Origin of the sequence: Nitratireductor pacificus pht-3B (assembly GCF_000300335.1) — a bacterium.
GTDB lineage: Bacteria > Pseudomonadota > Alphaproteobacteria > Rhizobiales > Rhizobiaceae > Nitratireductor > Nitratireductor pacificus.
The window spans coordinates 1-57671 of sequence record NZ_AMRM01000022.1 but is presented as its reverse complement, the minus strand read 5'-3'; the positions used below and the strand labels follow the sequence as shown (position 1 = coordinate 57671).

The following is a 57671-nucleotide window of genomic DNA, read 5'->3' as shown; positions in this document are numbered from 1 at the left end:
CGTGATCGGGGTATCGGCCATCGACCAGGACGGCGCGCTTTACGATTTCGACTTCCGCGAGGTGAAGGTGGCGCAAGCGATCATCGCCAATGCGCGCCATGTCATCCTCGTCTCCGATTCCACAAAATTCGACCGCGGTGCGCCGGTGCGCATCGGGCATATATCGCAGGTGCATACCTTCATCACCGATTCCTGCCCGGCATCCTCGGTGCGTGCCCTGTGCGCCGAATCCGGCGTGCATCTGATCGAGACCGCCGCCTAACGAGGATTTTCGTTTGACATTCGTTATTCTTTCAAAATAATTCTTTTCATCGCCCGACTGTAGCCGGACCGGCGTGGTGCGTCCGGTCGGCCGGGGCGAGGGAGGAACGATTGCCCGTTTCAGCCGTCCATGCCGCCAGGGATCACGACGATGATCCGGCCGAGCTCCTCGATGTCTTCGTCATCGGCGGCGGCATCAATGGCTGCGGCATCGCCCGCGATGCCGTCGGGCGCGGCTACAGGGTCGGCCTTGCCGAGATGAACGATCTGGCGAGCGGCACGTCTTCCGGCTCCACCAAGCTCATCCATGGCGGCCTGCGCTATCTGGAGCACTACGAGTTCCGCCTGGTGCGCGAAGCGCTGATGGAGCGCGAGGTGCTGTGGCGCAACGCGCCGCATATCATCTGGCCGATGCGCTTCGTCCTGCCGCTGCACAAGGGCCTCAGGCCCGCCTGGCTGATCCGGCTCGGCCTTTTTCTCTACGATCACATCGGCGGCCGCCGGCTTTTGCCGAAGACACGCACGCTCGACATGCGCAGCGATCCCGCCGGGCGGCCGCTGAAGGCGGCCTATCGGCGTGCGTTCGAATATTCCGACTGCTGGGTCAACGACGCGCGTTTCGTCGTCCTGAACGCCCGCGACGCCGCCGAGCGCGGCGCGGATCTGCGCACCCGCACAACGGTCGTCTCGGCCAGCGACGACGGCGGTTTGTGGACGATCCGCATGCAGGATCGCGCCACCGGGACCATGGAGACAGTGCGCGCCCGCTATCTGGTGAACGCGGCCGGGCCCTGGGTCGACCATGTCATCGCCGGCGTGCTCGGTCAGAACGACGTCGAGAACGTGCGCCTCGTGAAGGGCAGCCACATCGTCATCCGCCGCAAGTTCGACGATCCGCGCGCCTATTTCTTCCAGAACGCCGACGGCAGGATCATCTTCGCCATCCCCTACGAAGAGGATTTCACCCTGATCGGCACCACCGACCAGGACTATGACGGCGACCCGCAGGATGTGGCCATTGGGGAGGACGAGGTCGCCTATCTCTGCGCCGCGGCCAGCGAGTATTTCACCGAACCGGTCGCGCGCGACGACATCGTCTGGACCTATTCCGGTGTCCGACCGCTGTTCGACGATGGCGCGTCGAAGGCGCAGGAGGCGACGCGCGACTATGTGCTGAAGACCGAAAACGGCCAGGCCGGCGCACCGATGCTGCACGTCTTCGGCGGCAAGATCACCACCTACCGCCGCCTGGCCGAGGCCGCGCTGGACAAGATCAGCGAGGCGCTTGGAAGGAAGGGATCGCCCTGGACCGGAACCGCGCCGCTGCCGGGCGGCGATTTTCCCGCCAACGGGTTCGCAGACGCGGTCGGAGCGCTGCGGCGAGACTATCCTTTCCTGGAGGCCGCCCATGCCCGGCGGCTGGTGCGTCTCTACGGGACGCGGGCGCGCCGGCTCCTTGGCGCGGCGAAAGACCCCGCCGATCTCGGCCGTCACTTCGGCTCGGACCTCTATGAGGCGGAGCTGCGCTATCTGGTGCGGGAGGAATGGGCCGTGACCGGCGAGGACGTCCTGTGGCGGCGCACCAAGCGCGGCCTCCACCTGACCGCCGAGGCGGGCGCCGCCGTCGATCTCTTCATGCGTGGTCTCAGCGCCTCGGATGCGGACGCGACGGAGACGGGAAGCACGAAAGGGGGACGTCGTGCTGGAACTGCGTGATGTGTCCAAGGTCGTCTCGGGCGAGGCGCATATCAGCCATGTGTCGCTGACCTTCGCGCCGGGAACGCTGAACGTTCTGCTCGGGCCGACGCTCGCCGGAAAGACCAGCCTGATGCGCCTGATGGCCGGCCTCGACAGGCCGACCGATGGCAGCGTCTGGATGGAGGGGCAGGACGTCACCGGCGTGCCGGTGCAGAAGCGCAGCGTCGCCATGGTCTACCAGCAGTTCATCAACTACCCGGCGATGACCGTCTACGAGAACATCGCCTCGCCCCTGCGGGTGGCCGGTGTCGACCGCGCCACGATCGACCGGAAAGTCCAGCATGCCGCCGAGCTCCTGCACCTGACGCCGCATCTGCGGCGCACGCCGCTGGAACTGTCGGGCGGTCAGCAGCAGCGCACCGCGCTCGCCCGCGCCATGGTCAAGGAGGCGCGTCTCGTCCTGCTCGACGAGCCTCTCGCCAATCTCGACTACAAGCTCCGCGAGGAACTGCGCGCCGAGCTGCCGAAGATCTTCGCGGCGTCCGGCGCGATCTTCGTCTACGCGACGACCGAACCCAGCGAGGCCCTGCTTCTGGGCGGCCACACGGCTGCGCTCAGCGAAGGGCGCGTCACGCAGTTCGGCCCGACCATAGAATTGTTTCGCGAACCTGCCGATCTGATCACCGCGCAAACCTTCGCCGACCCGCCGCTGAACACCGTGGCCGTCGAGAAGAAGGGCGCGGCATTCGCGCTTGATGGTGGGCTGGTCCTCCAGGTGCCTGCTCGCTTGAGCGGCATGGCCGACGATGCATATACGCTCGGCTTCCAGCCACACCATCTTTCTTTTCAGCCGCGCACCGCCGACGCTGTATCGGTCGAGGCGCGGGTTTCGGTGACCGAAATCACCGGCTCTGAAAGCTTCGTGCATCTGGATTTCGCCGGTCGGCGCTGGGTGATGCTCGAGGAAGGAATTCACCGGCTCGAAGCGGGCGAGACGGTGCGCGTGTTCCTCGACACGCGGCACATGCTCGTCTTCGACAGCGGGGGCCGGCGGATTTCCGCCAACGGCGCCCTGGCGGCATAGGAGCGGAGCGGATGGCGCGTATCAACCTCGACGACATCCGCCACGCCTACATGGCCTCGCCAAGGGGCGACGGCGATTTCGCGCTGAAGCGCGTCCATCACACATTCGACGACGGCGGCGCCTATGCGCTGCTCGGACCCTCCGGCTGCGGCAAGACCACGCTGCTCAACATCATGTCGGGTCTGCTCAAGCCCACCGAGGGGAAAATCCTGTTCGACGGGCGCGATGTCACCGGCCTGTCGACCGAGGAGCGCAACATCGCGCAGGTGTTCCAGTTCCCGGTGGTCTACGACACGATGAGCGTGCGCGACAATCTGGCCTTCCCGCTGCGCAACCGCGGCGTCGCGCCCGACGAGATCGAGCGGCGGGTCGCCGAGATCCTGGAGATGATCGGCCTTGCCGACCGTGCCGGGCAGAAGGCGAGGGGCCTGACCGCCGACGACAAGCAGAAGATCGCGCTCGGCCGCGGCCTCGTGCGCTCGGATGTCAGCGCCATCCTGTTCGATGAGCCGCTGACGGTGATCGACCCCCACATGAAATGGGTGCTGCGCTCGCAGCTCAAGGAACTACACCGCCGCTTCGCCTTCACCATGGTCTATGTGACGCACGACCAGACCGAGGCGCTGACCTTCGCCGATCAGGTGGTGGTGATGAACGATGGCGAGATCGTCCAGATCGGCACGCCCGAGGAGCTGTTCGAGCGGCCGAACCACACCTTCGTCGGCTATTTTATCGGCTCGCCGGGCATGAATGTCATTCCCGTCGATGTGGAGGGCACCACCGCCCGTATCGGCGCGCATCGGGTCGCCCTGCCGGGTGGAGCCGCGATCGACGCCGGAGCCCGCACGGAACTCGGCGTGCGTCCCGAACATGTGCGCATCGGCAATCAAGGTATTCCCGTGCAGATCGACCGCGTCGAGGACACCGGCCGGCGCAAGATCGTCCATGCCCTGCTCGACGGGCGGCAGATCGCCGCCATCGTGCCTGAAGACGCGGGCGTGCCGGCGGAGCCGCGCGTGACGTTCGACGCCGCAGGCATCAACCTTTATGCGAACTCCTGGCGCGTCGCGCTCGGGCCGGCGGAGGAAGGAGCGCGCCCATGACCAAGACCTGGAACAACCGCGCCTGGTTCCTCGTCCTGCCGGTGCTGCTGCTGGTGGCCTTCAACGCCATCATCCCGCTGATGACGGTGGTCAACTACTCGGTGCAGGAGACGTTCGGCAACAATCTGTTCTTCTTAGAAGGCACCAAATGGTATCAGGACGTGCTGACCTCGTCGCGCTTCCATGCCTCGCTGCTGCGCCAGTTCACCTTCACCTTCATCATCCTGGCGATCGAGATTCCGCTCGGCGTCGCCATCGCGCTGACCATGCCGCGTTCCGGTCCCTGGGTGTCGGTCTGCCTGGTGCTGATGGCGCTGCCGCTGCTGATCCCGTGGAACGTTGTGGGCGCCATGTGGAACATCATGGCGCTGCCCGACATCGGCCTGCTCGGCTACGGGCTGAACAAGCTCGGCATTCCCTACAATTTCACGCGCCAGCCATTCGCAGCCTGGTTCACGGTCGTGCTGATGGATGTCTGGCACTGGACCTCGCTGGTGGTGCTGCTCGCCTATGCCGGCCTGCGCTCGATCCCCGAAGCCTATTACCAGGCGGCCAAGATCGACGGCGCGTCGCGCTGGTCGGTGTTCCGCTACATCCAGCTGCCGAAGATGAACCGCGTGCTGACCATCGCCGTGCTGCTGCGCTTCATGGATTCCTTCATGATCTACACGGAGCCCTTCGTGCTCACCGGCGGCGGCCCGGGCAACGCCACCACCTTCCTGTCGATCGACCTGGTCAAGGCGGCGCTCGGCGAGTTCAACCTCGGCATCGCCGCTGCCATGAGCATCATCTACTTCCTGATAACGCTGCTGGTGAGCTGGATCTTCTACACGCTGATGATGCGGGGGGACGAGCAATGAGACTGACGAAATGGCTCGTGCCGACGCTCTACATCGTCTTTCTGCTGCTGCCGATCTACTGGCTGGTCAACATGTCGTTCAAGACGACCAACGAGATACTCGGCGGCTTCAGCCCATGGCCGAAAAACTTCACCACCGACAGCTATGTGGAGATCCTGACCAACCCGGTCTGGTACAACGGATACATCAGCTCCATCAGTTATGTGCTTATAAACACGGTGATTTCCGTGTCTTTCGCTTTGCCGGCGGCCTACGCGTTTTCGCGCTACCGCTTCCTCGGCGACAAGCACCTTTTCTTCTGGCTCCTGACCAACCGCATGGCGCCGCCGGCGGTCTTCGCTCTGCCCTTCTACCAGCTCTATTCGGCCATCGGCCTGTTCGACACGCCCTGGGCCGTGGCGCTGGCGCACTGCCTGTTCAACATCCCGCTGGCGGTCTGGATCCTGGAAGGCTTTATGTCCGGCGTGCCGAAGGAAATCGACGAGACGGCCTATATCGACGGCTATTCCTTCCCGCGCTTCTTCGTAAAGATCTTCATGCCGCTGATCGCGAGCGGCATCGGCGTCACGGCGTTCTTCTGCTTCATGTTCTCATGGGTCGAGCTGCTGCTGGCGAAGACGCTGACCTCGGTCGCCGCCAAGCCGATCGCCGCCGTGATGACGCGCACCGCGAGCACGTCCGGCTACGAGCTTGGCCTGCTGGCGGCGGCGGGCGTCCTGACCATCATCCCGGGCGCCATCGTCATCTGGTTCGTGCGCAACTACATCGCCAAGGGTTTTGCCCTTGGCCGGGTCTAGCAGGGAGGAACAACGATGCTCGATCTCACCTGGATGGCCTGGACCTGGCAGACGGCTACCTTCTTCATCGTCATCCTGGCGCTGCTCTGTGCCATGACGGCCTGGGAATGGGCAAGCCCCGGCGGCGGCCCGCGCCACGGCATACTCGGTCTCGACACGACGCGCGGCGACCGCTTGTTCATCTCGCTTCTGGGCAGCGCGTTCATCCATCTCGGATGGCTCGGAATGACGGATTTGCCGCTCTGGGGCGGCACGATCTTGTCGCTGGTCTACGCCTTCGCGGTGTTCCGCTGGGTCTGACCGACGGCAGAAAAACGCGGGGGTGCCAAGGGCATCCCGGCGAGAAGGTGGGTTCATCCCTGCATGAGGAATGGCAGGGGCGGTCACCGCAACCGCATTCGCGCAAAGCATGCGGAAACAGGAGGAGGAGTTTGAAATGAAAGCGCATTTGAAAGCATCCGTTGCTGCAATTGCTTTGCTCTGGCTGCCCGGCCAGGCCATGGCGGACATGGCGGCGGCGGAGAAATGGATCGACGCGGAGTTCCAGCCCTCATCGCTCAGCCGTGAGGAGCAGCTCTCCGAGATGGAGTGGTTCATCAAGGCGGCGGAGCCGTTCGCCGGGATGGAGATCAACGTCCTGTCGGAGACCATCCCGACCCACAGCTATGAATCGGAAACGCTGACCAAGGCCTTCGAGGAGATCACCGGCATCAAGGTCAACCACCAGCTGCTCGGCGAGGGTGAGGTGGTGCAGGCGGTCCAGACGCAGATGCAGACCAACCGCAATCTCTACGACGCCTATGTCAACGACGCCGATCTCGTCGGCACGCATTCGCGCCTGCAGAGCGCCGTCAACCTGACCGACTGGATGGAAGGCGAGGGCAAGGACGTGACCTCGCCGACGCTCGACCTGGATGACTTCATCGGCATCGCCTCGGGCACCGGACCGGACGGCAAGCTGTGGCAGCTTCCCGACCAGCAGTTCGCCAATCTCTACTGGTTCCGCAAGGACTGGTTCGACAGGCCCGAGCTGAAGGAGCAGTTCAAGGCCAAGTACGGCTATGAGCTCGGCGTGCCGGTCAACTGGTCGGCCTATGAGGACATCGCCGACTTCTTCACAAACGACGTGAAGGAGATCGACGGCGTCCGCGTCTATGGCCACATGGACTACGGCAAGCGCGCGCCGGACCTCGGCTGGCGCATGACCGACGCCTGGCTCTCCATGGCGGGCGCCGGCTCGAAGGGCCTGCCGAACGGCCGTCCCATCGATGAATGGGGCATCCGCATGGAGGAGGGGTCCTGCAACCCCGCCGGCGCCTCGGTCAGTCGCGGTGGCGCGGCGAACGGCCCGGCCGCCGTCTACGCCATCCGCAAATGGGACGAGTGGCTGCGCCAGTATGCACCGCCCGGCGCGGCCGACCTCGACTTCTACCAGTCCCTGCCGGCGCTGAGCCAGGGCAACGTCGCCCAGCAGATCTTCTGGTACACGGCCTTCACCGCCGACATGGTCAAGGCCAAGGGCGAGGGCAACAACACGGTCGACGACGAGGGCAATCTCCTGTGGAAGATGGCGCCGTCGCCGCATGGGCCTTACTGGGAAGAGGGCATGAAGCTCGGCTACCAGGACGTCGGTTCGTGGACGCTGTTCAAGTCGACGCCGGTCGACCGGCGCAAGGCGGCCTGGCTCTATGCCCAGTTCGTCACGTCGAAGACCATCGACGTGAAGAAGAGCCATGTCGGCCTGACCATCGTCCGCGACTCCACCGTCAACCATGAATCCTTCACCGAGCGTTCGCCGAAGCTCGGCGGCCTGGTCGAGTTCTACCGCTCGCCCGACCGCGTTCTGTGGACGGATACGGGCGTCAATGTTCCCGACTATCCGAAGCTGGCGCAGATCTGGTGGCAACAGATCGGCGACGTGAACTCCGGCGCCTTCACGCCGCAGGAAGCGATGGATCGCCTGGCGGCGGAGATGGACATCACCATGGCCCGCATGCAGGCCGCGGATGAAGGCGCCAATGTCTATGGCGGCTGCGGCCCGCGCCTCAACGAGGAGAAGGACCCGTCCGAGTGGATCGGCAAGGGCGGCGCCAAGGCGAAGCTCGAGAACGAGAAGCCGCAGGGCGAGACCATCGTCTACGAGGAAATCGTCAAGCGCTGGCAGTAGGGCCTTGCTTCGTGCGGATTTGACATAAAGATTGGGGCAGGGCGCTCGCCCCTCACCCTTACCCTCTTCCCGCCAGCGGGGAGAGGGAGACTTTGAGGTTGCGGCCATCCTTCCTTCTCCCCGCCAGCGGGGAGAAGGTGCCGGCAGGCAGATGAGGGGCGGCCGCGCGGAGAACTGAGACGGACTTGCCGGGAGGAAGCATGAACCGCCACATACTGGCGATCGACCAGGGCACCACCTCGAGCAGGGCCATCGTCTTCGACGGCAAGATGCGGGCCGTCGCCACCGGCCAGAAGGAATTTCCCCAGCATTATCCCGATTCCGGCTGGGTCGAGCACGACCCGGAAGACATCTGGAAGAGCGTCATCGCCACGGTCCGCGCCGCCCTGCGCAAGGCTGGGCTGAAGGGCGGAGATATCGCCGCGCTGGGCATCACCAACCAGCGCGAGACCGTCATCGTCTGGGAGCGCGACACGGGCCGGCCGATCCACAACGCCATCGTCTGGCAGGACCGGCGCACCGCGCCGCTCTGCGAGAATCTGAAGAAGGCGGGCCTTGAGAAGACCTTTTCGCAAAAGACCGGCCTGCTGCTCGATCCCTATTTCTCCGGCACCAAGATCGCCTGGATCCTCGACCGGGTTAAAGGCGCGCGCAAGCGCGCCGAGAAGGGCGAGCTGCTGGCCGGCACCATCGACAGTTTTCTGATCTGGCGGCTGACCGGCGGGCGTTCGCACGTCACCGACGCCACGAACGCCTCGCGCACGCTGGTCTACAATATCGAGAAGAACGTCTGGGACGACGCGCTTCTGGAGATTCTCGGCATCCCCAGGGCGATGCTGCCCGAGGTGAAGGACAGCGCCGACGATTTCGGCGTGACCGAGAAAAAACTGTTCGGGGCGGAGATTCCCATTCTGGGCGTCGCCGGCGACCAGCAGGCCGCCGTCATCGGCCAGGCCTGCTTCGAGCCCGGCATGCTGAAGGCCACCTATGGCACGGGCTGCTTCGCCGTGCTCAACACCGGCGAGACGCTGGTGCGCTCGAAGAACCGGCTGCTCACCACCATCGCCTACCGGCTGGGCGGCAAGACGACCTACGCGCTGGAAGGCTCGATCTTCGTGGCGGGTGCCGCCGTTCAATGGCTGCGCGACGGGCTGAAGGTGATCGGCAAGGCCGCCGATTCCGGCGCGCTCGCGGCAAAGGCCGACCCGACGCAGCATCTTTACCTGGTGCCGGCCTTCGTCGGCCTCGGCGCACCCTATTGGGATGCCGAGGCGCGGGGCGCGGTCTATGGCCTGACACGCAATTCGGGGCCGGCGGAGTTCGCCCGTGCGACGCTGGAATCGGTCGCCTACCAGACCCGCGATCTGCTCGACGCCATGCGCAAGGACTGGAAGGGCGGCGCCGATGCCACCGTGCTGCGCGTCGATGGCGGCATGGTGGCGAGCGACTGGACCATGCAATGCGTGGCCGACATGCTCGACGCGCCCGTCGACCGGCCGACGGTTCTCGAGACGACGGCGCTCGGCGCCGCCTGGCTGGCGGGGTCGCGGGCAGGGGTATGGCCGAAGGCGGCGCAGTTCGCCAAGGGCTGGTCGCTCGACAGGCGGTTCAAACCGCAGATGGATGAGGCGGAGCGCCGGAGGAGACTGAAGGGCTGGCACGACGCCGTGCGTCGCACGCTGTCGTGATGTCGCGAACGCCCGGATAGACTCTGTCCCGCTTACACAGGGTTTCCGGGCCGCTATACGGCTGAACCCTTCAGAGGTCGCCGCAATCGTCCGAAACGCCGTTCTGGACGCTCTTCACCACCGTTTCGCCCTCCAGTGCGAAGGATTCGCGCGTCAGCATCTGGTTGTCGGGAAAGTCGTAGCACACCGTGACCGTGATCGTCCCGTCTTCACCGCCGTCGATCTGGCGATATCGGATCGCGGCGCCCTCGGCGGCCGTTTCCCATTCATCGAGCGCGGCGATGAATTCGCCTTTCGTCTGCTCGATGCCCAGATCCTCGAGGACGACCAACGCGTTGTCGCTCAACAGCGCGTCGAACCGATCACGGTCGCTCGACGCCAGGGCCGCATACCAGGCGGCAATGACGGCGTTCTCCTCCGCCTGCACCGGCGCATGCAAACCGAGAAGGATCGCAAGGCACATGCTGAACCGCATCATCGTCATGGTTGTCCTCCAGAATCCCGATTGGCGCTGCCTCTGCATCGTTTGGGGGCATTGAAGCGCTTCGGAAAGTCCGGCGCAACCGGTTTGCCTCCTGCAGGATGAAACCCGCGCCCAGGCTGGAGGCGACGATCCTGTCTGTGCCTGTCCGTATGATTTAGTCGGCTCCTTGCACATGCGTGAGGAAGGCGGGATAGTTCGCCGCGTGATTCACGGGGGAATTGCAGGCGATGGACGCGGGTTTTGCGATCAATGTCGGGTTGCCGGCGACGCTGGTCATCATCATGCTGGGACTGGGGCTCTCGCTAAGGGTCGAGAACTTCCTGCAGGTGATCGCGAGGCCGTGGCCGCTGATCGTCGGCCTGTGCTGTCAGCTTCTCCTCCTCCCTGCGGTTTGCTTCGCCATCCTCAGCGTTTCCGATCTGCCGGTCTCGATCGCCGTGGGGATGATGCTTCTGGCGGCCAGTCCTGGCGGCACGACGGCGGCGCTCTACACGCATCTCGCGCGCGGCGACGTGGCGCTGAGCCTGACATTCGCGGCCGCAACCTCCGTTCTCGCCCTGCTCAGCCTGCCGCTGATCGCCAACCTCTCGCTGGCGCATTTCGTCGGCGAGGAACGCGCGGTCGGGCTGCAGATCACGCAGGTGCTGCAGATCTTCGCCATCGCCCTCGTGCCGGCGATCACCGGCGCCATGATCCGCAGCCGACGCCCGGCGCTCGCCCAGCGTCTCGACGGTCCCGTCAAGCTGCTTGCCTCGCTGTTCCTGATACTGGTCATCGTCTTCGCCCTGGTGAGCCATTGGGGCCTGCTGCTGCAATGGGGTCCGGCGATCGGCGCGACGGTCCTGATCTTCAACCTGCTGAGCCTGGCTCTCGGATACGCCGTGCCGAAACTGATCGGGATCGCCCGCCCGCAGGCGATCGCTCTGGCATTTTCGATCAGCATTCACAATGCGGCGCTGGTGATCACCGTCGCGCTGAGCGAGTTCATGCTGAACGAGCCGGAGATGGCGATTCCCTCGGGGCTCTACGGTGTGCTGGCCTATCTCACCAGCGCAGCCTTCGTCTGGCTGCTCAACCGCAGGCCGGTTCCGGCATCGAACTGAGAGGGATTTCGTTGGTGAGCGCACAGGGGCTCGAACCCTGGACCTACAGATTAAAGGTCACCTTCCGGGGCACCCCGCCCGGGTTGCGTTTCGAAAACAATGGCAGGTCTCCTGCTCACGGCTCGCCGCGGTACTGCGCCTTCCCGGATTCTGTTGATCCAGTGGCATATGCAGGCCGCTTGCCGTTCACAGTTTGCGGGGGCAGTCACGGGATAGGCGCCATACAGCTAGGCCGCACCGTGTTCCCTTTTAATCCCATCGGCGATGAGCCTTCGGGAGCCATTTCGTCGTCAACATCATCGGCAATATGGTGCATGTCAAGCATGCACGGCGAGAACAACTCATGTTTTCAGGTGCGCTGGGCATTCGACTTCCTCAGCATGGCTTTTTTACTTGGAGCCACTGTCAAGTTACCGGGGTTGTGAACGACATATTGCGGTGCGAGTTCCGGGCTCATTACGATGGCATCATGCGCGCGCCGCTGTTCCATAGCCCGAGCGGCATCCCACGTGGTTTACACGGCGATCATGACGGCGGTCACAGTGGCTGTTTCATCCCACGCAGCGCAATCCGGCTGCTGCTTCCCGCATGACGCGCGGCATTGCGGCGATGATCGTCGACTGATGGTTCTCGCCATCATACTCCACGAGAAGCGTTCTTGAGCCGATCCGCTCAATCTCGCGTGCAGCCTCATGCGACATGTCCAACATCATTTCGCAGACACCCGGTTCTCCGGGTATTTCCTCACCGCCGACACCGATGAAAACCCTCGTTTTCGGCCGGGATTGCGCTGACAGCCGTTTCAGTTCGTCGATAACCCTGCCATCGTCGAACCAAAGGGCCGGGCTGATGGCGGCGTGGAATATGAACATGTCGGGTCGCGTGGCATAGGCGTAAAGCGCGAACGTGCCGCCCAGCGACAGACCGCAGATGCCGCACGCCGTTCCGTCCACCGGATAGCGCTTTCCCAACGCCTCGATGAGGGGACCGGTCAGGAAATCCACGAAGGCGTCAGCGCCGCCCGGACGATGCCAGGGGAGACCCAGCGGAGAACGCCAGCTCGGATTGCGCAGGCGCGGCGCCAGATCCCAGGAGCGCCTGCGATGATCGAAGGGCAGACGGCCGGGATAGCCGATGCCCACGATCATGAAAGGGGTAACCGCGCTCACCTCCGGCCACGGCATCTGGAGACGCGCCGCATCGACCGCCACTCCGAACACCGCATTGGCATCCGTCACGAACAGCACCGGATAGCCCGATACCGGCGGATTTCCCGGCGGCACCGCCACGAAGATCCGGTGGTCGCCGCCCGGTCCCGTCGTGGTGAACTCGTGCGTTTCCGGCAGGGCGTATCCGCGCTTCACGTCGCGCAGCATGGGCTCGCGGGCATTTTCCGCGCGGCGTGAAACCCTCCATCGGCCGAATGACTGCATGTGTTGTTGAGCGGTCAGCTTCAGCATTCTGGTGATCATGGTGCAGCCGCCCCGTGGGCTTGGCGCGCCTGGATGATCGCCAACAGCGAAGCGGCGAAAGCCATGATGGCCGCCAACCAGAAAATGCCGTCATAACCGATCGTGCCGGCTACCTGCCCCGCACCGATGCCGCCGGCCATGAGGAACAGTGTGCGCAACGACGTCATGATGCCGATATCGGAAGCGGCCTGCTCCGGTGCCGCAAAGCGCATGTAGATTTGCCAATAGGCAATGGCGATGACCGAGGCCAGGACGACGGCCGCAATCGCAAGGGCCGCAGACGCGTAAGCGCTGGAAACCAAGCCACTTCCAAACAGCAGGAAAATTGACGCCTTCATGAAAAGCAGAGCGCAGAGCACCCGATGAACCGGAAATCGTTCCAGATAGCGAGCGGTGACAAAGGTTGCGGCCACGGTGATTGCCAGCGCGAGCGTGTTGAGCAGAAATGTCGCTCGGGCGGCGCTGTAGCCATTGTCGACAAGGTGCGCTGCAAGCAGCACGTCGACGCCCGTCGCCACGTCCGACATCAGCATCAGGCCCGCCAGCAGGCCGACGCCAGGGCGGGTGAAGAACTGCCTGAGCGCCCCGGCGATTCCGGCAGCGCTTCGCCGTTCTTCCCCTTCGAGCGGAATGCGAGGCGATGCCGCCTCCCGCTGGGTCAGCAGGAACGGCAGGCTCGCGGCAGCGATCAGGGCGACGATCGCCGCTATGGCCACGGTCCAAGACAGGAGGTCGGAAAGCGCCACGATCAGCGTCCCGCCGGTCATGGCTCCCGTAATCATGCCCCCGACCTGCGCCGCATTGAGCCGCGCGCGCCGCCGGTCGTCCGCCTCCACCGCCATGATCCATCGCGCGAGCACCATCTGGAGCGTCGCCCCCACGAAGGAGCAGACGACGCCGATGGCGAGAACGGGCCCGACGGAGGCCGATGGCGGGAAGAGGGCAAGCAGCGCGAAGACGCCGGCCATGATGAAGGGCAGATGGGCGATGCGGCCGAACACGGCGTTGAAGAAGGAGGGGCCGCCATCCAGATACGGACCCCACAACCATTTCAGCGCCCATGGCGCCCACACCAGATAGGCAAGCGCCACCATGTCCAGGCCGGCACCCGCCTCGCGAAGCAGGGCGGGCAATCCGATGGCGAAGAAGCTGGCCGGCAGCCCCTGCACCATGTTGATGCAGAAGACGGAAACGAGGCGGGCGCCCGTCACCATTTCAGGCTGGCGCCGACGCCGAACACCCGTCCGCGCCCCGCGATGACCGCCGTCACGTCCGGCGAGTATGCGGTCGCGTAGTAGACGGGCCGTTCATCGAGGAGGTTGTTGACGAAGGCGTTGACGCTCACCCGGTCGTTCTCCCAGCCGATCTTCGCGTTGACGATGTGATAGGCGTCCATCCGCAGGGAGTTCTGGACGTCCGGATACCGCTCGCCGACATACTGATAGCTGGCGTTGGCATAGAAATCGCCGCTCAGGCCGATGTCCTCGCCCGCCTTGCGATAGCCTAGCCCGAGATTGGCGGTCCATTGCGGAGCATGCGGCACCTGGTTGCCTTCGACGGGAATCGGCAGATTGGGCGTCGGCTGGCCTTCGAGACGGCTTCTCGTGTAGCCCACGCCCGCGCTGAGCTCGAAACCATGGCCGAGCTCGGCACTTGCCTGCAGTTCGAACCCGTAGCTCCGGTAGTCCTGGTTGGCGAAGAAGACCTGCGCGGTCGCGTTATCGAAACCGGTGAGCTGTCCGTCCGTCACATCGTTGTAGAACACGGCGCCGCTGAGGCTGATCGCGTCGGTCAGCTGCGCCTTCGTCCCGATCTCGTATGTCCAGCCCGTGGCAGGACGGAACGGTTCCGCCGGCGTGCCGTAGGCGGAGTTCTGCGCCGTGCGCTCGAAGCCGCCGGAAGAATATCCCCGCGCGACCGAGACATAGGACTTGATGCCGTCCGTCCACGCATAGGACAGCGCGGCGCGGCCGGTGAGATAGGTGTCCGAGAAGCTGTTTTCCTGATGGAAGGAGGGCTCGATGCCCGGTGTTCCATTCGAGACGAAACGTCCGGTGAAGTCCTGCCTGTCATGGGCGAGGCGCAGCCCGCCCGAGATCTCGAAACGGTTTCCGAGCGGCACGGTCACATCGCCGAAGACGGCGAAGGTCTGGCTGTTCACGTCGTTGTCGGTGGTGCCGTTGCTGGTCGGCCACATGCTGCTGTTCATCACGCGGTAGGTGTTGAAATCGGACCTGAGATAGCTGACGCCCGCAACCCAGTCCCAGTCGCTGCCTTCCGCCGAATTCAGCCTGAACTCCTGGCTGAAGATCTTCTCCCGTTCCCTGACCGACCCGACATCGTCGTTCGGGTCGATGAAGAAGCCCGGATCGACGCCCAGCAGCCGGCCGAAGATGTAGCTGTCCGTGAACTCGTCGGAGGAGCGGATGCGGATGTCCTGATAGGAGGTGACGGATGTCAGCGACAGCGTATCGAAATCCTTCGTCACCTTCACCGTGCCCTGGGCGATGTCGCGGTCGTTGACCGGTCTTACGTCGCTGCCGCTGACCGGAAAGTCGGGATGCTCCTTCAGGAGCCAGATCACCTTGTTGCGGTCGTCGCTGGAATAGCTTCCCGTCACGTCGATCGTCAGGGTGGCATCCGGCGTGAAGCGCAGCGAGCCGCGCCCAGCCTTGAGATCGACGCCGCCTTCCTCGCCGCCGATGATGCCGTTGGGCACATCGCCAGCGAAGGTCTGATAGAAGAGCGCGCCGCGCCCGGCGACGGAGTCCGGAATGAGCCAGCCCCCCGCGACGGCCTCGGCCTGGCCGAAACCGTCGGAGCCGATCTGCGTGTCGATGCGGAACTCGCGCTCCCCGTCGGCTTCGCGCGGCACGACATTGATGAGACCGCCGAGCGCGTTGCGGCCGAACAGGGTTCCCTGCGGTCCGCGCAGCACCTCGACGCGATCGATGTCGAACAGCGGCTGGCCATAGCCGAAGGCGCTGGTCGGCACGCCGTCGATGGCGAAGCCGACCGTGCTGTCGAGAGAGTTGAGCGGCGATCCGAGCGGGCCGACGCCGCGCAGCGTTCCGTAGCGGTCGCTGGGCCGGGCGAAGTCTGCATAATTGAGGTTCGGCGACTGGCGGGAAATGTCGCCACCCGGATCGAGCGTGGTCGCCGGCAGGTTCTCGCCTGGAAGCACGCTGGTGCTTACGGGAACGTCGAGGTCGAGCTCGAGGCGCTTGCGCGCGGTGATGGTGATCGCGTCGAGCAATGTGCTTCCGGCCTCGCCCACCACGGGTTGTTCCCGTTCGTCGGTTCGTGTTTCCTGGGCAAGAGCCGGTCCGGTGGAGACCGAAAGGAGCAGCGCCAGGAACGACACGCCGCGCTTCAGGATGGAAGAGGAAATGGAAGTCAAGGAACTGCCCCGCCAACGCCTAACATGAGTGAGTGCATCAGCTTTTACAGCGCGTGTCGCCAGGTGTCTCGCGGGCAACTGTCGCCAGACGAAATCCGATTGTCGCGAAACGCAACGATTGGCGGTGCCTGCATCCGATCCCTACCCCTCTGAAGTGGGGGAATGGCCGAAATGCCTTCTGTATGCGGCCGAGAAGGCGGAGGCGCTGGCATAGCCGACGGAATGCCCGATCTCGCCGACGGAGCCTGTCCGCTCCTGGAGCATCATGCGGGCAACCTCGAGCCGCCGACGCTGCACATAGCCCAGAATGGTCGTTCCGAGGGACTGTCTGAACAGGCGCTGGAGCGTGGTGACGTTCGTGCCCACCTCACGCGCCAGTTCCACCGTCGTCGGCAGGCAAACGAGATCCGCGTCGAGTTTCTCGCACGCCAGCATCAGAATGCGGCGGTGGCGTGCCGGTATGGTCTGCGCGCGCTGCCGGCCGTCGATGAGTGCCCCCACTTCCACCACCATCGCCAGCGTGCTGCTTTCGAGAAAAAGCGCTTCCATCTCGTTCACGAAGGCGTTGTTGATGCTGGCGGCGGCCATCCGGCTCAATTGCGGTGAGGGTCGCAGCCGGTCCGTGCGAAAGTCCGAGCGGAAAAAGCCCTGCAGTGCGGCGAGCCCGTCCTCGGCGACGGTCTCGCCGAAACGCTCGAAGAAGGTCGGCCGCAGCGAAAATCCACCCATGGCGCAGCGCTGGCCGCAACGCCATTTCACGGAGCATTCCCCCGTCGTGCCGAAGCCGAACAAAACCGGCTGATGCTGTATCTGTGTGACCGGGTCGTGCCCCGGGACCCGCATGGGGTTGGCGGCCCCCTCGAGCAGCAGGCCGCAGGTCAGGGAGACGCCCACCTCGAACTCGACCGCCCGGTCCTGCAGATAGGTGAGGTCGTAGCCGGTGGCATAGAGACCCGGACTGACCTCGGCGCCAAGCAAACGGCCCTCGAAGAGCGCGTCGCTCGCCGGCGTTTGGCGCGCGGTTTCGTTGGCGCACGCCTTGAGCCGCGTCGAGAAACGCAGGGCGTTGCCCATAAGGTCGTTCAAGGAGTATCGATGCGGTTCTGCCGGCACGAAACGAAACTTCCCGGATCACGTTCACGCAATGCCGACGGGTATGCGCTTCGATAAGGACATGGTGGGATTGCCGAAAACCATAACCTGCCGCCCGCAAGCAGACAATAGAGCGTATCGGGAAGTGCTGCGCACGGCCCCTTAGCTGCTGTTCTTCGCCAAGGGCTTCAGGGCGCCGGGTTTTCCCATTGGGTTGCAGCTTTGCGAAGAAGCAAGCACGGCTGCATTGTGGAGGGTATAAAGTCCGGTGAACGCCAAATAGCATCCGTCGGTACGTCTTTGGGCAGGGCAATCATGCCTCTCCCTTGGAATTTCCAGAGGCAAGCAACTTTCATCGACGTTGACGGTGGCTCGACACATGCCGAGCTTCTCAGCCGCGATAAAACATGATATTTTAAGTCAAAATTAACTGAGCCAGCCGCTGTCGCCTACGATCGGCGCGGCCATGCGCAAGCCAAAAACATCTCTTGATCGTGAAAGGCGATCGGTATGGCTCTTGAGATAGCTCGAAGAGCATTCTTGATGAAATTTCCGATGCGAGCATCACCAAGTGTACAAGAATATTCATTCTGAGCGTCGCGTTGCAGGAAGCATCTCCTATGACGATCTCGCACATCATTTCGAAACCTCCAGGGTAGTCGAACCAGTCTCGACGCGTGTGACAGCGAGTGCGTCACTTTATGCGCGTGGCAGCTACTGGATTGAGCCGCTGCGACCATCACTGGACCTCACAGGATGCGCTCTTGAGTATCTTGACAGTGAGAAGGTCATCTCGTCCCACAGTCCAAATCTCTTCGTCGGGCTCCTTCTGGAGGGCGAGCACACGGGGTTCGTCGATGGAAAGCGGGTTGTGGCAAACCGTATCGGCGTGCCGACGTTCTTTGCTGCCGGCGATCAGATCGAAGCCAGCTCCATCCAGAGCGCGGGTCAGGTTTGCAAAATGACGGGATTTCACGTGGGCGCAGACCTCATTGCGCAACTCGCCGAGGAAGCGAAACTGCCAGGCTACGACAGGATCGTCGAGGCGTTTCGAACCGGTTTCATCTGGCAGGAGCTTGACGATCGACCGATGTTGAGAGCGCATCTCATGCAAATGGCGGATAACCCCTATAACGGGATTCTCGGTCGCCTTTACGCAGAAAGTCATGCTCTTGCGGCGCTCGTGGAAATTGCATCCATATCCCGTCAGGAACGCAGCCCATTTCCCAGTCTTACCCGCACTCATAGAGAGCGCGTCGAACATGCGACCGCCCTGTTGAACGAGGGGTTGGCGAATCCGCCTTCCGTCCCGGAAATAGCCAGAATAGTGGGGATGAACGAGACGGGTCTGAGGCGTAGTTTCAAGGCGCTTTATGGCATGACGATCATGGAGTATCTGCGTGAACGCCGGCTGGAAGTCGCGCGGGCGCTCCTGCGGGAACGAAACATGAGCGTTTCGGAAATCGCCTACAGGATCGGTTTCAACAACCCCGCCAATTTCGCAACTGCATATCGTCGGCGATTTGGCTGCTCTCCCTCACAGGATTTTAACGATTCCAAGTAAGCTCGGCGCGCAAAGGAAATAGTTCGACCGGCAAAAGTCGCGCTCGTGGAAGGGACTCGGCGCTGTTGCTATGAAATCTTCAGTTTGAAGATTGAAGGTTCACGGTGTTCCATTCCAAAATGTTCGGGGCAGAGCATGTCCGAGGCGACGGGCGAAGAACGGCCTGTCGTCGTCGAGCACGGCTGGCAAAGCAACTGAGAAGCGGCCTTCTCACGACCGCCTATGGCCGGTGCCGATGATCTCCGGATCAAGTGCAGCTCGCCGTGAGCACGGTTCACTGCCTCTGACGTTCTGCATTGGCGTCGGCGCGGTCTACGCGGCGGCGGCCGTGCCTCTGTTCTTTATCTACAACATTCTGCCCGCCGCTTTGCGCCAGGCCGGGCATCCTCCCGAAATCGCCAACCTCGTTTTTCTCGCCTATCTACCTTTCGCGCTCCGGGTCGCATGGGCGCCCGCGGTTGCGCGTTTGGGGCGCGGCGACATGCGCGTCTTCCGCAGGGTGGCGCTCTGCAGCCTCGTCGGAGCGATCCTCCTGACCGCCGCCCTGAACGCATTCGACCCGGCCAGCGCGCCACTCGTGATAACCGCGCTTGCGACACTCGTCATCGGCTGCGTCTCGACGGCGGCGGTGGCGCTGGACGGCTATCTGCTGAGCGGTTTCACGCCGGAGGAACGCCGGCGCAGCGCGCCCTTCCAGGGCGTTGGGCTGGCCCTCGGCGGATTGGTGCTTGGCCTTACCGTCATGATCGGAGGCGATCTCGGCTGGCGCGCCATCGTGGTGCTCCTGATCGCCATGACATCACTGCTCACCCTTCCGGCCCTGTTGCTGCCCTCCGGCGGCACGGAGCACGGACGGTTCGAGCGGGCCGAAACGAGGCTTTCCGGCCTGTGGAGCTTTCTTACGAGCGCGCCGGCAAGACGGATCCTCCTCCTTTCGCTCCTCGTGCGGGCGGGACTGGGACTGGCAGGCGGGATGCTTCCCGTCCTCCAAGTGGATGCGGGTCTCAGCCTCGGCCAGATCGGCATGCTCGCCGCGATCGGTTCGAACGGTACCGGAATCGCTGCCTCGGTGTTCGTCGGCCTGGCGCTGGCCCGGCTCGGCGCCTGGCAGGTGGCGAGCGCCTCTGCGGTGCTCGCGGCCGTTGCGATGGGCGCTTTCGCCTTCTCGGACATTGCCGGCTCGGCGGGCGGGATCGTGCTGATCTCGCTCGTTACCATGGGCCTCAGCTACATGTTCTTCGTCATCTTTCGCGCGCTCGTCCTGCCCATCTGCTCGGGGCGGGGAAGCACGGTCCAGGCTTCGGCCTTCGCCAGCATCGATGCCCTGATCGCGACATTCTTCGCCATCGGCGCCGGCGGGCTGCTTTCCGCCGGCGGGGCAAGCCTCGTGCTTGCGATCACCGCCGTCCTCTGTGCCGCAAGCGGTGCCTTCGCCTGGCGGGTGCATTCCCGGACCGGCGAACCAACAGATCATGAGAAATCCGGAGTCATGCAACCATGAAGCGACGCCCGCACCATTCTTCAGGCATATCGGCACTGTTGGCGACGACGGCGCTGGCGGGGAGCCTGCTCGCTCCTGCCGCCATCGCCCAGGAAGGCGACCGGCAGCTTCGCTTCGACGACAGCACGCTGCTGGACCAGATCGTCGTGACGGCGCGCCGCAGGGACGAAGCATTGCGCGACGTTCCGCTCGCGGTCGACGTACAGACCGGGGAGCAGTTGAGCGAGCGGGGCGCTCATGACGCGCCGGCGGTGCTGCGCGAGGTTCCGGGCGTCTATATGCCGGGCTATGGCGACCGTACCACGTCCTACGTCATCATGCGCGGCATCGGGCCGATCCTCCAGCCCCTGAGCCCCGACGACAGTTCGGTCATCACCTTCGTTGATGGGACGCCTCTGCCGGCGGCCTCGTCCAATAGCGCCTATCTCGACCTGGAGCGCGTCGAGGTCATCAAGGGGCCGCAGAGCACGCTCTTCGGCCGCAACACCTCCGGCGGCGCGATCAATTTGGTGCCGGTCATGCCCGGCGACACGTTCGAGGGATATCTGCGCGGCGAGATCGGCACGGAGCGGCACCGCATTCTCGAGGGCGCGGCGGGCGGGCCATTGATCGCGGACACGTTGGGCGCGCGCGTGGCGTTCCGACTGAAGGGCATAGACGGGTATATCGACAATGCGGCCGGCCCGGAACTCGGCGCGCAGCACAGCGCCGTCGGCCGGCTGACGCTCCGGCTCACGCCGAGCGACCAGACGAGCTGGACCGTGAGTGCCAGCGCCGAAAGCGCGCGCGGCACGCCGCCCTTCGCGATGCTCAAGGGGGACGGCTTCCCCATCCTGGCGTCGCAGAACCTGTCGGACGAGTCGGTGAGGAATTATGCAAGCCAGTCGAAGTTCGAGCATGAGTTCGAGCGCTTCACCTTCACCTCGCAGACCTCCTACAATGTGAACCAGTCGCATCTCACCTATGACGGCGTCGACGGGTTTCTCGGCAACAGGATCTCGGGCGTTCCCGTCGAGTTCTTCAGGAACCCCGCGATCAATTTCTTCGACTGGGACATTGAGCAGAGCCGTTTCACCCAGGAATTCCGCCTGAACTCGGCGCCGGGAGAGACAGTGCAGTGGATCGCCGGCGCCACCTACTACCGCGACGAAGCGGACGTGGATTCGACGATCAAGGTCTTCGCCTATGGCCCAGCGGCGGCCGGACGCAGCACATTCAACCAGGTGACCACGGGACAGGCGGTCTTCGGCGAGGCGACCTACCCGATCACGGAAAAGCTCAAGGCTTCGCTCGGCGGCCGCTACACCTGGGAGCAGAAGAAGTATGCCAGCCGATACGAAAGCGACGGAACGGAGCCACTCGCCATCGACCAGTTCGACGAGAGCGGCAGGAGAAACTACAATTTCTGGACCGGCCGCGCCTCCGTCTCCTATGACTGGACCGACGAGTTCATGTCCTATGCCTCCATCGCGCGGGGCTACAAGAGCGGCGGATATGGCACGTTCAACCAGATGAACTGGCAGGGCATACCGCGGGCGCCCTACGAATCGTCGTCGTCCATTTCCTACGAAGCCGGCGCACGCGGCACGTTCCTGGATTCCCGCCTGAACTTCTCTGCGGCGGCCTTCTACAACGACGTCAGCAAGGAGCAGATCCTTGCATTCCATCCGACCACGTTCCAGCCCATGTCGCTCAATCTCGACACTCGGAGCTATGGGCTGGAAGTCGATGGTTCCTATGAGGTGACCGACAACTGGTCGATCGCCGCCGGCCTGACCTATACGTCGACGGAGATCGGCAACGTTTCGGCCGCCGTCGCGGCATCGCAACGGGGCCTGAAGGATGGAAACCGGCTGCCGTACGTGCCGACATGGGCCGGGCGGGCATCGCTCAGCTACCGCTCGTCGCTCGATGCGCTGGGCTTCGCGAACGCCGCCGATCTCGGACTTTCGGCGCGGCTCGGATACAATTTCGTCGGATCGCGCTATTCGGACGCCGGCAACCTGTCGAGGCTGGACCCCGTGCACCTTATCTCCGCGCGGGTAGCCCTGGAGTGGGACAATGGCGAGGTTTACATCTTCGGCGAGAACCTGCTCAACAAGCGCTACGTTACGACCGCCCAGCCTTACGGCCAAAGCCTGGTGACGGGAAACGAGGTTTTCGGCGCGAGCTACTCGCGTGGCGCGACGATCGGCATCGGAGCGGCGGTGAAATTCTGATCCTGCCGAACACAGCCCGCGCCGTCCGGCGCGGGCGCTCCAGCAGCAGCACCAAAAAAGAAACATCTTGTTGCAAATTGGGTCGAAGCACGCTAGCAAACATGACCTTTTTCTTCATGAAAAGAGAGGCACATGGTTGCGCTTGCCGAGGGATCGAATGACGCGGAGCCGGAACGAAACGCCGAAGAGCGGCCGGATTTCTTCGCCAGCCTGAAACTGCTGCTGCGCTATGGCGACGGAACGCGGCATCTTCTTGTCGTGGCGGCGCTTCTGGCAACGCTTGCGGTGGTGCTTGAACTGGTGCCTGTGTGGATGGTCTGGCGTCTTGTCGTGGCGCTCATCGATGGCACGACCGGTCCCGGATTGTTCGTCAGCCATGCGCTGATTTCGCTTGTCGCTGTGGTTGCCGGCACGGCCCTGATGGGCATCGCCATGGGCATGTCGCATGTCGCGGCCTTCCGCCTCATCCACGCCCTGCGCATCGCGCTGGCACGGCACCTCGCGCGGCTGCCAATGGGCTGGTTCGCGGGCCGGCGTTCGGGCCGTGCGAAAAAGCTGATCGTCGATGAACCGGAGCGGCTGGAAGCTCTGGTCGCGCACGGCCTGCCGGAAGGCATTTCGGGGCTGGCCACCTGGATTGCGGTGACGATCTGGCTTTTCGTCGTGGACTGGCGAATGGCGATTGCCTCCATTATTCTGACGCCACTCGCCTTTGCGCTGATGGTCATCGCAATGGGGCGCTCGTCCAGCCTGATTGGACAATACCAGAAACTGTCCGAGCGGCTGAACGGCGCGGTGGTCGAGTATCTGGCCGGCATGGCCGTGGTGAAGATATTCAACCGGACCGGCGAAAGCCTGAGCGAGACGGTGCGCGCCGTGCGCGACTACACCGACATCGAAACCCGCATGGCGCGTCAGTTCGTGCCGCTCGGCGCGTTGTTCTACACGCTGGTCGTGGCGAACATCACGATCATTCTGCCGGCCGGAATGGGCATGATGGCGATGGGATGGATCGACCTGCCGACGCTCGCTTTCTTCGTGATCCTCGGCGCGAACTACAGCCAGCCTCTGCTGAAGCTCTTCAACCTGTTTCACAACATGGCGCATATCTCCATGGCGTCGACGCTGATAGACAGTGTTCTGGAAACGCCGGAGCAGCCCGACACAGGCGCACGAACTCCCCTCAAGAACCGCGACATCGTCTTTGAGAATGTCCGCTTTGGCTACGCCGATCACGATGTTCTGCACGGTATCGGCTTCACTGCGCGCGACGGTGAACTGACAGCGCTGGTGGGTCCATCCGGATCCGGCAAGTCCACGGTGGCGGGACTTATACCGCGCCTGCACGATGTCGGCGCGGGCCGCATAACCATGGGGGGTGTGGACATTCGCGAGATCGGGCTGGAACAGTTGATGGGAGACATTGCCTTTGTCTTCCAGGACACGTTCCTGTTCACCGGGACCATCGCCGAGAACATACGCTTTGGAAAGGCGCAGGCGGACGAAGAGGAACTGCATGCGGCAGCGCGTGCCGCCCGTGCGCACGACTTCATAACGGCGCTTCCCGAAGGCTATGAAACGCGGCTGCGAGAGGGGGGCGCGTCGCTTTCCGGTGGTGAGCGGCAACGCATCGCCATTGCCCGCGCGATCTTGAAGGATGCGCCGATCATCGTTCTGGACGAAGCAACGGCATTCGCCGATCCCGACAGCGAGGCAGCAATTCAGGAGGCGTTGAACGAACTCTCCAGAGGGCGAATGCTGATCGTCGTTGCCCACCGTCTGCATACGATCATGAACGCGGATCGCATTGTCGTTCTGGATGAGGGCCGGGTCGCCGAGACCGGAAAACATGAGACGCTGATCGCCGAAGGCGGGCTCTATGCCCGGCTTTGGGCGGATTATACGGCGGCGCAGGCCATATCGCTGCGCGACAGGGAGCAGGAGCCCGCGCAATGAGCATTGCCGCATCACGGGATGAAGCCACGCACGAAGACCGTTCGGATATCGAAAGCCTGCGTCGCGCATGGCATCTGGCGGAGCCACTCAAGGGCCGGGTGGCGCGCGGCGTGGCCTATCGTTTTGCGCAGAGCATGATGCTCGGCCTGAGTTTCGGTGTGGTGATCTGGGTCGTGATCGGGCTTGCCGAGGGAGAGGCTCTGACGGGGATCTGGATCGCGCAGGCCTTCGGCCTCATGGCGCTTTCCCTCGCCGGGCAATTGATGTTCGGATATCTGTCGGTCAGGAATTCCTGGCTCTCCTCCTATGAGGTTGCGGGACATCTGCGTCTGCGCATTCTGGAAAAACTCCGGCATCTGCCTCTGGGGTTCCATCAGGCCCGTCATCGGGGCGATACGGTCACCGTTCTGACCAGCGACATGCAGATGCTCGAAAGCTTCTTTTCCGACGGTCTTCCGCGCATCGCACAGGCGCTTGGGCTGCCGGCGGCGATTTTCATCGTCTTGCTGACGCGCGACTGGGCCGTCGCGCTTGCGACGGCGGCTTCCATCGCCGTTGCGCTTCCAGTCTTCGTCGGCACGTCGCGCCGGCTTTCGAAACTCGGCCTCAGCCGGCAGGACAAACAGGCCGAGGCCGGCGCGCGGATGATCGAGTTCGTGCAGGGCCTTCCGGTGATCCGCGCCTTTAACCGCATGGCGCAAGGGCAGGACGATTTCCGTCGCGCCATCGACGATTTCCGCGACATCTCGATCCAGATGGTGCTGCAACTGACCCTGCCCATGGCGCTGTTTGGTATGATCGTCATGCTTGGTGCGCCGCTGGTGATCTGGGTAACGGGCCTGCGGACGGAGGCGCAACTGATGGAGCAGGGCGCTGCCATCACCGGGCTCATCCTGCTGTTTTCCATGTATGGTCCGCTTCTGGCGCTTCTGGGCGTCATGGAAACCGTGCGCATGGCCGATGCCTCCCTCGTGCGGATGGACCGCATCCTTTCCTCACCGGACCAGCCGGAACCCGCCGACCTGAAACCGCAGGGCCACGCGGTGCGGTTCGATGCGGTGAATTTTTCCTATGATCCCGCAAAACCGGTGCTGCGGGATGTCTCATTCGAGGTTCCCGAACGCTCGATGACGGCCATTGTTGGCCCGTCCGGTTCCGGCAAGAGCACCGTCCTCAGTCTCATTTCGCGGTTCTGGGATGCGAATGAAGGGCGGATCACCATCGGCGGGGCCGATGTGACACGGATCGGCGAGGCAGGCCTGTCCGATCTCGTCACGGTGGTGTTCCAGCAGGTCTATCTCTTCGCCGGCAGTATCCGCGAGAACATCGCCATGGGCAAACCCGGAGCGAGTGAGGCGGAAATCGAGGAAGCGGCGAGGGCGGCGCAGGCGCACGACTTCATCACCCGCCTGCCGAACGGCTATGACACGGAGGTTGGCGAGGGTGGCGCAGCGCTTTCGGGCGGCGAACGCCAGCGTGTGGCGATCGCCAGGGCGATCCTCAAGGACGCACCCGTGGTTTTGATGGATGAGGCGACGGCTGCCATCGATCCGACCAACGAGCGTGCAATCCAGACGGCGCTTGCCCGGCTGGTCGAAGGGCGCACGCTCATTGTCGTGGCGCACAAGCTTTCGACGATCCAGGCGGCGGACCAGATACTCGTTCTGGATGACGGGCACATCGTGGAACGCGGCCGGCATGAAGAGCTTCTGTCCGGGAAGGGGCTCTATGCCCGGCTCTGGAGCCATCGCGCCCGCGCCGCCGGTTGGAAACTCGGATGAGGGTGTTGGCGGACGGTTGAGGTTTGGGGCAGGTCTGCGCTAGCAGACAGAGACATCTCAAGATCCCGACCCCAAGGGGAGCGATCAGTCACCATCGCCAGCAATGTCACTCCTTCGACAATGGCGATTGACGAAATCGTCCGCGACGGAAATCCTTCTTTCCGCCGGAGGCGCCTGACAAGGCAGGGGCGAAGGGACGCAGAAATCGAAGCGCAATAACAGGCTCCGACCATGACTGACTCTTCCTCGACAGAAAAACGCGCGCCGGAGCGTGCCGCTCGGCGCGGGCGGCCTCCACGCATTTCGCGCGAGCGCATTGCGCGGGGTGCGCTGGAACTCGGTGTCGACCGGGTCACGGTGACCTCGCTTGCAGCGCATCTCGGCGTCGATCACTCCTCGCTCTACCGCCATGTGAAAAGCCACAGCGAGATCATCGCGCTGGCGAGCGACCTTGCCATTGACGAACTGGACTGGCGCGCCGCGGAAGGCGCCAGCTGGCGCGAGGAACTGATCGCGCTTACCGATGGTGTCTGGGCGCTTTATGAGCGCCATCCGGGATTGGCTGAGGCTTTTCGTTCCGTGGAATTCGCGCCGCAGGCCGGTATCCGCTCCTTCGCTGAGGCGGTGGCCCGGTTGCGGAACCATGGGTTTTCGCTCGAAGAATCGATGCTTGCCGTCGATACGCTGGTCGACATGGCGGGCGACTGTTTCCTCGGCTGGCGGGCCATGGCGCGGCCGGACAGGGAGGGCAGGGCGCACACCGCCTCGATAATCGAGACATGGAAAGAAGCAGCGAAAAACCACACGGAAGACGCTGCGGCGATTCAGGGCATGGTTGCCGTCATCGAGGGCGGCGCGCGGCCATGGTGGGAGAGGAAGCGCGACCTCGTCCTTGCAGGGCTTGCGGCCATGCGGTCGAGCAATTCCGACGACCCATACTGAGCCATAGTGTTGCACGGATAAGAGCTCCACCAGGAGTGAACTCTGGCGACAGTATCTCTCGTGCCCGCATTCGAACCGGGCGCGGCCGGGTTCGAACGCGAGGCACGAGGCGCTTCATCCACGAACTACAATGGCTCAGAAGCGCAAGTTTACACCGCCTTCTAGTCTTCCCCCCTGAAAAGTGGTCCTCCGTGAATTAGGCTATTGAGCCTTGAAGAGGGCATTGGAGTGCCCCAGAAAAAGTACAAGCCTGAAGAGATCGTCGCGAAGCTGCGCCAGGTTGATGTTCTGTTGTCGCAAGGAGGAGGAAGATCGGTTGGCGAAGCGGTTCGCTCGATCGGCGTGACGCAGGTTACGTATTATCGCTGGCGCAGGGAGTTTGGTGGCCTGAAGGGCGATCAGGTGAAGCGCCTGAAGGAGCTCGAGAAAGAGGACGACCGGCTGCGCAAGGCGGTGTCGGACCTGACGCTTGAGAAGCTGATCCTCAAGGAGGCTGCTTCGGGAAACTTCTGAGCCCCGCCCGCCGTCGGCGCCGTGTCGACCATGTCATGTCGAAGTTCTCCATCTCGGAGCGCTTTGCCTGCAAGGTTCTCGGCCAGCATCGCTCGACCCAGCGCAAGCAGCCGTATGGCCGATCGGATGAGGAGGCATTGACCACCGACATCATCGGGCTCGCCGCACGTTACGGTCACTGTGGCTATCATCGGATCACGGCGATGCTGCGGTCCGAGGGCTGGAAGGTGAACGCCAGACGTATCGAGCGCATCTGGCGGCGGGAGGGGCTGAAGGTTCTCCAGAAGCAACCGAAGAAAGACCGGCTCTGGCTGAATGACGGATCGTGCCTCCGGCTTCGGCCTGCTCACCCCAACCATGTCTGGTCCTATGACTTTGTCGAGGGCCGGACCCACAATGGCAGGAAGTTCCGCAGGCTCAACTCGACCGACGTCATCGACGTCCTGTCGGCCCCGTTCATCCTGCGCGGTGTGCCGGGCCATGTTCGTTCCGACAATGGCCCGGAGTTCATCGCCAAAGTGGTGCGCGAGTGGATCGCCGCTGTCGGCGCAAAGACCGCGTTCATCGAGCCGGGCAGCCCGTGGGAGAACGGCTACTGCGAGAGCTTCAACTCAAAGCTTCGTGACGAACTGCTCAACGGCGAGATCTTCCACAGCCTCGCCGAAGCCAAGGTCATCATTGAGGCATGGAGACGCCACTACAATACCGAGCGGCCGCACTCATCGCTCTGCTACAAACTGCCCGACACAAACAATTGATTTTATATATTTTTTGGTGAGCGCGCAGGGGCTCGAACCCTGGACCTACTGATTAAAAGTCAGTTGCTCTACCAACTGAGCTACGCGCTCCCGGCGGGGCGTTGCCGACCGCGGAAAGTGCGCGGAACATAGAGAGAGGCTTGTCGGCGGTCAACCGCAAAACCGCCGATGCTCCGCCGCTTTTTGAACTCTCCGCCATCGGCGCCCCGCGGCACGTCGCGACCACATGCCACGGAAAGGTGATTGGCGCCGGGATTTGCCTTTGCGTATAGGGAACCGCCTTGGTCTCCGAACAGGTCCCGGAGAGGGAATGTTTCTAGAATCAAACCCTTAGGAAATGAAATATGGCGGTTGATGTTGGTTATCTGAGTGCCCTGGGGGCGGGCGCCCTGTCGTTTCTGTCCCCTTGCGTGCTGCCGCTCGTGCCGCCCTATCTCTGTTACATGGCCGGTGTCTCCGTCGAGGAGTTTCAGGGCCAGAAGCAGGCGGAGCAGGCTTCCTCCGGCCTGAACGGAACGCGTCTGGCACTGTTCTCCGCCTCGTTCGCCTTCGTCCTGGGCTTTACCACCGTCTTCGTCCTGCTCGGCGCCGGCGCATCCTCCATCGGCGCCGTCCTGCGCGCGTGGCAGAACGAGTTGGCGATCGTGGCCGGCGTCGTGATCATCCTGATGGGGCTGAATTTCCTCGGCATCCTGCGCATTCCCTTCCTGTCCCGCGAGGCGCGCTTTCAGGCCGGCGGCAAGCCGGCGACAAAGCTCGGCGCCTATGTCATGGGCCTCGCCTTCGCCTTCGGCTGGACGCCGTGCATCGGTCCGGTCCTGGGGCCGATCCTGACACTCGCCGGCGGGCGCGAGACGGTCACCGACGGGGCGATCCTGCTGGCGGTCTATTCGCTCGGCCTCGGCATCCCGTTCCTGATCGCCGCGCTGTTTTCGGGCAGCTTCATGCGTTTCCTGTCGCGCTTCCGCATGCATCTCGGCCGTGTCGAGAAGGTCATGGGCGGGCTGCTGGTTCTGGCGGGCGTTCTTTTTCTCACCGGCGGCATGCAATCGATGGCGTTCTGGCTGCTCGAGACCTTTCCGGCCCTCGGCAGGCTCGGTTGACGCTGCGGCATTGGAGCATGGCTCCGGCAATGCTAAACAGGGCCGATTCTGAACCGCAACGCGCCTTCATCACAGGTCTTCATCCATGAGCGAACGCAGCTGCCTTTCCGTCATTCTCGCCGCGGGCGAGGGGACGCGCATGAAGAGCGCCGTGCCAAAAGTCCTGCACAGGATCGCCGGGCTGGAAATGCTGGCGCATGTGACGCATGCGCTGGAGGAGGCCGGAAGCGGCGATACGGCGCTCGTCGTCGGTCACGGGGCCGATGCGGTAACGGAAGCCGCCCGGGCTTTCGCGCCCCATGCGGAGAGCTTCATCCAGTCCGAGAGACTGGGGACAGGCCACGCGGTTCTGGCCGCACGCGCGGCGATTGCCCGCGGCTATGACGACATACTGGTCACATTCGGCGACACCCCGCTGATCTCCGTCGATGCCCTTCGCGCCATGCGCGACGGGCTTTCGACGGGCGCGGATGTGGTCGTGATGGGCTTTCGCACCGACCGGCCGACGGGTTACGGGCGCCTGATCGAGAAGGGCGATGCGCTGGTCGCGATCCGCGAGGAGAAGGATTGCACGGACGAGGAGCGCCGCATCACCTTCTGCAATGGCGGCGCCATGGCGATCGCCGGCGCAAGGGCGCTGGCGCTGCTCGACGCGGTCGGCAACGACAATGCCAAGGGCGAATATTATCTGACGGACATCGTCGAGATCGCCGCCGGGCAGGGCATGGCCGTGCGCGCCATCGAGGCGGGCTTCGAAAGCGCGCTCGGCATCAACAACCGCGCCGAGCTGGCGGAGGCCGAGGTCATCTGGCAGCGCCGCCGCAGGCGTGAGGTCATGCTCGACGGGGTGACGATGATTGCGCCCGACACCGTATTCTTCGCCCACGATACGCGGATCGGCCGCGATACGGTGCTGGAACCCAACATCTTCTTCGGACCGGGCGTTTCGCTGGGCGAGGGCGTCATCATCCATGCGAACAGCCACATCGAGCAGGCGCGCGTTGAGGACGGCGCGTCGGTCGGTCCTTTCGCACGGCTGCGTCCGGGAGCCGAGATCATGCAGGGCGCCAAGATCGGCAATTTCGTCGAGATCAAGAAGGCGCGCGTCGAACCGGGCGCCAAGGTGCCGCATCTGTCCTATATCGGCGACGCGCGCATCGGCGCCAGGGCGAATATCGGCGCAGGCACGATCACCTGCAACTATGACGGCTTCCTGAAACACTTCACCGATGTCGAGCCGGGCGCCTTCGTCGGCACGAATTCGTCGCTCGTCGCGCCCGTCACCATCGGCGCGGGCGCCTATGTCGCCTCGGGCAGCGTCATCACCGAATCGGTGCCCGCCGATGCCCTGGCTTTCGGCCGCGCGCGGCAGTCGATCCGCGAGGGTTTCGGCAAGCGGCTGCGCGACCGGCTTGCCGCGCTGAAGGCGAAGAAGTAGGACGCGTCGGCGCATCCGCGCCGTGTCGATTCAAGGGGATAGCCTTGCATCTCCATGCATCGCGTACGGCGCGTTAACGCTGAAATGGACTGAAAGACTTGTTGATTTCTACCCGTCGCATGGCCGCTCTAGAAGGTCGGCGAGACCGGGTTGGGAAAATGGTGGGAGGCTAGGGCAATCCTATGTGCGGAATCGTCGGCATTGTCGGGCACACGCCCGTCGCTCCATTGATCGTCGATGCGCTGAAGCGCCTTGAATATCGCGGCTATGATTCGGCGGGTGTCGCCACGATCGAGCAGGGGCATCTGGCCCGCCGCCGCGCCGAGGGGAAGCTGGTCAATCTGGAGCGCCGTCTGGGCGAGGAACCGCTCGGCGGCCTGATCGGCATCGGCCACACGCGCTGGGCGACCCATGGCGTGCCCAACGAGACCAACGCCCATCCCCATTTCGCCGAAGACGTGGCCATCGTTCACAACGGCATCATCGAGAATTTCGCCGAATTGCGCGAGGAACTGTCGAACGAGGGCTTCGCTTTCGCCTCGCAGACGGACACCGAGGTGGTCGCCCATCTGATCGCCCGCGAGCTGCGCGCCGGCAAGGCGCCCGGCGATGCCGCCTTCGCCGCCCTGAAGCGGCTGCGCGGCGCCTTCGCACTGGCCATCATGTTCCGTGGCGATGAGGACCTGATCGTCGGCGCCCGCAACGGCCCGCCGCTGGCGGTCGGCCATGGCGACGGCGAGATGTATCTCGGATCCGACGCCATCGCGCTCGCGCCCTTCACCAATGCCATCACCTATCTGGAGGACGGCGACTGGGTGGTGGTGCGTCGCTCGGGCATCGAGATCTTCGACATGGACGGCGCACCTGTGGCGCGCCAGCGGCAGCAATCCATCGGCACAAGCATGATGGTCGACAAGGGCAATCACCGCCATTTCATGGAGAAGGAAATCCATGAGCAGCCGGAGGTGATTTCGCACACGCTGGCGCATTATCTGGATTTCAGCGCCGGGACCGTCGGGAATTTCGACCTGCCGTTCGACTTCGCCGGCATCGAGCGCATGGCCATCTCGGCCTGCGGCACCGCCTATCTGGCCGGGCTGATCTCGAAATACTGGTTCGAGCGCTATGCCCGCCTGCCGGTCGACATCGACATCGCGTCCGAGTTCCGCTACCGCGAGATGCCGCTGCCGAAGAACAGCGCTGCCCTGTTCGTCTCGCAGTCCGGGGAGACGGCGGACACGCTCGCCTCGCTGCGCTACTGCCGCAGCGCCGGCGTGCCGATCGGCGCCATCGTCAATGTCCGCGAATCGACCATCGCCCGCGAGAGTGACGGCATCTTCCCGACGCTTGCCGGTCCGGAGATCGGCGTCGCCTCCACCAAGGCCTTCACCTGCCAGCTCTCCGTTCTGGCCTCGCTGGCGCTGAAGGCGGCCAAGGCGCGCGGCACCATCTCGGCGGAGCAGGAGCGCGATTTCGTCCGCCAGCTCTCGGAAGCCCCGCGCTATGCCGCGCAGGCGCTGAAGCTCAGCGAGCGGATCGAGGCGGTGGCGCGCGAGCTCTCCCATGTGCGGCACGTGCTCTATCTCGGCCGCGACACCAGCTATCCGCTCGCCATGGAAGGCGCGCTGAAACTCAAGGAAATCTCCTACATCCATGCCGAGGGCTATGCGGCGGGCGAATTGAAGCACGGGCCGATCGCCCTGATCGACGAGCAGATGCCCGTCATCGTCATCGCGCCCTATGACCGCATCTTCGAGAAGACCGTGTCCAACATGCAGGAAGTGGCGGCGCGCGGCGGCCGGATCATCCTGATCACGGATCGGGAAGGGGCCGCCAAGGCGACGCTGAAGACGCTCGAGACCATCGTCATGCCGGACGTGCCCGAATTCGTGGCGCCGATCGCCTATGCGCTGCCGGTCCAGCTCCTTGCCTATCACACGGCCGTCATCATGGGCACCGACGTCGACCAGCCGCGCAATCTGGCGAAGTCCGTCACGGTCGAATAGGCCGCAAATTCGCCACAGACCGAACCGAAACACTATTCTATTCTGAAACCCGGTGGACTAACCTCCACCGGGCATTCGCCGCTTCCTCCGCCATATCGAGGCCCGTTCCCGCATCATGACCCGCCTGCGCAATTACTTCTTCACGGGCCTGATCGTCACAGCACCGCTCGCCATCACAGCCTATCTGGCATGGTCGATGATCGGCTGGGTCGATTCCTGGGTGAAACCCTATATTCCGCTGCGCTACAATCCCGACAACTATCTGCCGTTCCCCGTTCCGGGCTTCGGCCTGATCGTGGCGCTCATCGTCATCACCCTGATCGGCTCCCTGACGGCGAACATCATCGGCCGCACGGTCGTTTCCACCGGCGAGAACATTCTTGGTCGCATGCCGCTCGTGCGCAGCGTCTATCGCGGGCTGAAGCAGATCCTCGAAACCGTCCTTTCGGAGCGTTCGGACACGTTCAAGAAGGTGGGCCTCGTCGAATATCCGCGCAAGGGCCTGTGGGCCCTGGTCTTCATCGCTACGGAGACGCGCGGCGAGGTGCAGGCGCAGGTCGAAGACGATGCGGGGCAGACCATCGCCGTGTTCCTGCCGACCACGCCGAACCCGACGTCCGGCTATCTGCTGTTCGTTCCCAAGGCGGACGTCATCGAATTGAAGATGACCGTCGAGGAGGGGGCCAAGCTGGTGATCTCCGCCGGCCTCGTCGCGCCGGAATACCAGGCCAAGACCAAGGCGCTCGCCGATACGGCGCGGCGCGAAACCCCTCAGCCGGCGCGCAGCAAGCGCACCGCTTCGTCACGCCCGAACAAGTAGAGCAGCAGGCGCAAAGCCTCGCCGCGCGCCGTTTCCAGTTCCGGATCCCGACTGAGGATCAGGCGCGCATCGTCGCGAGCGGCCTGCAGGAGATCGGCGTGGATCTCGATGCGCGCCACGCGGAAGCCGGGCGTTCCCGATTGCTTGGTGCCCAGCAGATCGCCTTCGCCGCGCAGTTTCAGGTCTTCCTCGGCGATGACGAACCCGTCCTCGGTCTCGCGCAGCACCTCCAGCCGGCGCGTCGCTGTCTGGCCAAGCGGCCCCTTGTAGAGCAGCACGCAGGATGACGCCTGGGCGCCGCGCCCGACCCGGCCGCGCAGCTGGTGAAGCTGTGCCAGCCCGAACCGTTCCGCATGCTCGATGACGATGATTGTCGCGTCGGAGACATCGACGCCCACTTCCACCACCGTGGTGCCGACGAGGATGCGCGTCTCGCCCGCCTTGAAGGCGCGCATCGCCTCGTCCTTCTGCGCCGCCTTCATGCGGCCGTGGACGAGGCCGACCGCCGCGCCAAACACCTTCTGCAACGCAGCGAACCGGTCCTCGGCCGAGGTCAGCGGAACTTCGTCCGACTCCTCCACCAGCGGACAGATCCAGTAGGCCTTCTGTCCCTCGGCGAGCGCCTTGCGGATGCGCTCGACCAGTTCGCCCAGCCGTTCCATCGGCAGGGTCACGGTGCGGATCGGCTGCCGTCCGGCCGGTTTCTCCGTCAGGCGCGAGACATCCATGTCGCCGAAGGCGGACAGGACGAGCGTGCGCGGGATCGGCGTCGCCGTCATCACCAGCATGTCGGGCGCATTGCCCTTCGCGGTGATCGCCAGCCGCTGGTGCACGCCGAAACGGTGCTGCTCATCGACCACCGCCAGGGCCAGGTCGCGAAACTGCACCGTTTCCTGAAACAGCGCATGGGTGCCGATGATGAAATCCACTGCGCCCGAGGCGATCTCCGCAAGGATCCGCTCGCGCTCCTTGCCCTTTTCCCGCCCCGTAAGCACGGTTGCGGACAGGCCGGCGGCTTCGGCAAGGGGCTGGATGGTCGAGAAATGCTGCCGCGCAAGGATCTCCGTCGGTGCCATCAGCGCCGCCTGTCCACCGGCCTCCGCCGCCCGCGCCATGGCAAGCAGCGCCACCACGGTCTTGCCCGCCCCCACATCGCCCTGCAGGAGGCGCACCATGCGTTCGGGCGCGCCCAGATCGTCGTGGATCTCCCGCACCGCCTGTTCCTGGCTCTGCGTGAGCCGGTAGGGAAGGGCGGCCCGGATCTTCGCCTCGATCTGCCCGTCTCCGGTCAGCGGACGGCCCGAAAGACGCTTGACCCTGGCCCGCACCAGCGCCAGTGAAAGCTGACCTGCCAGCAACTCGTCATAGGCTATGCGCCGCCAGAACGGGTTCTCGGGTTCTCCGTCCTCCGGCTCCTCGGGCGCATGCAGACGCCGCAAGGCTTCGGCGAAGGAGGGCCAGCGACTGCGCGTGAGAAACCCGTCATCCTGCCACTCCGGCAGGGTGGGCAAGCGGTCGAGCGCCTGGCCGAGTGCCCGGCGCAGGACCTTCGACGACAACCCCGCCGTCAGCGGGTAGACCGGCTCCAGGGACGGCAGGCTGTCGGCCTCGTCTGCCGGAACGATGAAATCCGGATGGACCATCGAGGGCCGGCCGTTGAACCATTCCATACGCCCACTGACGAGAACCCGCCCGCCTTCCGGCAGCACGTTCTCCAGCCATGGCGCCCGCGCGTGGAAGAAGGTCAGGGCGATTTCGCCCGTCTCGTCGAAGGCGAAGACCCGGTAGGGAAGGTTCTTGCGCCCGGGCGGCGCGGGATGATGCCTGCCGACCGTCAGGTCCAGCGTGACGATCGCGCCCTCCGGTGCCAGCGCTATCCCCGGCCGGTTGCGGCGGTCGATCAGCGAATGCGGCAGAACGAACAGGAGGTCGCCGACACGCAGGTCGCGCCCGGCGACATCGCCCGGCACGATGTTGGACAGGAGGTCGGCCACCTTGGCGCCGACGCCGTCGAGCGCGGTGGCGGGGGCGAACAGGGGATCGAGAAGCGAAGGGCGCATCATGTCATGATTAAAGCCGCATTTGCGTGACGCAAGGCTGACAGACGGTCGTACACACGCTATATCCGCGCGGACAAGCGACAACCCCGGACATCGAAGGCCAGACCATGACAGGCACAACCCGTTCGAGCCACGATCTCGATCCGCGCCGGCGGCGCGCCCTGGTGCGGTCCTGGCGGCGCGGAACGCGCGAGATGGACCTGGTGCTGGGCGGCTTCGCGGACGCCGAGATCGACCGGCTGAGCGAGGACGAACTGGCGCAGTACGAGGCGCTGCTTGAGGTGCCCGACACGCAGCTTTTCAAATGGGTGACCGGCGAGGCCACGGTTGAGCCGCTCCATGACACCCCGCTCTTCGCGCGCATCCTGGCCACGCGAGCCAACTGAGGCAGACGACGCCATGGGCCTGATCGATCCAATCAAACTGCCGGCGACGGGCGCCGGGGCCATCACGGTCGATGGTGTCGCCGACGGTTTCGAGGCCTTCGCGCTCGCGATCGCCGCGCGCGAGCTGGCGGCTGACGGTCCGCTCATCTTCGTCCTGCGCGACGGGCAGCGCCTGCCACTGATTGCCGACGCACTGCGCTTTGCAGAGCCCGGCCTGCCGGTGCTCGACCTGCCGGCCTGGGACTGCCTGCCCTATGACCGCGTCTCGCCCGGCGGCGACACGGCGGCGCGCCGGCTTGCCGCCATGGCGGCGATGGCTTCGCTGAAGGACAGGCCGCACCGTGCGGTCGTGCTCGTCAGTGCCAACGCGCTGTTGCAGCGCATGCCACCGGCGAACCAGATCGGCGCGCAGGGCTTTTTCGCCCGGCCCGGCAACCAGGTCGACATGCAGGCCCTGACCGCACGTCTCGAAACGAGCGGCTTCGAGCGCGTCTCGACGGTCCGCGACATCGGCGAATACGCCGTGCGCGGCGGCATTCTCGACCTGTTCGCGCCCGGCTGGAACGAGGCGCTGCGGCTCGACTTCTTCGGCGACACGCTGGAATCGATCCGCGCCTTCGATGTGGCGAGCCAGCGCACCACCGGCCAGCGCAAGGAAATCGCCCTCCAGGCGATGAGCGAGGTCACGCTGACGCCGGAGACGATCAGCCGGTTCCGCCGCAACTATATCGAGGCCTTCGGCGCGCCATCGCGCGACGACGCGCTCTATGCAGCGGTCAGCGAGGGCCGGCGTTTCGCCGGCATGGAGCATTGGCTGCCGCTGTTTCACGAGCGGCTGGAAAGCGTTCTCGACTATCTGCCCGACGCGCCCCTGGTGTTCGACCATCTGGTGGAGGAAGCGCTGGGCGAACGCCACGCGCTGATTGTCGATCATTATGAAGCCCGCCGCCAGCAGATGGCCGGCAACGATCTGGGCGGCGCCGTGCCCTACAAGCCTGTCGCGCCGGAGACGCTTTATCTGGATCCCGGCGAGATCAGCCGGTCCGTCGCCGACCGGCGCGTCGTGCGCTTCACGCCCTTCGCCACGCCGGAGACGAGCACCTCGCGCATCCATCATGCCGGGGCCGAGCCGGGCCGCAGTTTTGCGGAGGAGCGCGCCGACCCGAAGGCGAATGTCTTCGACCATGTCGTCAAGCATATCGGCGCCCTGCGCGCCAGGGGCAAGCGCGTGCTGATCGCCGGCTGGAGCGAGGGGTCTGCCGAGCGTCTGTCGCAGATCCTTGCCGAGCACAATCTCGGCAATGTCGCCCGCGTGGAAACCCTGTCCGAACTGGACAAGCTGCCTTCGCAGCAGGCCGGCATCGGCATCCTGCCGCTGGAAACCGGCTTCGAGACCGCCGGTCTCGCCGTCATCTGCGAGCAGGACATTCTCGGCGACCGGCTGGTACGCCGCGCCAAGAAGCGCAAGAAGGCGTCCGACTTCATCTCCGAGGTGGCGGCGCTGGCGGCCGGCGACATCGTCGTCCATGCCGATCATGGCATTGGCCGCTTCGTCGGCCTGCGCACCATCGAGGCGGCCGGCGCGCCGCATGACTGCCTGGAACTGCGCTATGCCGGCGAGGACCGCCTGTTCCTGCCGGTCGAGAACATCGAGCTTCTGTCGCGCTACGGCTCGGATGGCCCGGACACGATGCTCGACAAGCTGGGCGGCGTCGCCTGGCAGTCGCGCAAGGCCAAGCTGAAGAAGAAGCTGCTGGAGATGGCCGGCCACCTGATCCGCATTGCCGCCGAGCGGCAGATGCGGCCGGGCGTCAAGCTAGCGCCGCCCGACGGTCTCTACGGCGAGTTCGCCGCCCGCTTCCCCTATGAAGAGACGGACGACCAGCAGAACGCCATCGACGCCGTTCTGGAGGATCTGGCCTCGGGCCGGCCGATGGACCGGCTGATCTGCGGCGATGTCGGCTTCGGCAAGACGGAAGTCGCCCTGCGCGCCGCATTCGTCGCCGCCATGGAAGGCTTGCAGGTGGCCGTGGTGGTGCCCACAACGCTGCTCGCGCGCCAGCACTTCAAGACCTTCCGCGACCGTTTCGCCGGCTTGCCGCTGACGGTGCGCCAGGCATCCCGCCTGGTCGGCGCAAAGGAACTCGCCGAGACCAAGAAGGGGCTGACGGATGGAACCGTCGACATCGTCGTCGGCACCCATGCGCTGCTCGGCAGCTCGGTCAATTTCAAGAATCTTGGCCTGCTGATCATCGACGAGGAGCAGCATTTCGGCGTCAAGCACAAGGAGCGGCTGAAGGACCTCAAGTCCGACGTCCATGTGCTGACTCTTTCGGCGACGCCGATCCCGCGCACGCTGCAACTGGCGCTGACGGGGGTGCGCGAGCTGTCGCTGATCACGACGGCGCCGGTCGACCGCATGGCGGTGCGCAGCTTCATCGCACCGCTCGATCCGCTGGTCATCCGCGAAACGCTCTTGCGCGAGCGCTATCGCGGCGGCCAGAGCTTCTATGTGGTGCCGCGCGTTTCCGACCTGGAGCAGATGCGCGAGTTCCTGGCCGAGCAGGTGCCGGAACTGAAGGTCGCCACCGCCCATGGGCAGATCGCGCCCGGCGAGCTGGACGACATCATGAACGCCTTCTACGACGGGCAATACGACGTGCTCCTGTCGACGACCATCGTCGAATCCGGCCTCGATATCCCGACGGCCAACACGCTGATCGTCCACCGCTCGGACATGTTCGGCCTGGCGCAGCTCTATCAGTTGCGCGGCCGCGTCGGGCGCTCGAAGGTGCGCGCCTATGCGCTGTTCACCCTGCCGCCGAACAAGACATTGACGGCGACCGCAGAACGAAGGCTAAAAGTGCTCCAGTCGCTCGACACGCTGGGCGCTGGCTTCCAGCTCGCCAGCCACGATCTCGACATTCGCGGCGCCGGCAACCTGCTCGGCGAGGAACAGTCGGGCCATATCAAGGAGGTCGGCTACGAGCTTTATCAGCAGATGCTGGAAGAGGCCGTCGCCGAGCTGAACGGGGCCGACGATGTGGCCGACACCGGCTGGTCTCCGCAGATCAGCGTCGGCACGGCGGTGATGATCCCCGAAAACTTCGTTCCCGACCTGCAGCTCCGCCTGGCGCTCTACCGCCGCCTGGCGGACCTGACGACGCCGGAGGAGATCGACGCTTTCGGTGCCGAGCTGATCGACCGTTTCGGCCCGCTGCCGCAGGAGGTCGAGCACCTGTTGAAGATCGTCTTCATCAAGGCGCTGTGCCGCCGGGCCAATGTGGAAAAGCTCGATTCCGGCCCGAAGGGCACGGTGGTGCATTTCCGCAACCGGCAGTTCCCCGAACCGGCGGGCCTGGTGCGCTTCATCGGCGAGCAGGGCGCGCTCGCCAAGATCCGCCCCGATCACAGCATCGTCTTCATCCGCGACTGGCCGACGCCCGAGAAGCGGCTGGCGGGCGCCGCCGTGATCATGACGCAGCTGGTGCGGCTGATCGAGAAGAAGGCGGCCTGATCAGGCGCCGAAATGCAATGATTGACCGTTCAGGCATGGATGCCCGGCTCTGCGGCCGGGCATGACGCGCTGTGGGGATGGTTATGCAACTCACCAGCATTCGCGATTGACAGGCTCGCTCCCGCCGTTCGTCACCGCTGCGGCGCGTCGAGCGTGCCGTTGGCCTTGGCTTCGGCGACCTTGGAAATGGCATCGGCCAGGGCCGCCGGCTCCTGCGCGCCCATCACCGCGTAGCGGCCCTCGAGCAGGAAGCAGGGCACGCCGGTGACGCCCATCTTCTGCGCGGTGGCGATCTCCTGCTGCACCTCGGGCCGGTCGGCCTCGGTGGCGAGCAGGGTTTCGACCAGCGCCGCATCCATGCCGGCGTCGCGCGCCGCATCGATCAGCACTGCGTGGTCGCCGATATTCGCGCCTTCCTCGAAATAGAGAGCGAACAGCCGTCCCACAAGCCGGTCCTGCACGCCGGGGCCGGCCGTCGCCGACCAGCGGATCACGCGATGCGCGTCGAGCGTGTTGGGCGATACCTTGATTGCGTCGAAATCGAACGAGATGCCCAGTTCCTGGCCGATCTGGCTGATCTGCCGGTGCATATCGAGGATGCGCTCCGCGCTGCCGAACTTGCCCATCATGTAGGCGTGGCGATCCCTGCCTTCGGGCGGCAGGGTCGGATCGAGCTGGAACGGGCGCCAGCGCAGCGTGACGGAAAGGTCGGGTCGCGACCGGATCGCCTCGCCGAGGCGCGCCCGGCCCACATAACACCAGGGGCAGACTACGTCGGACACGACATCGACGACAACCGGTTCGGCGATCCCTGCGACAGCTTCGGCCATGCTCCGCTCTCTCCTCAGTTGCCGCCTGACTTGTGCCACCAGGTCTGCAGCTTGTAGCCGTAGAGCGGCGTTGTCTCGGGATGGCCGAGATCGTTCCAGTAGGCCACCCATTCATCGCTGTCGTGCTGCATCGGCACCACATAGGCGCCGGACATCAGCACGCGGTCGAGGGCGCGCACTGCGGCAACGTAATCTTCCTGCCCACGGGCGTTGAGCATGGCCTCGATCATCGCGTCGATGGCCGGGTCGGCCGCACCCGAAAGATTGAACGTGCCCTCGGTCTTGGCCGCCTCCGAGCCCCAGCGCGTCACCTGCTCGATGCCGGGCGAGAGCGTTCCCGAAAAGCCGACGGAAGCGATGATGACGTCGAAATCGTAGCGCTGCTTGCGCTGCTGCGCCTGTGAATCGTCGAGCAGGCGGATCGCCACGTCGACGCCGATCTTGCGCAGCGCCCGCTGGTAGACGGCCGCCAGCCTTTCGCCTTCCTCCGAAGTCACGACGATCTCGAAGGTCAGCGCCTCGCCGGCCGGATTGACCAATGCGTTGCCCTGCAGGCTGTAACCGGCCTCCTTCAGCGTTTCGAGTGCGCCGCGCATCTGGTCGCGGCCGATCTCCGCGCCCGCCATCTCCTCCTTGCCGTAGGTCCCGTCCATCACGTCCGGCGTCACCGTGTCGGCAAAGGGCGCGAGCAGGGCGCGTTCCCGCTCGTCGGCCGGCCGGCCGAGCGCCGACAGGATCGAACCCTGCCAGTAGCTGAGCGTCCGCTCGAACTCGCCGTTCAGGATGTTGGTGTTGACCCAGCCGAAGTCATAGAGCTTCGAAAGGGCGCGCCGGACGCGCGGGTCGGCGAACTTGTCTCGCCTCGTGTTGAAGAAGAAGCCGGTGACGGCCGGCGGAACGCCGTTCTTGAATGTGGTGCTGACCACGTCGCCCTTGCGCGCCGCGGGGAAATCGATGCCGCGCTGGCGGCGCACCGGATCGGATTCGGAATAGACCGAGCAGATGCCCTTCTTGAAGGCTTCCACCAGCGAATTGACGTTCAGAAAGTACTCGATCGTGATCTTGTCGTAATTGTCGTAGCCGCGCTTGGAAGGAACGTCCTCGCCCCAGTATTCCGGATTGCGCACGAAGGTGATGCGCGTGCCGGGCTCCACCTTGTCGATGCGGTAGGCGCCGCTGCCGATCACCGGCTTCAGCGTGCTCTGGTCGAATGTCTCGATGTCGAACGCATGCTTGGGCACGATCGGCGTCAGCGCAACGATCAGAGGAAATTCCCGGTCGGCGCTATCGTTGAAGGTGAACCGCACGCTGTGATCGCCGGTCTTCTCGATCTTCTCGATCTTCGCCATGCGGCTCGAATAGGGCGGGCGGCCCTTCTCGGTGTAGGCCTCGTAGGTGAAGATCACATCCTCCGGCGTCACCGGCTCGCCGTCGGACCATTTCGCGTCGGGGTCGAGATTGAACTCGGCGAAGCTGCGCTCATCGTCCATGATGACGCTCTCGGCCAGCAGGCCGTAGAGCGAGAAGGGTTCATCGGCGCTGCGCATCATCAGCGGCTCGAACACGAGATTGCCGAAAATGGTGTCGATCACGCCGCGCGCCGTTGTGCGCATGCTCTTCAGGATGAAGGGGTTGAGATTGTCGAACGACCCGACGACGCAATAGGTGACCTCGCCACCCTTCGGCGCGTCCGGATTGGCATAGGGGAAATGCGTGAAATCCGCGGGCAGGGCGGGCGCCCCGTGCATCGCCACGCCGTGCGCCGGGTCTCCTTCCGCGGCGACGGCAACGCCCGCTATCGGCAGGGCTGCGGCCAGGGCGAGGCGAGGGAACAGTTTCTGGGGGATCATGACCGCACCTGTGTCGGATGAAGAAAGACCGTGATTCGAAGCCGAGCCTAGCACAGCCGAATGCGGCGGCGGGCCACGAGCGTGTGATGTTTGCCGCACCGTGTCACAAAGTCCAGCGAAATGCCCGCGCGGACTGGATTTGGCCGCAAGGGCAGTGTAACACGCGCTCAAAGGTCATTCTGTCGCCGCATTTGACCAACAGGTGACACTACCGGAATACGACTGGCGCTGTGCATTTAGAGGAACTGAGCCATATGAAAAGCCTGAACGCGAAAGCAATCCGCACTCTGTTCGCCCTTGGCGGCGCCGCGTGCGTGGCCGCAAGCGGAGCCGGCATTGCCGCCGCGCAGCAGCAACAGCCGCCGCAGGGTTGGTTTAAGGCCTGCACCAAGCAGGAAGACGTCGACATCTGCAACGTCCAGAACGTCCTGATCGCCGAAACCGGCCAGATGATCACCGGCGTCAGCCTGATCGAGGTCAAGGGCAAGGTCAACCGCAAGGTATTCCAGATCACCGTGCCGACCGGCCGCATGGTGCCCCCCGGCATCGGAATGCAGATCGACGGCGGCCAGACGCAGAAGATCGACTACGCGATCTGCCTGCCGGACCGCTGCATCGCGGAGGCGCAGCTCACGGACCAGCTCGTCGCCTCTTTCAAGAAGGGATCAGAGCTGACCCTGACCTCGGTCAACTTCCAGAACCAGCCGAACCCGATCAAGATGCCGCTCTCCGGCTTCACCGCCGCCTATGACGGCGATCCGCTGCCGCAGTCCGACATCGAGGACCGCCAGAAGAAGCTGCAGGACTTCGTGAACAAGAACAATCAGGAGTTCACGGACAAGCTTCGCGAGGCCCAGGAGAAGGCCAAGAAGGGCGAGTAGAACCTTCTTTCCGAAGAAACGCAAAACAGGGCCGCAAGGCCCTGTTTTTGTTTGAATAACTCATTTTCTAGTGGTGCAGGCGCTCGCGCGGCGTGTAATGGCCGTCGGCGGTTTCGATGAAGAATTCCGCGAGCTGCGGGTGACGGACGGGCAGGCCGGATTCATCCACCAGCAGGTTCTGCTCGGAGACATAGGCGACATACTCCGTCTCCTCGTTCTCGGCGAGCAGATGGTAGAAGGGCTGGTCCTTGCGCGGACGCATCTCTTCCGGGATCGCCTGATACCAAGCCTCGGTGTTGTTGAACTCCGGATCCACGTCGAAAATCACGCCGCGGAAATCGAACAGGCGATGGCGGACGACCTGGCCGATGCTGAACTTTGCTGTACCCATGGTTTGCATGCTGTATCTACCTCTACCCCCTATGTGGCGCAGCTTTCGGAACAATTCAATCCCGCAGGCTTGACGCGCGCCGCCGGCGCAGGCTAGCGCGGAAGCGGGAATCGGCCAGCGCGCATCCGTTTCGATGTGCCTGGTAAGGCAATACGGGCGGCGGGCGAGGGCGGACGATGTCGAATGTAGCGGGACTTGTTCTGCCGTTCTTCGGCCTCATCTTCATCGGCTACGCGCTCGCCAGGCTAAAGCCCCAGCCGGTCGAGGCGCTCGGCTGGATCAACACCTTCGTCATCTATGTCGCGCTGCCGGCGCTGTTCTTCCAGCTTCTCGCCAAGACGCCGATCGAGCGCCTGACGGAGTGGAGCTACATTTTCGGCGCGGTGGCGGCGACCTATATCGTCTTCTCGCTCATGTTCGCGGCCTCGATGCTTCTCAGCCGCAGCGGCATCGCCGAAAGCACGATCAAGGGCCTGTCGGCCGCCTATGGCAACATCGGATATATGGGGCCGGGCCTGGCCCTGCTGGCCTTCGGCGAGGAAGCGGCGGTGCCCGTCGCGTTGATCTTCTGCTTCGAGAACATCGCGCACTTCGCCGTGGCGCCGATGATGATGGCGCTGTCGGGCGGAAGCAGACAGGGACCGCTGCAACTCGCCCTCGAAGTGGTGCGCAAGATCGTCCTGCATCCCTTCATCCTGGCAACGGCGGCGGGTGTCGCCGCCGCCGCCCTGCATGTGACGCCTCCGGTCCCCATCGAGCGGCTGCTCGCCTACCTGTCCTCGGCGGCCGCCCCCTGCGCGCTGTTCGCCATGGGTGTCAGCCTGGCGCTGCGCCCGCTGAAGCGCGTGCCGCACGAGCTGGGCGCCATCGCCATCCTGAAGCTGATCGTTCACCCGCTGCTCTGCTATGTCATCCTGAGCTGGGTCGGCGATTTCTCAGAGATCTGGGTGTTCTCGGCCGTGCTGCTCGCCTCGCTGCCGACCGCCACGAACGTCTTCGTGATCAGCCAGCAATACGGCGTGTGGATGGAGCGGGCCTCGGCCAGCGTGCTCATCACCACGGTCCTGTCCGTGGCCACCGTGACGGGGCTGCTCTACGCGATCACGAACGGGATCCTGCCGCCCGATCTGTTCCCCTGAGCGAGAAGAGTGCCGAGAAGCCGCTGCCCGGACGCATCCCCTCGCGCATGAACAGGGCGCGCAACGGCGCGAAGCCGCCGATGACGCTTAGTCCGGCGCTGCGGGCGATCTGCGCCGGCAGGAGCCCCGACAGCAGCGATGCGTTGAGCAGGTTGACCGAACCGCTGCGCGCCAGAATGTCGGGGCGCCGCTTCGCATCGTAGCGGGCAAGCGCTGCATCGCTCCCCGGATCGTCGCGATACGCGTCGGCGACCGCCACCAGATCCTCCACGTCGCGCACCCCGAGATTGAGCCCCTGGGCCGAAATGGGCGGGAAGACATGCGCCGCTTCGCCGACCAGCGCGACGCGGTTCTGTCCGAAGCGCGCCGGCATGAGCTGGCTGAGCGGGAAGACCTGCCGGCCGGGTTCGACCGTGACCCGGCCGAGCAGCGACGACAGGCGCTCCTCGACGCGCAGCGAGAGCGCCGCGTCGTCCAGGGCCATCAGCACCTCCGCCTCCTCGGGCCGCACCACCCAGACCAGGCTCGAGCGCGAGCCGGGCAGGGGCACCTGCGTGCAGGGGCCGGTCTCGGTGTGGAATTCCGTCGAGATGAAGCCGTGCTCACGCGTATGGGCGAAGTTGAGCACCAGTGCTGCCTGCGGCAGGGCGCGCGCGCGTGCGGCGATGCCGGCGGCTTCGCGCGCCGGCGATTGCCGGCCGTCGGCGGCAACGGCAAGCCGGGCCTCGACCCGCGCGCCATCGGCGAGCACGGCCGACACCCCGTCGGCGGCGCAGTTCCAGTCTTGAACCAGGCTTTCGCGCCAGTCGATCGACGCCGTGCGGCGTACCGTGTCGGCGAGGACTTCAGTCAGGCGCGCATTGGGAATGTTCAGGCCGAAATGGTCCTGGCCGATCTCGCCGGCGTGAAAGGTGACGGTGGGGCTGCGGATCAGCCGGCCGGTGGCGTCGACCAGCCGCATGGCGCGCAGCGGCGCGCAGTCGTCGCGCAGCGCGTCCATGAAACCGAGCGGCTGGAGATAATCGAGGGCCGGCTGCATCAAAGCCACCGTGCGGCGATCCCGCGCGGCCGGTGCGGGACCGGCAAGGGTCACGCGATGCCCCCGATGCGCCAGCGCAAGGGCGGCGATCAGGCCGGCTGGACCCGTTCCGGCAACAAGAATCCCGTGGTCGCTATCGCTCATGACAATCGGTCCATTCAAGGTGGCGAAGGAAGAGAGGTAACCTCGCCGATAATTCTCGTTTGTCATGATGGGGTGTGCCGATGCAAGGTTCAACGCGGCGAAAGCACCCAGCCACCAAGCATAGGCACCCATGAGGTCTTCCAGATGAGCGTGCGCGACGACGATCTGCCCAATCTCGATGCCGGCGCGCGCGCGGCGCACGGGCTGGCGCTGCGCGCCCGTGCCTTGTCCTTCACCGCCCTCGGCCTCGCCATTGTCCTGGCCTGGGCCGCTCTGGTGGCCATGGCGGTGCGGCTTGCCGCCGTCGACGTGCGGGCGGCGGGACCGGGCGGCGGTCTGCTGGCGATGCTTCCCGACATTCCCCTTCCGCAGTTCGCGGAGACGTTTCTCGCGCTGTGCCTCGCGCCGGCGGATGCAGTCTCGGGACCGGCGCGCTTCTGGGTGCTGAGCGCGATGTGGTTCCTCATGGCGGTCGCCATGATGCTTCCTTCCGCCGGACCGATGATCCGCACCTACTGCGAAATCGCCGACACGGCTGCCGCAAAGGGCGCGCGCGCGGTTCATCCGCTGGTGCTGGTCGCCGGCTACGCGACCGTCTGGCTGGGGGCATCCTTCGGCTTTGCCGGGCTGATCATGCTCGCGGCGGCGATGCAGCCGGGCGGTCTCGTCCTGTCGCCGCTCGGCGGCATGGCGGGCGCGGCCGTCCTGGCGATCGCCGGGGCCTATCAGTTCAGCGGCCTGAAGGAGGCCTGCCTTGTCAAATGCCGTAATCCCTTCGCCACGCTGTTCGGCCGATGGAGCACGCGTCCGGCGGCGGTGTTCCGGCTCGGCATGGAACAGGGCCTGTGGTGCCTCGGCTGCTGCTGGGCCCTGATGCTGGTGATGCTCGCCGTCGGCACGATGAACATTTTCTGGATGGCGCTGCTCGGTGTTTTCGTCATCGTCGAGAAACATGGTCGTAACCGTGTTTTCACACGGCTTTCCGGGAGCCTGCTCCTTGTGTGGGCACTCGCGCTTCTAGTAATCTCGCTGTGAAGGAGAGGGGTCTCGAATGGCTAAGAAGGACTGGGCGCTGAAGGGCGAGCTGGTGCTGTCGTGCAATTGCACGGTTTTCTGTCCATGCGTGCTGTCGCTCGGCAATCACCCGCCGACCGAGGGCTACTGCCAGACCTGGGCCGGTTTCCGCATCGACAAGGGGCATTATGGCGAGACCGATCTTTCGGGCCTCAATCTCGGCCTGATCATGGAGATACCCGGCTATATGAGCCGCGGCAACTGGACGGCCGGCCTGTTCCTCGACGAGCGCGCCTCGATCTACGCCGAGAAGGCCATCGGCAAGATCTTCTCCGGAAAGGCGGGCGGCACGACGGCGCTGCTGTCGATCCTCGTCGGCCAGTTCCTCGGCATCGAACGCGCGCCGGTCAGCTACGAGACCGAGGGCAAGACGCGCATCTTCCAGATCCCGAAGATCATCGACGGCGCCATCACGCCGATTGCCGGCAAGGACGGCGAGGGCGACACGGTCATTTCCAATTCGCAGTACTGGATCGCGCCCGAGATCACGGTCGCCCGCTCGGAGAAAAGCCGCATGCGCGCCTTCGGCCGCAACTGGAACTTTGCGGGCCGCTCGGCGGAAATCTGCCCGCTCGACTGGCGCGGACCATAGGCGATGCCGATGAGGAGGCCCATCATCAGGAAGCCGGTCATCAAGAAGAAGGTCACCGCGCCGCAGGCCCGTGCCTTCTCCGTTCACCTGTTGACCGCGTCCGGCTCCTTCCTCGCCTTCCTGTCGCTGGTCGCGGCCAGCGAGGAGCGCTGGACGGCGATGTTCTGGTGGCTCGGCCTCGCCCTTTTCGTCGACGGCATCGACGGGCCGATTGCCCGCAAGCTGGACGTCAAGCATGTCCTGCCGACCTGGTCGGGCGACATGCTGGACAACATCATCGACTATGTCACCTATGTGCTGATCCCCGCATTCGCGCTCTACCAGAGCGGCTTCATGGGCGCCGGCCTGTCCTTCCTCTCTGCGGCGATCATCGTCGTCAGCAGTGCCATCTATTATGCCGACACCGGCATGAAGACGCGCGAGAACTTCTTCAAGGGCTTTCCGGTGGTGTGGAACATGGTGGTCTTCACCCTGTTCGTCACAAGGCCCGGCGAATATATCTCCTTCGCCGTCGTCATCGTCTCGGCGCTGCTGACATTCATGCCGCTCTACTTCCTGCATCCGGTGCGCGTGAAGCGCCTGCGCCCGGTCAATCTCACGATCTTCCTCGCCTGGTGCGCCTTCGGTGTCGCCGCCCTGTGGCAGGACATGCAGGCGGAGCAGATCGTGCGGGTCGGCATCGGCGTCACCGGCCTCTATCTTTTCATTATCGGCATGGTGATGCAGTTCCTGCCGAATCTCGGGGGAGGACGCCGGGGCGCCTGACCCTGCCCCGGCACGCAGTTGCGCGCTGACGGTGAAGCACTTTCAAGCAAAACACGACTAATGACAGGGAAAACTGTCCGCCTATGATCTGGCCGGGAACAAAACAACAATGAAGACAATCGGAGGCGGGGTGGAGACACAACGCGACGGCGAGGCCGGCGGCCTGCTCGATGTCCGTGGCCTGACCAAGGTTTTCGGGACGCTGAAAGCCTGCGATGCGATCGACCTGACGATTGACCGCGGCGAGATCCATGCACTGCTGGGCGAGAACGGCGCTGGCAAATCCACCTTCGTCAAGATGCTGTTCGGCGCTCTGGAACCGGCGGCGGGCACGATCGGCTGGAAGGGACGGCAGGTCACGATCCCGACGCCCGGCGCCGCGCGGCGCCTCGGCATCGGTATGGTGTTCCAGCATTTCTCGCTGTTCGAGGCGCTGACGGCGGCGGAAAACATCATGCTGTCGCTCGACGAGAAGGCGCCGATCATGCAGATCGCCGAGCGGGCGCGGGCCTTGTCGAAAACCTATGGCCTGCCGCTCGATCCCTTTGCCCATGTGGGCGATCTCTCCGTCGGCGAGCGGCAGCGCATCGAGATCATCCGCTGCCTGCTGCAGAAGCCCGATCTGATCATCCTCGACGAACCGACGTCCGTGCTGACCCCGCAGGAGGCCGACAAGCTGTTCGACACGCTGGAGACGCTGCGCGACGAGGGGAAATCCATCCTCTACATCTCGCACCGGCTGGAGGAGGTGAAGCGTCTGTGTGACCGCGCCACCGTGCTGCGGCACGGCAGGGTGGTGGCCCATTGCGACCCGCGCCAGGAAACTGCGGCGTCGCTCGCCCGCATGATGGTCGGCAACGACGTCGAGGCCGTCAGCCGCCCGGCCGATGCCGGCGGCGCCCATGAAGCGCTGCTCGAGGTGAGCGGGCTGAGCCGCCCGGCCGCCAATCCCTTCGCGGTGCCGCTGCGCGAGATCAGGCTGACGGTGCGCGCCGGCCAGGTTCTCGGCATTGCCGGCGTGGCCGGTAACGGCCAGGGCGAGCTGTTCGAGGCGCTGTCAGGCGAGGCCCTGCAGGAACATGCCGGCGTCGTGCGCATTCGCGGCATGGATTGCGGGCGCCTGTCGATCTCCGGCCGCCGCCTGCTGGGAGCGGGTTTCGTTCCCGAGGAGCGCCTCGGCCATGGCGCCGCACCCCATATGCGCCTGTCCGAGAACCTCCTGCTCTCCCGGCACGCGACCGACGGGAAATCCCTGCTCGGGCCGCTCGGCACCGTGCGCGAGGGCGCGCTGACCGCCGCCGCAGAACGCATCGTCGAGACGATGGACGTGCGCATGAGTGGAACCGATCCGGAAGCCGCCGCCCTGTCTGGCGGCAATCTGCAGAAATTCATCATCGGCCGCGAACTCGACCGGCAGCCCGCCGTGCTGATCGTCAACCAGCCGACATGGGGCGTCGATGCCGGTGCGGCGGCACGCATCCGCCAGGCCCTGATCGACCTGGCGCGCTCGGGCTCGGCGGTTCTGGTGATCAGTCAGGACCTGGACGAGCTGTTCGAAATTTCCGACGCCATCGCCGTGATGCATGACGGGCGGCTTTCCGCGCCCCTGCCGATCGCCGAAGCGAGTTTCGAGAAAGTGGGCCTGCTGATGGGCGGCGCCGCGCCCGGACACACCATCGACAACGCCCTCGACAACGCCACGGAGCAGGCATGATGCGCCTCGAACTCGTCAAGCGCCCGCAGCGTTCCGCCCTGTTCAGTGCCGTCTCGCCGCTGATCGCCCTGGTCCTGACCGTCGCGGCGGGCGCCGTGATGTTCTCTGTCCTTGGCAAGAACCCGCTGGATGCGCTGTATTACTATTTCATCGACCCGCTGCGCGAGACCTGGTCGCTGCACGAGCTGGCGGTCAAGGCCGCCCCCCTGATCCTGATCGCCGTCGGGCTTTCCGTCTGCTTCCTGTCGAACAACTGGAACATTGGCGCGGAAGGCCAGTTCATCGCGGGCGCCATCGCCGGCGGCATCCTGCCGGTCGTCTTCCCGGACTTCCAGAACTGGTCGGTCCTGCCGCTCATGATGCTGATGGGCGTTGCCGGCGGCGCTGCCTACGCGGCGGTGCCGGCTCTCCTCAAGGCGCGGTTCAACACCAACGAGATCCTGACCAGCCTGATGCTCGTCTATGTGGCGCAGCTCTTTCTCGACTGGCTGGTGCGCGGTCCCTGGCGCGACCCCGGCGGCATGAATTTTCCGGAAACGCGGGATTTCCACGCCTTTGCCATCCTGCCCGAGCTCTTGCCCTCGGCCGGCCGCGCCCATTGGGGCATCGTCTTCGCCGTCGTCGCCGCTCTCGTCCTCTGGTTCGTTCTGCGCAAGACCTTGAAAGGATTCGAGATCCGGGTTCTCGGCCAGAGCCCGAGGGCAGGGCGCTTCGCCGGCTTCAGCGCGCCGCGCATGGTGGTGGTCGCCTTCCTGATCTCGGGCGGCCTGGCGGGGCTCGCCGGCATCTCGGAAGTCGCCGGCGCCATCGGCCAGCTGCAGCCGTCGATCTCGCCCGGCTACGGGTTCACCGCCATCATCGTCGCCTTTCTCGGCCGCCTCAATCCGCTCGGCATCGTCGCCGCCGGCTTCGTCCTGGCGCTTTCCTATCTGGGCGGCGAGGCGGCGCAGATCTCCATCGGCCTGTCCGACAAGGCGGCGCGCGCCTTCCAGGGCATGCTGCTGTTCTTCGTGCTCGGTTGCGACACGTTGATCCACTACCGCATCCGGCTTGCCGGCCGCGCGACCGCAAGACGCCGGGAGGTGGCGCAGAATGTTTGAATCGGTCCTGATCACCATCGCAACCGCCGCCACGCCGCTGCTGATCGCTGCCATCGGTGAACTGGTGGTCGAACGCTCGGGCGTCCTCAACCTGGGGGTCGAGGGCATGATGATCATGGGCGCCGTCACCGGCTTCGGCGTCGCCATCACGACCGGCTCGCCCTGGCTCGGCGTGTTCGCCGCCGTTCTGGTCGGCGCGGCGTTCTCGCTGCTGTTCGGTTTCCTGACCCTGACGCTGGTCACCAACCAGGTGGCGACCGGCCTGGCGCTGACCCTGCTCGGCCTCGGCATTTCCGGCATGATCGGGGAAGCCTTCATCGGCATGCCCGGCCTGAAGCTTGGCCCCATCGCCATACCCGTCCTTTCGGACCTGCCCTATGTCGGTCGCTTCCTGTTCGCCCAGGACCCGTTGTTCTACATTTCCATCCTGCTGGTGGCCGGCGTCTCCTATTTCCTGTTCTACACGCGCGCCGGCCTCACCCTGCGCTCGGTCGGCGACAACCACGATTCGGCCCACGCGCTGGGAATCAGGGTCGTTGCCGTGCGCTATGCGGCCGTGGCTTTCGGCGGCGCCTGCGCCGGGCTTGCCGGCGCCTATCTGTCGCTGGTCTATACGCCGCAATGGATCGAGAACATGACCGCCGGGCGGGGCTGGATCGCGCTCGCCCTGGTCGTCTTCGCGTCCTGGCGGCCCTGGCGGGTGCTTGCCGGCGCCTATCTGTTCGGCGCGGTCTCCATCGGCCAGTTGCATGCGCAGGTGATCGGTGTATCGATCCCCTCGCAGTTCCTTTCCGCGCTGCCGTATCTGGCAACCATCGTCGTACTTGTTCTAATCTCCCGCAACAGGAGGCTGACCATGGTCAACACGCCGTCGTGCCTGGGGCGGCCGTTCGTGCCGGCACGATGAACGTTCGCCAAGGCGCGGGAACTCAGACAACGAAAGAGAGGACGTCAACATGAAGAAACTCACCCTAGCCCTGGCCGCAGGGACCGCCATGCTCGGACTGGCCGCCGCACCCGCCGCGGCTCAGGACAAGACCAAGGCCTGCTGGATCTATGTCGGACCGATCGGCGACTTCGGCTATTCCTACCAGCACCATCAGGGCCTGCTCGACGTCGAGAAGCATTTTGGCGACAAGGTCGAGACCGCCTATCTGGAGAGCGTGCCGGAGGGCGCCGACACCGAGCGCGCGCTGGAACGCATGGCTCGCTCCGGCTGCGACATCATCTTCGCCACCTCCTTCGGCTTCATGGACCCCGTCCAGAAGGTCGCGGCCAAGTTCCCGGACATCAAGTTCGAGCACGCCACCGGCTTCAAGCGCGACCATCCGAATGTCGCGACCTACAATTCGCGCTTCCATGAAGGCCGCTACGTGCAGGGCGTGATCGCCGCCAAGATGTCGGAGAAGGGCGTTGCCGGCTACATCGCCTCCTTCCCGATCCCCGAGGTCGTGATGGGCATCAACGCCTTCCTGCTCGGCGCGCAGTCGGTCAATCCCGACTTTCAGGTGAAGATCGTCTGGGCCAACACCTGGTTCGACGCCGGCAAGGAAGCCGACGCCGCCAAGGCGCTGCTCGACCAGGGCGTCGACATCATCACGCAGCACACCGATTCGACCGCCCCGCTGCAGGTCGCCGCCGAGCGCGGCATCAAGGGCTTCGGCCAGGCTTCGGACATGATCAAGTTCGCGCCCGAGACGCAGCTGACCTCGATCGTCGACGACTGGGGCCCGTACTACATCGAACGCGTCCAGGCCGTGATCGACGGAAGCTGGGAGCAGATCGACGTGTGGGGCGGCATGAAGGACGGCCATGTGGTGATGGCGCCCTATACCAACATGCCCGACGACGTGAAGGCCGCCGCCGAAGCCGTCGAGAAGAAGATCAAGGACGAGGGCTTCAACCCGTTCACCGGCCCGGTCGCCAAGCAGGACGGCTCGGAATGGCTGGCGGAAGGCCAGGTGGCGCCGGACGGCGAGGTGCTCAGCATGAACTTCTACATCAAGGGCATCGACGACAAGCTGCCCAACTGACGCAGAGCATGTACCGAGGAAAAGGGCGGCTTCGTGCCGCCCTTTTTAATGCAGGATAGGTGCAGGACCGCCTTTTCAGCTCCTGACATCCGCACGGGTCAAGCTCCTGACAGTCTGGTGTCAGGAGGACTTTGCTATTGTCGGTTCCATCAACAATGAGGGTTCCAACGATGCTGAAGTTCTATCACGCCCCCTGGTCTCGCTCGTCCAGCATTCTCTGGCTGATGGAGGAGCTTGGCGTTCCCTATGAAATCGAATTGGTCGATATCCGCGCCAAGGAAGGCGTTCCGGAAGCATACCGGCAAATCCAGCCGAGCAAGAAGGTGCCGGCCATCGTCCATGACGGGCTGGTGGTGACGGAGCGTGCGGCGATCACCATCTATCTGGCGGACCGCTTTCCCGAGGCGGGCCTCGCTCCGGCTTTCGACCATCCCGACCGCGCCGCCTATCTGACCTCGCTCGTGTATAGCGATTCCGTCTTCGATCCCGTCATCTGCGCCAATGTTCAGAATTTCGAGTACACCGGCAACCAGTTCCCGTTCGGAACCTTCGAGGACATGGTTGCGAATATCGAGCGACGGCTGACGGCGCACCCCTTTGCCGCGGGCGATCGTTTCACCGCGGCTGATACGCAGCTTGCCTCCGGCATTGCCTACACGATGAACTTCATGCATGCCCTGCCGGAAAGGCCGATCTTCAAGGAGTATCTGGCCCGCGTCGAGGAACGGCCGGCCAACCGTCGCGCCATGGAAAAGGACATGGAGCTTGCCGCGCAGGTGCCGTTCTTCGCCGAGGCTGGCGCGGGAGCATAGGCAAGCGATGGAACCGGCAGGGCAGGGCGCCCGGCCGCAGCCTATAGCGTTTTGCAGTCAGGTGGAATCACATGACGCCCGCATAAACGCGGAAAAACAAAGACATAGACCCGTTCAGCACTTCTGTGAAACGTTGAACGGGTCTAAGTCACGGCTTCGTCGAACAGGGTCTGGATGAAGCGCGGCAGCACGAAGGCCGCCCTGTGATGCGCCGGGGTATAATAGCGGGTCTGGATACCCGCGGCACGCGCCGACAATGTCTCCTCGGGCACGTGCAGCGCCTCCGCATCGTCGGACGACCAGCCGAGCGTCATGTGCCCGCCGAAATAGGTGGGCACTGCCACCAGGTAGCAGCTTGTCGCGGCAAAAACCGACGCCAGTGCTCCCATAGCGGTCTTGAACTCGGACGGTTGCAGGAACGGCACGCCGTTCTGGCTGATGACGATGCCGCCAGGCCGCAGGATGCGCTTCAGATTGCCGTAGAATTCAGGCGTGAACAGCACGGCGCCCGGTCCCGTCGGATCGGTCGAATCGACGAGAATCACGTCGAAGCGCCTGTCCGTCTCGGCGGCGAATCTTGCGCCATCCGCGATCTCCACCGCGAAACGCGGATCGTCGAAGACCGGTGCGTTGAACTCGGCGAAATGCTCCCGCGAAAAATCGACCACCGAGGCATCGATCTCCACCTGCGTCAGCCGCTGCACGCGGTCGTGCTTGAGCACTTCCTCCGCCAGCCCGCAATCGCCGCCGCCGATGATCAGCACGTCCCGCGGGTCGGCATGCGCCGTCAGCGGCACGTGGGCCATCATCTCGTGATACATGAATTCGTCGGCGCTGGTGACCTGCACCGCGCCGTCGAGCAGCAGGACCTTGCCGAACAGGCGGTTGCGGATGAGCGCCAGGCGGTGATGGCCGGTGCCTTCTTCATAGAGCACCTCATCCGCGTCGAAATCGACGCGGATGCCGCCATGCAGCGTTTCCGAGACGGTCTTCTTGCCGCTCACGCGCTCCGCCCCCGCAGCAGCTCCTTGACCTCCATGCGCCCGGGCGAGAAGGCATCGCGCAGCACCTCGATGCAGCGCTCTGGCTCCGCGTCCCCGCACATGAAGATATCGAGCGCCGCATAGCCACGCTCGGGCCAGGAGTGAATGGAGATGTGGCTTTCGGCGAGCACGGCAACGCCGCTGACGCCGCCATTCGGCTCGAACGGATGCAGGTGAATGTGCAGCAATGTGGCTCCCGCCGCATCGACGCAGTTCACCAGCGTTTCCTGGATATAGGGCAGATCATCGAGGCGCGCGGCCTCGAACAGATCGACGATGAGATGCGAACCGGCGCACAGAACGCCGTCCTTCTCGATAAAGTGATCCTTGTTATCGCAAACCGCCGTGACGGGCTGCGAATCGACTGTTTCTTCCTTTTGGGCGGTGTTCAGTACAACTGAATCCATCCCCAATTGGAAAAGGGCGTCTTGCGACATGGCGTCCTCTCCAACCAGCAGATGTGGCCTGACCATTCAGGCGCCGCCCGTATATAGGCAAGCGGGCCGGGGTCGCAAGCACAATCGCATTCCGGGACGGGAAATCGACCGCCTCGAAACTGATCCTCTCCAGCGCATTTCACGACCGGATTGTTCCCTTTCTCGAGGCAGAAAAACGGCCGAAACAAGATTTGTGCGTTGACATAAGAGCCAACTAAAGTAATCATCAATGAATTCCTACGTTATTGATTTTCCTATATTATTTCAAATAATAATTTTAGAAATGAAATTTGTGACATGAATATTTGCGCCTTGAATGAATGGCTGCATGTATGTCGATTAGACAGGGATGAAGTCGTCACCTTACTGAAGATCGCGGACCGTCTCCGCGCCTTGCGGCACACCGTCGATCTTTCGGCAGGGCACGCTCCGCCGATCCCCGCTTCCGAGGCATGGGAGATTGCGACACTCGCCTTGGAGGCGTTTCTCCCGCAGCTTGCCGGGACGATCAGAAAAGCAAGCGAAGAGACGCCACGGTTCCTGGAGGCAGGTCGGCAGGGGCAAGAGCCGGGCCGGCCGTTCACCCACCATGGCGATGCGACGACATCTCCCTTTGTCAGTTGTGACTATCGCGGCCGGCCCGTGGACATGCTGGACGTCGCCCATGAACTGGCCCATGTGACGCAGATCGCCGCCTCGCGCGGCGCCCCGATGCCGCCCGTGCAGCGCGAAGTCTGCGCCTTTCTGGGGGAGGCTGCACTGATCCGCTGGGCCGCGATGCACCGACCCACGCTCGTCAGGGCGTTGAAGTCCGCCTGGCATGCATCGGACACCATCTACCTGATCCGGGATGCGGACCTGCTGTCCCGTGCACTGCATGCGGAATCACCGAGCTACGACTATCGATGGAACTATCCCGTCGCGCGGCTGATGGCGTCCGCGTTCCTGCGCGACGCCTGTCAGAACGACCGAACCGCCTTGTTCTGCGCCGGCCCGGCCGCGCCGGCCATTCTGGCGCGCTTTCCCGTGCTGCCATTCCCCGTGGCTCTGCCGCCACTCCCTGCGGCCGCCGGCGGACCGGGTGATGCCTACCGTCACGCCGGTGCGATCGCCTTGCTCGACATGCAGGCCGATCAAGGCGGGGGCGGGGACAGTCTCGGCAAGCGCCATGCCGATCTCCTCAACTGCATGAAGACGCGCTCAGTCTTCATTACCCTGAACGATGACGGCGAACCGGCGGGATATGCGACCTGGGATCCCGTGGCGGCCGAACCGGTACAATCGGGCGTCAGGTGCCGCGCGTTCCCTGGCGCCGAGGATGTCCTCACCAGCAGCCTGCGCCTGCATCTGCCGGAGGTCGCGCTACGCGCCGATCGCCACGAACGCACGACGGAACCGGAGGCGGCGGCAAATGTCTGACATCGACCTCTATGCCGGCATCGGCTACGCCCTCGAACTGCTGGCGCGTTCCGACTACCACCGCGCGTTCCCCGCGAGTCCCTACATCGCCGTGGAGATCCTTCCGCCCCTCAACCGCGGCCAGTTCCGCTTCTATCTGGCGGATGATCATGTACCGCAAGGCATGGTCACCTGGGCATGGCTCGACGGGGCCGTCGAGGAGGAAATACTCCAAACCTGCCGGGCGCTGCACGCCCATGAATGGAACTGCGGGCCCTGCCTGTTCATAAACGACTTCATCGCGCCACATGGCAACAGCCGCGCCGTGATACATGACCTGAAAAGCTGCGGCTTCCTCACTGAACGCGTCAGTGGCATTCGTCGACATCGCGACGGCAGTCTGCGCTGCGTCAAGAACAGCAGGGTCAGGCTGGGCCAACCGCCCGGCTCCAGGCAATCCTCCAAGACGATGAGATAGGGCCGGGCAGCGTTTCCCTGGAACGATGAACCGCTCCGGCAGCCGCGCACGACCACATTCAGTCCAGATCCTGGTTTCGGGCAGATGCATGGGATGCAGAGGCCCGCATGCCGGGCGCAGATACGGTGGACGATCAAACACGATCGCCGACCGTATGAGTGGCGGGAACCCTGCACGG

At 64.5% G+C, this 57671-nt stretch carries 46 protein-coding genes, 1 tRNA gene, 1 pseudogene and 1 riboswitch (1 of these 49 running past the window's edge); of the genes and pseudogenes, 35 read left to right on the top strand and 13 right to left on the bottom strand.

The genetic code is table 11. From position 1 onward, the window contains the following. The 9 genes from NA2_RS17595 to glpK all read left to right on the top strand — a co-directional run. A protein-coding gene (locus NA2_RS17595) for a DeoR/GlpR family DNA-binding transcription regulator (protein WP_008598425.1) crosses the window boundary here: on the top strand, window positions 1–262 show its 3' portion. The gene continues 512 nt to the left of window position 1, outside the view; the window shows 262 of its 774 coding nt (coding positions 513–774); the start codon falls outside the window, past its left edge; its stop codon occupies window positions 260–262. A gap of 110 nt (window positions 263–372) precedes the next feature. Next, window positions 373–1977 (top strand): glycerol-3-phosphate dehydrogenase, encoded by a 1605-nt coding sequence (glpD, locus tag NA2_RS17590; RefSeq protein WP_008598424.1) that lies wholly within the window; start codon window positions 373–375, stop codon window positions 1975–1977. Then, complete coding sequence (locus tag NA2_RS17585; RefSeq protein ID WP_008598423.1) at window positions 1961–3043, top strand: ABC transporter ATP-binding protein; 1083 nt, start codon at window positions 1961–1963, stop codon at window positions 3041–3043. The genes glpD and NA2_RS17585 overlap by 17 nt, the downstream gene beginning before the upstream one ends. Window positions 3044–3054: 11 nt before the next feature. After that, complete coding sequence (locus tag NA2_RS17580; RefSeq protein WP_008598421.1) at window positions 3055–4146, top strand: ABC transporter ATP-binding protein; 1092 nt, start codon at window positions 3055–3057, stop codon at window positions 4144–4146. After that, complete coding sequence (locus NA2_RS17575) at window positions 4143–5006, top strand: carbohydrate ABC transporter permease (RefSeq protein ID WP_008598420.1); 864 nt, start codon at window positions 4143–4145, stop codon at window positions 5004–5006. Before NA2_RS17580 ends, NA2_RS17575 begins: the two co-directional genes overlap by 4 nt. Further along, on the top strand, window positions 5003–5803 hold the full coding sequence (locus NA2_RS17570) for a carbohydrate ABC transporter permease (RefSeq protein WP_008598419.1): 801 nt from the start codon (window positions 5003–5005) through the stop codon (window positions 5801–5803). Before NA2_RS17575 ends, NA2_RS17570 begins: the two co-directional genes overlap by 4 nt. Window positions 5804–5818: 15 nt before the next feature. After that, window positions 5819–6103, top strand: coding sequence for a DUF2160 domain-containing protein (locus NA2_RS17565; RefSeq protein ID WP_008598418.1), 285 nt, complete (start codon window positions 5819–5821; stop codon window positions 6101–6103). A 136-nt stretch (window positions 6104–6239) separates the two neighbouring features. Beyond that, window positions 6240–7970 carry an ABC transporter substrate-binding protein gene (locus NA2_RS17560; protein ID WP_008598417.1) on the top strand — a complete coding sequence of 577 codons (1731 nt, stop codon included), beginning with the start codon at window positions 6240–6242 and terminating at the stop codon, window positions 7968–7970. Between the two features lie 200 nt (window positions 7971–8170). After that, window positions 8171–9658, top strand: coding sequence for a glycerol kinase GlpK (gene glpK / locus NA2_RS17555; protein WP_008598416.1), 1488 nt, complete (start codon window positions 8171–8173; stop codon window positions 9656–9658). Window positions 9659–9728: 70 nt separating this feature from the next. Here the strand turns inward: glpK and NA2_RS17550 are convergent, their stop codons facing one another. Beyond that, window positions 9729–10142 (bottom strand): DUF4440 domain-containing protein, encoded by a 414-nt coding sequence (locus NA2_RS17550; protein ID WP_008598415.1) that lies wholly within the window; start codon window positions 10140–10142, stop codon window positions 9729–9731. Between the two features lie 227 nt (window positions 10143–10369). On the opposite strand from NA2_RS17550, the gene NA2_RS17545 reads away from it, so the two are divergent. Next, window positions 10370–11245, top strand: a complete 876-nt coding sequence (locus NA2_RS17545; RefSeq protein WP_008598414.1) for a bile acid:sodium symporter family protein — start codon at window positions 10370–10372, stop codon at window positions 11243–11245. Window positions 11246–11329: 84 nt separating this feature from the next. Continuing rightward, a riboswitch (cobalamin riboswitch) is annotated at window positions 11330–11544 on the bottom strand. 252 nt (window positions 11545–11796) lie between these two features. Here the strand turns inward: NA2_RS17545 and NA2_RS17540 are convergent. The 4 genes from NA2_RS17540 to NA2_RS17525 form a co-directional block, all read right to left on the bottom strand. Then, a complete protein-coding gene (locus tag NA2_RS17540; protein ID WP_244423672.1) occupies window positions 11797–12705 on the bottom strand; it encodes an alpha/beta hydrolase in 909 nt (302 codons plus the stop codon). Between the two features lie 8 nt (window positions 12706–12713). Further along, entirely contained in the window at window positions 12714–13931 is a 1218-nt protein-coding gene (locus NA2_RS17535) for an MFS transporter (RefSeq protein WP_008598412.1), read from the bottom strand. After that, window positions 13925–16117, bottom strand: coding sequence for a TonB-dependent receptor (locus NA2_RS17530; protein ID WP_008598411.1), 2193 nt, complete (start codon window positions 16115–16117; stop codon window positions 13925–13927). Before NA2_RS17530 ends, NA2_RS17535 begins: the two co-directional genes overlap by 7 nt. A 141-nt stretch (window positions 16118–16258) precedes the next feature. Then, window positions 16259–17203, bottom strand: coding sequence for a helix-turn-helix transcriptional regulator (locus NA2_RS17525; protein WP_244423671.1), 945 nt, complete (start codon window positions 17201–17203; stop codon window positions 16259–16261). A gap of 577 nt (window positions 17204–17780) precedes the next feature. On the opposite strand from NA2_RS17525, the gene NA2_RS21615 reads away from it, so the two are divergent. The 7 genes and pseudogenes from NA2_RS21615 (at window position 17781) to NA2_RS21610 (ending at window position 28443) form a co-directional block, all read left to right on the top strand. Beyond that, complete coding sequence (locus NA2_RS21615) at window positions 17781–18773, top strand: helix-turn-helix transcriptional regulator (protein ID WP_157188290.1); 993 nt, start codon at window positions 17781–17783, stop codon at window positions 18771–18773. 328 nt (window positions 18774–19101) lie between these two features. Beyond that, entirely contained in the window at window positions 19102–20274 is a 1173-nt protein-coding gene (locus NA2_RS17515) for an MFS transporter (protein WP_157188289.1), read from the top strand. After that, window positions 20271–22493, top strand: a complete 2223-nt coding sequence (locus tag NA2_RS21305; RefSeq protein WP_081582718.1) for a TonB-dependent receptor — start codon at window positions 20271–20273, stop codon at window positions 22491–22493. The genes NA2_RS17515 and NA2_RS21305 overlap by 4 nt, the downstream gene beginning before the upstream one ends. Before the next feature lie 132 nt (window positions 22494–22625). Next, window positions 22626–24449 (top strand): ABC transporter ATP-binding protein, encoded by a 1824-nt coding sequence (locus NA2_RS17505; RefSeq protein ID WP_008598406.1) that lies wholly within the window; start codon window positions 22626–22628, stop codon window positions 24447–24449. Continuing rightward, window positions 24446–26230 (top strand): ABC transporter ATP-binding protein, encoded by a 1785-nt coding sequence (locus NA2_RS17500; protein WP_008598405.1) that lies wholly within the window; start codon window positions 24446–24448, stop codon window positions 26228–26230. The genes NA2_RS17505 and NA2_RS17500 overlap by 4 nt, the downstream gene beginning before the upstream one ends. A 231-nt stretch (window positions 26231–26461) precedes the next feature. Continuing rightward, the gene (locus tag NA2_RS17495; protein WP_040678409.1) at window positions 26462–27172 is read left to right on the top strand and encodes a TetR/AcrR family transcriptional regulator; all 711 of its coding nucleotides are present in this window, start codon (window positions 26462–26464) and stop codon (window positions 27170–27172) included. Window positions 27173–27400: 228 nt separating this feature from the next. Then, window positions 27401–28443 (top strand): annotated as a pseudogene (locus NA2_RS21610) (integrase core domain-containing protein). A 14-nt stretch (window positions 28444–28457) separates the two neighbouring features. On the opposite strand, the gene NA2_RS17480 reads toward NA2_RS21610, so the two are convergent. Next, window positions 28458–28533, bottom strand: a tRNA-Lys gene (locus NA2_RS17480). Window positions 28534–28787: 254 nt separating this feature from the next. Between NA2_RS17480 and NA2_RS17475 the strand changes: the two genes are divergently transcribed. The 4 genes from NA2_RS17475 to NA2_RS17460 all read left to right on the top strand — a co-directional run bounded on the left by NA2_RS17475 (window position 28788) and on the right by NA2_RS17460 (window position 33810). Then, entirely contained in the window at window positions 28788–29546 is a 759-nt protein-coding gene (locus NA2_RS17475; protein ID WP_008598401.1) for a cytochrome c biogenesis CcdA family protein, read from the top strand. Between the two features lie 85 nt (window positions 29547–29631). Next, on the top strand, window positions 29632–30984 hold the full coding sequence (glmU, locus tag NA2_RS17470; RefSeq protein ID WP_008598400.1) for a bifunctional UDP-N-acetylglucosamine diphosphorylase/glucosamine-1-phosphate N-acetyltransferase GlmU: 1353 nt from the start codon (window positions 29632–29634) through the stop codon (window positions 30982–30984). A gap of 182 nt (window positions 30985–31166) precedes the next feature. Beyond that, entirely contained in the window at window positions 31167–32990 is a 1824-nt protein-coding gene (glmS, locus tag NA2_RS17465; protein WP_008598399.1) for a glutamine--fructose-6-phosphate transaminase (isomerizing), read from the top strand. 115 nt (window positions 32991–33105) lie between these two features. Further along, window positions 33106–33810, top strand: coding sequence for a DUF502 domain-containing protein (locus NA2_RS17460; RefSeq protein WP_008598398.1), 705 nt, complete (start codon window positions 33106–33108; stop codon window positions 33808–33810). Here the strand turns inward: NA2_RS17460 and recG are convergent. Further along, the gene (gene recG, locus NA2_RS17455; RefSeq protein WP_008598397.1) at window positions 33762–35870 is read right to left on the bottom strand and encodes an ATP-dependent DNA helicase RecG; all 2109 of its coding nucleotides are present in this window, start codon (window positions 35868–35870) and stop codon (window positions 33762–33764) included. The genes NA2_RS17460 and recG overlap by 49 nt on opposite strands. A gap of 107 nt (window positions 35871–35977) precedes the next feature. On the opposite strand from recG, the gene NA2_RS17450 reads away from it, so the two are divergent. Next, window positions 35978–36256, top strand: a complete 279-nt coding sequence (locus tag NA2_RS17450; RefSeq protein WP_008598396.1) for an FAD assembly factor SdhE — start codon at window positions 35978–35980, stop codon at window positions 36254–36256. Window positions 36257–36269: 13 nt separating this feature from the next. Beyond that, window positions 36270–39773: a transcription-repair coupling factor gene (mfd, locus tag NA2_RS17445; RefSeq protein WP_008598395.1), complete on the top strand. Its 3504-nt coding sequence runs from the start codon at window positions 36270–36272 to the stop codon at window positions 39771–39773. A 131-nt stretch (window positions 39774–39904) separates the two neighbouring features. On the opposite strand, the gene NA2_RS17440 is transcribed toward mfd, so the two are convergent. Both NA2_RS17440 and NA2_RS17435 read right to left on the bottom strand, forming a co-directional pair. After that, a complete protein-coding gene (locus NA2_RS17440; RefSeq protein WP_008598394.1) occupies window positions 39905–40603 on the bottom strand; it encodes a DsbA family oxidoreductase in 699 nt (232 codons plus the stop codon). 14 nt (window positions 40604–40617) lie between these two features. Next, window positions 40618–42351: an extracellular solute-binding protein gene (locus tag NA2_RS17435; RefSeq protein ID WP_008598393.1), complete on the bottom strand. Its 1734-nt coding sequence runs from the start codon at window positions 42349–42351 to the stop codon at window positions 40618–40620. A 356-nt stretch (window positions 42352–42707) separates the two neighbouring features. Between NA2_RS17435 and NA2_RS17430 the strand changes: the two genes are divergently transcribed. Beyond that, the gene (locus NA2_RS17430; protein WP_008598392.1) at window positions 42708–43334 is read left to right on the top strand and encodes an invasion associated locus B family protein; all 627 of its coding nucleotides are present in this window, start codon (window positions 42708–42710) and stop codon (window positions 43332–43334) included. Window positions 43335–43401: 67 nt separating this feature from the next. Here NA2_RS17430 and hspQ read toward each other — a convergent pair whose 3' ends face one another. Next, window positions 43402–43725 carry a heat shock protein HspQ gene (gene hspQ / locus NA2_RS17425; RefSeq protein ID WP_008598391.1) on the bottom strand — a complete coding sequence of 108 codons (324 nt, stop codon included), beginning with the start codon at window positions 43723–43725 and terminating at the stop codon, window positions 43402–43404. 176 nt (window positions 43726–43901) lie between these two features. Here hspQ and NA2_RS17420 point away from each other — a divergent pair, with 176 nt between their 5' ends. Beyond that, complete coding sequence (locus NA2_RS17420; RefSeq protein ID WP_008598390.1) at window positions 43902–44864, top strand: AEC family transporter; 963 nt, start codon at window positions 43902–43904, stop codon at window positions 44862–44864. Here the strand turns inward: NA2_RS17420 and NA2_RS17415 are convergent. Then, window positions 44827–46047, bottom strand: coding sequence for a UbiH/UbiF family hydroxylase (locus NA2_RS17415; protein ID WP_040678404.1), 1221 nt, complete (start codon window positions 46045–46047; stop codon window positions 44827–44829). The two genes, NA2_RS17420 and NA2_RS17415, sit on opposite strands and share 38 nt — an antisense overlap. 144 nt (window positions 46048–46191) lie before the next feature. Here NA2_RS17415 and NA2_RS17410 point away from each other — a divergent pair, with 144 nt between their 5' ends. From NA2_RS17410 to NA2_RS17375, 8 genes are all read left to right on the top strand, one after another. Further along, window positions 46192–47082, top strand: coding sequence for a DUF2182 domain-containing protein (locus tag NA2_RS17410; protein WP_008598388.1), 891 nt, complete (start codon window positions 46192–46194; stop codon window positions 47080–47082). 16 nt (window positions 47083–47098) lie between these two features. Beyond that, a complete protein-coding gene (locus NA2_RS17405) occupies window positions 47099–47713 on the top strand; it encodes a DUF1326 domain-containing protein (RefSeq protein ID WP_008598387.1) in 615 nt (204 codons plus the stop codon). A 9-nt stretch (window positions 47714–47722) separates the two neighbouring features. Then, the gene (gene pcsA, locus NA2_RS17400; protein ID WP_008598386.1) at window positions 47723–48478 is read left to right on the top strand and encodes a phosphatidylcholine synthase; all 756 of its coding nucleotides are present in this window, start codon (window positions 47723–47725) and stop codon (window positions 48476–48478) included. A 109-nt stretch (window positions 48479–48587) separates the two neighbouring features. Next, window positions 48588–50192, top strand: a complete 1605-nt coding sequence (locus NA2_RS17395; RefSeq protein ID WP_008598384.1) for an ABC transporter ATP-binding protein — start codon at window positions 48588–48590, stop codon at window positions 50190–50192. Continuing rightward, window positions 50189–51292 (top strand): ABC transporter permease, encoded by a 1104-nt coding sequence (locus NA2_RS17390; RefSeq protein ID WP_040678402.1) that lies wholly within the window; start codon window positions 50189–50191, stop codon window positions 51290–51292. The genes NA2_RS17395 and NA2_RS17390 overlap by 4 nt, the downstream gene beginning before the upstream one ends. Then, window positions 51285–52199, top strand: coding sequence for an ABC transporter permease (locus NA2_RS17385; protein ID WP_008598382.1), 915 nt, complete (start codon window positions 51285–51287; stop codon window positions 52197–52199). Before NA2_RS17390 ends, NA2_RS17385 begins: the two co-directional genes overlap by 8 nt. Before the next feature lie 49 nt (window positions 52200–52248). Beyond that, window positions 52249–53325: a BMP family ABC transporter substrate-binding protein gene (locus NA2_RS17380; protein ID WP_008598381.1), complete on the top strand. Its 1077-nt coding sequence runs from the start codon at window positions 52249–52251 to the stop codon at window positions 53323–53325. Window positions 53326–53495: 170 nt separating this feature from the next. After that, window positions 53496–54137: a glutathione S-transferase family protein gene (locus NA2_RS17375; protein ID WP_008598380.1), complete on the top strand. Its 642-nt coding sequence runs from the start codon at window positions 53496–53498 to the stop codon at window positions 54135–54137. 143 nt (window positions 54138–54280) lie between these two features. Here NA2_RS17375 and speE read toward each other — a convergent pair whose 3' ends face one another. Both speE and speD read right to left on the bottom strand, forming a co-directional pair. Further along, complete coding sequence (speE, locus tag NA2_RS17370; protein ID WP_008598379.1) at window positions 54281–55141, bottom strand: polyamine aminopropyltransferase; 861 nt, start codon at window positions 55139–55141, stop codon at window positions 54281–54283. Continuing rightward, window positions 55138–55617, bottom strand: coding sequence for an adenosylmethionine decarboxylase (speD, locus tag NA2_RS17365; protein ID WP_008598378.1), 480 nt, complete (start codon window positions 55615–55617; stop codon window positions 55138–55140). Before speD ends, speE begins: the two co-directional genes overlap by 4 nt. Window positions 55618–55914: 297 nt before the next feature. On the opposite strand from speD, the gene NA2_RS17360 reads away from it, so the two are divergent. After that, complete coding sequence (locus tag NA2_RS17360; RefSeq protein ID WP_157188288.1) at window positions 55915–57036, top strand: hypothetical protein; 1122 nt, start codon at window positions 55915–55917, stop codon at window positions 57034–57036. Continuing rightward, window positions 57029–57493 carry a toxin-activating lysine-acyltransferase gene (locus NA2_RS17355; protein WP_008598376.1) on the top strand — a complete coding sequence of 155 codons (465 nt, stop codon included), beginning with the start codon at window positions 57029–57031 and terminating at the stop codon, window positions 57491–57493. The genes NA2_RS17360 and NA2_RS17355 overlap by 8 nt, the downstream gene beginning before the upstream one ends. Window positions 57494–57671: the final 178 nt, after the last annotated feature.

Bases quoted from the DNA above. Each gene is read 5' to 3' on its own strand.
- NA2_RS17580 (WP_008598421.1), top strand. From the start codon at position 3,055: ATGGCGCGTATCAACCTCGACGACATCCGCCACGCCTACATGGCCTCG.
- NA2_RS17575 (WP_008598420.1), top strand. From the start codon at position 4,143: ATGACCAAGACCTGGAACAACCGCGCCTGGTTCCTCGTCCTGCCGGTG.
- NA2_RS17570 (WP_008598419.1), top strand. From the start codon at position 5,003: ATGAGACTGACGAAATGGCTCGTGCCGACGCTCTACATCGTCTTTCTG.
- NA2_RS17565 (WP_008598418.1), top strand. From the start codon at position 5,819: ATGCTCGATCTCACCTGGATGGCCTGGACCTGGCAGACGGCTACCTTC.
- NA2_RS17560 (WP_008598417.1), top strand. From the start codon at position 6,240: ATGAAAGCGCATTTGAAAGCATCCGTTGCTGCAATTGCTTTGCTCTGG.
- glpK (WP_008598416.1), top strand. From the start codon at position 8,171: ATGAACCGCCACATACTGGCGATCGACCAGGGCACCACCTCGAGCAGG.
- NA2_RS17550 (WP_008598415.1), bottom strand. From the start codon at position 10,142: ATGACGATGATGCGGTTCAGCATGTGCCTTGCGATCCTTCTCGGTTTG.
- NA2_RS17545 (WP_008598414.1), top strand. From the start codon at position 10,370: ATGGACGCGGGTTTTGCGATCAATGTCGGGTTGCCGGCGACGCTGGTC.
- NA2_RS17540 (WP_244423672.1), bottom strand. From the start codon at position 12,705: ATGCTGAAGCTGACCGCTCAACAACACATGCAGTCATTCGGCCGATGG.
- NA2_RS17535 (WP_008598412.1), bottom strand. From the start codon at position 13,931: ATGGTGACGGGCGCCCGCCTCGTTTCCGTCTTCTGCATCAACATGGTG.
- NA2_RS21305 (WP_081582718.1), top strand. From the start codon at position 20,271: ATGAAGCGACGCCCGCACCATTCTTCAGGCATATCGGCACTGTTGGCG.
- NA2_RS17505 (WP_008598406.1), top strand. From the start codon at position 22,626: ATGGTTGCGCTTGCCGAGGGATCGAATGACGCGGAGCCGGAACGAAAC.
- NA2_RS17500 (WP_008598405.1), top strand. From the start codon at position 24,446: ATGAGCATTGCCGCATCACGGGATGAAGCCACGCACGAAGACCGTTCG.
- NA2_RS17495 (WP_040678409.1), top strand. From the start codon at position 26,462: ATGACTGACTCTTCCTCGACAGAAAAACGCGCGCCGGAGCGTGCCGCT.
- NA2_RS17475 (WP_008598401.1), top strand. From the start codon at position 28,788: ATGGCGGTTGATGTTGGTTATCTGAGTGCCCTGGGGGCGGGCGCCCTG.
- glmU (WP_008598400.1), top strand. From the start codon at position 29,632: ATGAGCGAACGCAGCTGCCTTTCCGTCATTCTCGCCGCGGGCGAGGGG.
- glmS (WP_008598399.1), top strand. From the start codon at position 31,167: ATGTGCGGAATCGTCGGCATTGTCGGGCACACGCCCGTCGCTCCATTG.
- NA2_RS17460 (WP_008598398.1), top strand. From the start codon at position 33,106: ATGACCCGCCTGCGCAATTACTTCTTCACGGGCCTGATCGTCACAGCA.
- recG (WP_008598397.1), bottom strand. From the start codon at position 35,870: ATGCGCCCTTCGCTTCTCGATCCCCTGTTCGCCCCCGCCACCGCGCTC.
- NA2_RS17450 (WP_008598396.1), top strand. From the start codon at position 35,978: ATGACAGGCACAACCCGTTCGAGCCACGATCTCGATCCGCGCCGGCGG.
- mfd (WP_008598395.1), top strand. From the start codon at position 36,270: ATGGGCCTGATCGATCCAATCAAACTGCCGGCGACGGGCGCCGGGGCC.
- NA2_RS17440 (WP_008598394.1), bottom strand. From the start codon at position 40,603: ATGGCCGAAGCTGTCGCAGGGATCGCCGAACCGGTTGTCGTCGATGTC.
- NA2_RS17435 (WP_008598393.1), bottom strand. From the start codon at position 42,351: ATGCACGGGGCGCCCGCCCTGCCCGCGGATTTCACGCATTTCCCCTAT.
- NA2_RS17430 (WP_008598392.1), top strand. From the start codon at position 42,708: ATGAAAAGCCTGAACGCGAAAGCAATCCGCACTCTGTTCGCCCTTGGC.
- hspQ (WP_008598391.1), bottom strand. From the start codon at position 43,725: ATGGGTACAGCAAAGTTCAGCATCGGCCAGGTCGTCCGCCATCGCCTG.
- NA2_RS17420 (WP_008598390.1), top strand. From the start codon at position 43,902: ATGTCGAATGTAGCGGGACTTGTTCTGCCGTTCTTCGGCCTCATCTTC.
- NA2_RS17415 (WP_040678404.1), bottom strand. From the start codon at position 46,047: ATGAGCGATAGCGACCACGGGATTCTTGTTGCCGGAACGGGTCCAGCC.
- NA2_RS17410 (WP_008598388.1), top strand. From the start codon at position 46,192: ATGAGCGTGCGCGACGACGATCTGCCCAATCTCGATGCCGGCGCGCGC.
- NA2_RS17405 (WP_008598387.1), top strand. From the start codon at position 47,099: ATGGCTAAGAAGGACTGGGCGCTGAAGGGCGAGCTGGTGCTGTCGTGC.
- pcsA (WP_008598386.1), top strand. From the start codon at position 47,723: ATGAGGAGGCCCATCATCAGGAAGCCGGTCATCAAGAAGAAGGTCACC.
- NA2_RS17395 (WP_008598384.1), top strand. From the start codon at position 48,588: ATGAAGACAATCGGAGGCGGGGTGGAGACACAACGCGACGGCGAGGCC.
- NA2_RS17390 (WP_040678402.1), top strand. From the start codon at position 50,189: ATGATGCGCCTCGAACTCGTCAAGCGCCCGCAGCGTTCCGCCCTGTTC.
- NA2_RS17385 (WP_008598382.1), top strand. From the start codon at position 51,285: ATGTTTGAATCGGTCCTGATCACCATCGCAACCGCCGCCACGCCGCTG.
- NA2_RS17380 (WP_008598381.1), top strand. From the start codon at position 52,249: ATGAAGAAACTCACCCTAGCCCTGGCCGCAGGGACCGCCATGCTCGGA.
- NA2_RS17375 (WP_008598380.1), top strand. From the start codon at position 53,496: ATGCTGAAGTTCTATCACGCCCCCTGGTCTCGCTCGTCCAGCATTCTC.
- speD (WP_008598378.1), bottom strand. From the start codon at position 55,617: ATGTCGCAAGACGCCCTTTTCCAATTGGGGATGGATTCAGTTGTACTG.
- NA2_RS17360 (WP_157188288.1), top strand. From the start codon at position 55,915: ATGAATATTTGCGCCTTGAATGAATGGCTGCATGTATGTCGATTAGAC.
- NA2_RS17355 (WP_008598376.1), top strand. From the start codon at position 57,029: ATGTCTGACATCGACCTCTATGCCGGCATCGGCTACGCCCTCGAACTG.